Here is a 57,671-nt window from a genome sequence, read left to right on the forward strand (position 1 = left end):
CGCAGGCCATTGAGGTCGATCTGCGCCAGTTCGCCCACCAAGTGACGGGTGTTGGCCTGCACCAGCACCGCCAGCGGTTGGCTGTCGTGCAGGGTGTAGGCGATGCGTTCCAGCGGATACGCCGGGTCGATCGGCACATACCCCGCGCCGGCCTTGAGGATGCCCAGCAGCCCGATGATCATTTCCGGGCCGCGCTCCACGCAGATCGCCACGCGGTCATCGGGGCGCACGCCCTGGGCCAGCAGGCGATGGGCAACCTGGTTAGCGCGTTCGTTGAGTTGACGATAGGTGAGGCGTTGCTGCTCGAAACGCAGTGCGATGGCGTCGGGATGGGCCGCGGCGTGGGCTTCGACGTGCTGGTGGATCAGGGCGGTGTCGGCGTAAGCGCAGGGGGTGTGATTGAGATGGTGCAGCAGGTGATGACGCTCGTTCTCAGGCAGGATGTTCAGGCCGCTCAGCGGCATCTCCGGTCGCTGTTCAAGGGCGTCGGCCAGGCTGTGGAGCGCTGTGTGCAGGTAGCTCGCCACCCGAGTTGCGCCAATGGACGCGTCCACCATCACCGTCAGCGCGAAGCCTTCGCCCAGGTCATCCACATTCACCGTCAGCGGATAGTTAGTGCGCTCCTCGGCACCCAGCACCTGGATGCCCTCGGCCACCTCGATCACCTCGGCCATATCCGTCGCAGCACTGTGGCGATAGTTGAGCATCGCACTGAACAGCGGCGTCGGCGCGGCGACCCCGCTGCAACGCTGGGCCAGCGCGAGGGATGCATGCTCGTGATTGAGCAATGTGGTGAGCCGCTCATGGGTGGCCTTGACCCCGGCGCGCACGCTCTGCTCGCCCACATCCACCCGCAACGGCAAGGTATTGATGAACATCCCCAACGCCCGCTCACCGCCCTCGCCCGCCCCCATGCGGCCGAGCATCACGGTACCGAACACCACGGCTTCACGGCCCGAGACCACGCCCAATACCCGGGCCAGCGCCACGTGCATCATGCTTGCCACGCTGACGCCCAAGGGCCGCGCGAGGCTGCGCAGGCGGCGGCTCAGATCAGCGTCGACAGGCATGCGCGCCTCGTCGATCCCCTGGCCATCGCCCTGCACATCCTGCAAGCCAAACGGCAGGGTCGGCTCATCAATGTCCCCCAGCATCTCGCGGAAAAACCCTTCATGGGCCTGCTCGCTGACGCCATGGCGCACCTGGGCGATATAGCTGCGAAACGCCACCGGCTCAGCGGCCTGGGCTTGCTGGCCGGCCAGGTACAACTGGATCTCGTGGCGCACCACATCCAGCGCGGTGTGGTCGAGGATGGTGTGGTGGAACAGCAACATCGCCGCTACCCGCTGATTGCCTGGGTCGTCGGCAAACACCAGGCGCAGCAGCGGCGCCTGACCCAAGTCCATCCGGTAAGTCCGGGCGTCGTAGCGGGCGATCAGTTGAGCCAGGGCATCGCCACCGCTGAAATGCGCTTCCTCACACGCCAGCGTCGCCTTGCGCCACACCACTTGCAGCGGCTCGTCCAAGCGCTCCCAGACCATGGACGTGCGCAAAATATCGTGACGGTCGATCACCCATTGCAGCGCCTCGGCAAAAGCATGCAGGCGCGCGCGGCTGTCGAACACAAACTGCGCATGCAGCACGTAAGGATCGCCTTGCCCGGCCGAGAGGTGGTGATACAGCATGCCCTCCTGCAACGGTGCCAACGGGTAGATATCCTGCACATTCGCCACACCACCGGGGATGGCCGCGACGATACGGTCGATGGCCGTCTGCTCAAGGCTCACCAACGGCAACATCTCAGGCGTGATGCGGTAAGCCGGGCTCAGCCAATCACCGCCATGCTCAGCCACCAGCGCCAGCAGTCGGGGCTTGTGAGCGATCAACTGATCCCACAGCCGGTCATCCAACGCCTCATCGTCACCGAGGATGATCAGATCGCCCTCTTCCAGTTGCAGACGGATCGCATGAGTGGAAATCGCTGCCAATAATTCGCTGAACTGCATGGGGGTAACCTGCCTGGTAAGTCACGGTGGAGGAGAAAGTCCGTTTTCAGCTGCCGTTTGAATCGGATGCGCTGTGCGCCCAACGTTAAAAAGCGGGCGCAGCCGGGGGCCTGGAGAGGCTTCCGGTAGGGGTAGGAAATTAAGGGATTTGGGGGGTGGGGGGTGACATGGGAAGCGGGGACAAGGGGGACGGGGGTTGGTTCCGTAAATTTCTGCCGTTATCCGGCGAGCTGTTTGCGAGGTGTCTGGAGAATCCGGGGCGATTCAGGGTAGATCAATCTCTCAGAGAGGTAAGACAGGACGCTTAGCCATCAGGCTTTTGCGCTTACCTGAAAACGAAAACCGCAGATTAATACCCCGCAGCTACCGTTTTACATCGTAAAAATCGTAGTTTCATCGACAAGCGGTCACGCTTCCCTCGCCTTCACCTTCAAATGCCGCGCATACCACGGCCGCTTCGGCACGCGCTTGAACAACCCTGTGAGCGCATCGTCGTCAGCACCAAAGGTAATACGCAACGCGAGCTTCATGGTCTCCGGGTCCATTTCCATCGACTTGCCCATTTGCAACCCCGGCGTGGTGCTGCAGCCGTGGGTGTCCGGGCCGAGCCACGGGTCGCCGACTTCGACCCAGCGGCCCGGGGCGAACCAGGCTACGCCGTTGACTTCCAGCCGGCTGACTTCGCCTGGATTGAAGCGTTCATGGGCGCGGAACCAGTCTTCGATGCGGTCGTCGATCCAGCCGTGGAAGTGCCAGAACACCGGGTTTACGTGGGAGGAAAACGGGTCGCCAAGGAAGTCGTTTTCGGCGGCGTACCACCGCGCGGCAAAGTCTGCCGGGTCGCGGGCAAAGGGCACTGGCGCGCCGTTGGAGGGATCGCGGGGCACCGAGGCCCAGCGCATGTGCAGCCAGTCGTGCAGGCCCAGTTCCATCTCGGAACCCAGTTGGCCCAAGGTGTATTTGGCCAGGTAACGCGGGTCGCGGTATTGGGACTCCCAGACCTGGAAGTTGCTGTGGTACGTCTCTTGCGACTTGATGTCGCTGACCCACTGGGTGTATTCGCTGTCGTCGGGGGCCAACCAGGTGGGCGGCAAGGCGAAGCCATCGTGGTTGTCGAAGTAGCGCACAAAGCCCAGGCGATCACGCTCCAGCGCCGGTTGCGGTTCGGGGAAGGCCGGCCAAGAGGGTAAGTCCTGCATGGCGCGTGCAGTGCCGAGCATGTGTCGATGCATAAAGAAGAAGTCGATGCCCGAGCCGTTGCGATCTTTGCGCTTGCCACGGGCGTCGCGCTCCTGGCCCCGTGGGCCGGGCTGCCAGCCGATGCCGCGCAGGGCATCGCGTTTTTCTTCAGAGAGTTTGTGCCATTGGTCGCGAGTGGCGTGCCACAGCTGGTGGAACAGGCGGTGTTCGGGGGCGATCAGCCAGGCGAGCAAGGTCGGGTTGTGACCGATGCGCTCGCGGGCTTCAGGAAACAGCTGTTTGTGGGCGATAAAGCGGTTGTCGCGTTCGGTCAGGGCCAGGGGGCGATTCAAGTCGAGGATCTGCCCGCCGAGGGTGCCGCTGCCGGCGTTGCCGAAGTCGGCCCAGACTTCATCGAGGGTCATCTTGAATTCATAGGCGGGCCTGCCATCGGCCGAGTCGCGGTCGATCAAGCGCCAGTAGAGCAACGCGCCCTCGCCCGTCAGCAAATCGCCCAATACCCGGTAACGCGGTTCGCCTTCGGCACGCAGGTTGGCGGCGGTGTCCAGGTAGCCGCGCAGGCCTCGGCCACGGGGGGCGATGTCGAGCAGCAGTTCCAAGCCTTGCAGCGGCAGGCCCTTGAGGCCAGCGTCGCGGCCTTCCAGGCGCAGGCTCCAGACGCCACGCAAGGTATTGGCCAGTTGCTGGCCGGCGGTGTCGGCCAGATCGACCGTGGCTTCGCCGGGGGTGATGGGGAATTCTTCACGCGTCCACTCGCGATGGGCATAGAAAGCTGCCGGCACAGCGGCGCCGGTGAGCGCGAGGCCTGCGATGAACCCACGTCGAGAGATGGTCATTGTTTACCTTAGGAAACGGCTTGATCAGAGCTAGAACGTTTGCTGGCAGGGGAAATTTACCGCCGCCGTCTCGCCCGCCTAAATTTCCCCGCTCATCGCTCGTTCTTCCCAGATAGCAAAGGCCTCAACTGACTGAGATGGCAATGACAAAATCACGTTCGAAAAAGGCGCTGTATATCGGCCTGCCGCTGGCCCTGGCCGTCGGCGCTGGCTTGCTGGTCTGGGATCACTGGTTCAGGGGCAACGCCGGCTACTCGCTGGAGGTGATCAAGCAGGCCAACGAGATGCAGGATCGGTTGTTGTCGTTCGACAGCCATATCACTGTGCCGGTGGATTTCGGCACCGCAGGCAAAGAAGCGGACAAGGACGGCAGCGATCAATTTGACCTGGTCAAGGCCAGTCGGGGCCGCTTGTCCGGCGCCGCCCTGACCATCTTCGGCTGGCCGGAAATCTGGAACGGCCCGAACGCACCGCACAAGCCCACCGAAGGGTTTGTCGAAGCGGCACGCCATGAACAGGAAGTGCGCTACAAGATCATCAGCGCCATGGTGCGCGATTTCCCCAATCAGGTCGCCATCGCCTACACCCCGGACGACTTCCGGCGCCTGCATGGCGAGGGCAAGTTCGCGATCTTTATGAGCATGCTCAACGCCTACCCGCTGGGCAACGATCTGAACCAGTTGGACCTGTGGGCCGCGCGCGGCATGCGCATGTTCGGCTTCAGCTATGTGGGCAATAACGCCTGGTCGGACTCATCGCGCCCGCTGCCATTCTTCAATGATTCGGTGGATGCGCTCGACGGGCTGTCCGACATCGGCAAACAAGCCGTGCACCGTCTCAATGACCTGGGTGTGATCATCGATGTGTCGCAGATGTCGACCAAGGCCCTGGAACAGGTGGCGCAGCTGAGCCGCACACCAATGGTGGCGTCCCACTCGGCGCCGCGTGCGGCGGTGGATATCCCGCGCAATCTCAGCGACAAGGAATTACAGCTGATCAAGCACAGTGGCGGCGTGGTGCAGATCGTGGCCTTCTCGGCCTACCTGCGCCCGCTGAGCCAGCCAACCCAGGACAAGCTCAACACGCTGCGCGCCCGTTTTGACCTGCCGCCCCTGCCGAACCTGGCCATGGCCCTGATGCCAGGCGATCCCATCATCGCTGCCTGGCCCGAGCAGCGGTTCGGCGAGTACGCCAGCGCGCTGTACGGCATCCTCGACGAGGAACCCAAGGCCACCCTCAAAGACCTGGGCAACGCGATCGACTACACCGTGCGCAAGATCGGCATCGACCACGTCGGCCTGTCTTCAGACTTCAACGACGGGGGTGGCATCGACGGCTGGAACAACGTCGGCGAAATCCGCAACGTCACCGCCGAGCTGATCCAGCGCGGTTACTCCGAAGCCGACATCGCCAAGCTGTGGGGAGGCAACTTCCTGCGGGTCTGGGACCAAGCACAAAAAGCTGCCAAACCATTGGCCAACCGTTAACCCTCTAGAAGCCAGTCCATGACCGACCGCCGTACGTTTCTCAAGCAGGCAGGGGTACTTGCCGCCAGCCTGCCGCTGGGCGCTGCCATCCTGCCTCAGGCGCAAGCAGCCGTAACACAAGACCCATGGACCGGGTTCAAGCGACTGTTCAACCAAGACCCGGACTACCTGCACTTCTCCAACTTCCTGGTGACCTCGCACCCCAAACCGGTACGCGAAGCCATTGAGCGTTACCGCGCACAGATCGACCGCAATCCAGGGCTGGCCATGGACTGGGACTTGCAGGAAACCTGGAAGCGTGAAGGCCAGGTGCGCGAATGGGCCGGCCGTTACCTGAAGGCCTCTCCCCCGCAGATCGCCCTGACCGGCAGCACCTCCGAAGGACTGGCGATGATCTATGGCGGGATCAAGGTACGGCCCGACCAGGAAATCCTGACCACGGTTCACGAGCACTACGCCACCCAGAACGTGCTGGACTTTCGTGTGCTCAAGCAAGCCACACAGGTACGCCGGATCGCACTGTTCGACAACGCCAACCAAGTCTCTGTCGATGAAGTACTGGGCAATATCCAGCGCAACATCCGCCCCAACACCCGTGTGTTGGGCATGACCTGGGTGCAGTCCGGCAGCGGCGTGAAGCTGCCCATCGGCGAGATCGGCAAGCTGGTGGACGAGCACAACCGCAACCGCGATGAGCAAGACCGCATCCTCTACGTGGTGGATGGCGTGCACGGCTTCGGCGTGGAAAACCTCGATTTCCCCGACATGCACTGCGACTTCTTCATCGCCGGCACCCATAAATGGATGTTCGGCCCGCGCGGCACCGGTCTGGTGTGCGCCCGCGACCCCGAGAACAAATACGTCACACCGATGGTGCCGACCTTCTCCGAGGACAAGGACTTCGCCACCAGCATGACGCCTGGCGGCTACCACGCCTTCGAGCATCGCTGGGCCGCAGATGAAGCCTTCAAGCTGCACTTGCAGCTGGGCAAGGCCCAGGTGCAGACACGCATCCATGGGCTGAATACCGAGCTGAAAGACCAATTGCTGGCGCAGCCACAGGTCGAGCTGGTCACCCCGCGCAACCCCGCGCTGTCCGCCGGTTTCACCTTCTTCCGAATCAACGGCCAGGACAGTGAAGCAGTGGTGGCCCACATGATGAAACACCGTGTGGTGATCGATTCGGTGGACCGTGATGTCGGCCCCGTGATTCGCACCTCGCCTGGCCTGCTCAATAACGCCGACGAAATCCAGCGGTTCATGACCCTGCTGCGCCAGCGGGTGTGACGCTCACTTTTCCCTTTGAACGAGATGCCCACATGATTCCATTCCGACTCAAACCCTTGACCACTCTGGCGCTCACCGCCCTGTGCAGCGGCCTGCTGCCAGGCGTGGCCCAGGCCGCCGCGCCACAGCCGGGCAAGGTGTTCAAGGACTGTAAGGACTGCCCGGAAATGGTCGTGCTGCCCGCCGGCACCTTCACCATGGGGACGCCTGAGGATGAGGTCGGTCGCGAGCCGGATGAAGGCCCGATGCATGACGTGACCTTCGCCAAACCGTTCGCCATGAGCCGCTTCCACATCACTGCCGGTGAATGGGACAGCTATGTGCGCCAGACCGGCGTGAAGATCGCCAATGGTGACACCCGCCCCGGCCGCGAATGCATCGCCAGCAAGCCGCGCTATCCACAAGGCCCGCGTCAGCCGGCGGTGTGCATGGACATGGACGACATCAAGGCCTACGTCGCCTGGCTGTCGAAAAAGACCGGCCAACACTACCAAATGGTCAGCGAAGCCCAGCGCGAATACGCCGCCCGTGCCGGTTCCACCGGGCCTTTCCCGTTCCCCTTCGATGAAGGCAAGGGCTACAGCATCGCCGAACACGCCAACACCTACGGGCCTGCGGACGGCTACAGCTACTCGTCGCCAGTGGGCAGCTACCCGCCGAACGCGTTCGGCATGTACGACATGCACGGCAACGTCTACGAGCGCGTCGCCGACTGCGAACATACCAACTACATCGGCGCCCCTGCCGACGGCAGTGCCTGGGTAGAACCTAATTGCGAGTCCTATCAGATTCGCGGCAATGACTGGGGTGAAGCACCGGTATTTTCGCGCTCGGGCAACCGCAACACTATCTACCCGCAGACGCGGGGCGACTGGATCGGCTTCAGGGTTGTGCGCGATCTCTGATTACGCACACTGAAACCGGCAAAAAAAAAACCGCCTGGCATGAGCCAGGCGGTTTTTTTATGTCTGGAGGGAGCCGGCACACGTGCCGGCTCCCGGTGATCAGAACGCGTACTTGGCGTTGATCATTGCGTTGCGAGGTTCGCCGTAGGAGCCCGAATTGAACGTGCCCATGCCGTCGTAGTACTTCTGGTCAAACAGGTTGTTGACGTTCAGCCCCACACTCAGGTGGTCATCCACTTGGTATTTGGCCAACAAGCCAACCACGGCGAACGGATCCTGCGTTGCCTTGTAGTAAGGGCCGGAGTAGTTGATTTGCGATGCAGCGTACATCTCGCTTTGCCAGGTCACGTTGCCACCGACAGTCAACTTGTTCCACTCACCCGGCAGGCGATAAGTAGTGCCGAACTTGAACTGGTTGATCGGCTGGTTGGTCTGCACCCGACCCCCGTCCTTGTCATGGGACTCGCGGTAGGTATAACCACCAAACACGTTCCAGCCACTGACCACTTCACCAGAGATCTCGGTCTCGACGCCACGGGTGTTGGTACCACTGATGGCCTTGTACACAGCGCGGCCCGAAGAATCCGTGCCCGACTGTTCCGGCGTGTTCTTCTGATTAATCTCAAATACCGCAACGCTCGCGTTCAGCGCGCCGTCGAAGAACTCACCTTTGAGACCGATCTCGTAGTTGTCGCCTTCAAGCGGCGCCAGCGAAGTGCCCGACGCTGTTTTGTAGAACGTCTGCGGCAAGAAGATGCTGGTGTAGCTGGCGTACGCCGAATAGGTGTCGTTCAGCTCATAGACGATACCGGCATACGGCGTGACAACGCCGGTCTTTTTGGTCTTGTCGGTCGTCTTGGTGCCATCGAGATAGTTCTTGACCTCGTCATCCTGATTCCACCAGCTGAGCCGGGTACCCAGAATGATGGTCAGCGGATCGAACGGTTTCAAACGCAGGGCGCCGTACATGCCGGTCTGCTGCAAGGTCGTGACGGTACCGCCATCCTTTTGATACTCACGATTGCCGTACTCACGGCCGTCCCAGTTGAAAATATTCGCCGAACCGTAGTCGCCGTCATCATTGTGGCTGGCGTAGTTAGGGAAGTTCAGGTGAGTGCGCGAAGCACTGGCACCCACCACCAACTCATGCTCGCGACCGCCCAGGTTGAACGGGCCGGACGCATAGGTATCGAGCGTATCCTGGGTCTGGTAGCTGTCCAGGCGGTAAATAAATACGCCCGTACCTTCACCGGTCACAGGGTCAGGGTAGCCGCCACTTGCCGATGCGCCCTGGCCTTTACGGTAGGAGTATTGATGGCTGTAGGCAGTCTTCAGGCTCCAGTCATTGTCCAGCTTGTGATCAAGCATGGCGGTGAAGTTATAGCTGGTGTTGTCCATGTAACTCGAACGCGAGGCCGGGTTGAATGAACGGGAGAAATTGGTTTGCTTGCCATTGCTGAAGAACAGCGGGATATGCCCGTAGCTGGTGCCTTCGGCGTCGTTGTTCTGGTAGTCGAGGCTAGTGCGCAGCGTAGTGCTGTCGTTCAGATCGATATCCAACGCGCCGTACATCACGCGCTTTTCCTGGCTGTACCAGTCAATGAACGAATTTTGCTTCTGATAAGCCGCGACGAAACGTCCACGCACATTGCCGGTTTCTGTCAGCGGACCCGAGACGTCAACTTCGGAGCGGTAACGGTCCCACGCCCCCGCTTCTCCGGAAACGTAGGCCTGGAAGTCCTTGGTCGGACGCTTACGCACCAGGTTGATGGTGGCCGACGGAGTGCCCGCACCGCTCATCAGGCCGGTCGCGCCGCGCACCACTTCGACACGGTCATAGATGGCCATGTCCGAGATTGCGCCTACGTATTGCTGGGACTCGTTGGCCACCTGGGACGGGATGCCGTCGTACTGGAAGTTCTGGATCGCAAAGCCACGGGAGTAAAACGTGTAACGCTCACTGTCGCGGTGGTTGATGCTGATACCCGGCGTGAACGCCATCACTTCGTTAAGCGTCGAAAGATGCTGGTCGTCCATCAGTTGACGGGTAATCACGCTCACCGACTGCGGCGTTTCGCGCAGGGACAAGGGAAGCTTGGTGGCGGTGCTGGTCGCCCCCGTGGTGTACGAACCGGTGTTTTCAGTCGTCTCCCCAAGACCCTCGGCACTGATCGTGGTCGCGCCCAGGTTCAGCGCCGAACCGCTGGATGGCGCCATCACGATATAGCTGCCGCTGGCTTCGCGACTGGCCTGCAAGCCACTGCCCGACAACAGTCGAGACAGGCCTTCATCCACGCCAAACTGCCCTTTCAACCCTGGAGTGGAGCGCTGGCTGGCGATCGCTGGATCGTAGGAAATCGAGACACCGGCCGCCGAGCCGAATGACATCAGCGCATCCGATAATTTACCGGCCGGAATCGCGAAGGCAACCTTGCCGGCTTCGCTCTGGGCAAGTGCGACGCTCGGCATCAATGTGGCGGCAGCCGGCACAGCCAGCGCGGCGCCCAACATCATCAGACGCACGGTCTGCGGCAATTTCTTCAGCGCGTAATGCTTGGGCGTAGACAACCAAAGGAGATAAGGCATCGACAGCAATCCTTGAACAATGAGGCGTGTGTTTGGCAGAAATTAGTGGCGTCTTTGAGCGCCTCTGGTTAATAAGACGGTTCAGGTAATGAAAACCAGACTCATTTACCTGCTTTTTTTACCACCCCTCTAAACGCGCTCAACCCTCAACCGCCAGGGGCATTGAGGGTCGAGCACGCGTGCTCATAGAAATGAAAGCATCCATGGGAAGGGATCGGCGCACCGGCCTACGGGTGCCGGCCATGAAACATGGCCGCATCCAATCTATAACGTGGGGCTGGCGGACAAATTTAGGGCCCGCGCCCAACGCAATGAGGCTAAATCGCGCCGTAGTCGAAACGTCTTCTACAAAAGCCCGCGAGCGATCAAATGGATCGCCGGGCCTCCACTCGCCCTTAGCACGTAGCCACGTCGCGACCGAGGTAGTTTCATGACTGCAAAACCGCGTAGCGCCCTCAGCGAACTCTTGAGCCTGCTCAAGCCCTATCGCTACACCGTCATTCTGTCGATTCTGTTCGGCATCCTTGGAGGGGTGAGCGTCACGGCTCTGCTTGCCACGGTTAACCAGGGCCTGCACAGCGAGTCCGGCCTCACCACCGCAGTGGTCCTGGCCTTTGCCGGGCTGTGCCTGCTCGCCCTGCTCAGCAGCATTGCCGCCGACATCGGCAGCAACTTCGTGGGCCAAAAAGTCATCGCCAGGCTGCGCAAGGACCTCGGCGCCAAGGTGCTGTCAGCGCCAATCGAACAGATCGAACGCTACCGCAGCCACCGCCTTATTCCGGTACTGACCCACGACGTCGACACCATCAGCGACTTCGCCTTCGCCTTCGCTCCGCTGGCCATTTCCATCACCGTTATCCTCGGCTGCCTGGGCTACCTGGCGAGCCTCTCGCTGCCAATCTTCATCATGACCCTGCTGGCCATCGGCATCGGCTCGGCGATCCAGTTCATCGCGCAAAGCAAAGGCATCAAGGGCTTCTACGCCGCGCGGGAAGCTGAAGACAACCTGCAAAAGCATTACTCGGCCATCGCCGAAGGCGCCAAGGAACTGCGGATTCATCGCAAGCGCCGTCACGCGATGCTGACCCGCAACATCCAGGCCACCGCCGACCACATCTGCGACACCCACGTGCGCTCGATCAATATTTTCGTGATCGCCAAGAGCCTGGGTTCGATGCTGTTCTTTGTGGTCATCGGCCTGGCACTGACCCTGCAATCGTTCTGGCCCAGCAACAACCCGGCCATGATGAGCGGCTTTGTACTGGTGCTGCTCTACATGAAAGGCCCGTTGGAAAACCTGATCGCCAACCTGCCGATCATCAGCCGCGCGCAGATCGCCTTTCGACGCATTGCCGACCTGTCCGAACGCTTCTCGTCGCCGGAACCGCACTTGCTGCTTGACGCCGATGAGAGCCGCACGCCGACCATGAAGCATCTGGAATTGCGCGACGTGCAATACGCGTTTCCGCCCGTGGAAGGCAGCGCGCCCTTCAAGCTGGGCCCGGTGAACCTGACCATCGAGCCTGGGGAAATCCTGTTTATCGTCGGCGAAAACGGCTGCGGCAAGACCACCCTGATCAAACTGCTGCTGGGCCTGTACACCCCGCAGCAAGGTGAGATCCGCCTCAACGGCACAACGGTGGACGCCCACGGCCTGGATGATTACCGGCAGATGTTCACCACCATTTTTGCCGACTACTACCTGTTCGACGAACTGGTGCAAAGCGATAAAGCCCTGCCGGACGACGCCAACCAATACCTGGAGCGCATGGAAATCGCGCACAAGGTCAGCATCCGCGATGGCGCTTTCACCACCACCGACCTCTCCACCGGGCAGCGCAAGCGCCTGGCGCTGATCAACGCCTGGCTCGACGAGCGTCCGGTGCTGGTCTTCGACGAGTGGGCCGCCGACCAGGACCCGACCTTCCGCCGCGTGTTCTACACAGAGCTGCTGCCGGACCTCAAGCGCCTGGGCAAGACCATCATCGTGATCTCCCACGATGATCGTTACTTCGATATCGCCGACCAACTGGTGCGAATGGAAGCCGGGCGCGTCATTACCGAAAAAGCCTTCGCCTGACCTCCCCCTCCGGCGAGCGCCCTGCCGCTCGCCGCTGCCTGCCAAGTCCCACGTCACACCTAAATCTCGTCGGCCACGCTTCGTCTTTCTGACAACGCATATTTACGCAGCCGATGGCGACGAGACCAAACATGAACCCACTGAATCAACTCCCCGACGACGACTTGCTGGCTTTGTTGATGGCCGACGACGTCGGTTCAGAGCATTCCATCAAGGCTTCCACCCATCGCGGCCCCACTCCCCTGTCCTTCGCCCAACAACGCCTGTGGTTCCTGCAACAACTCTCGCCCGACAGCAGCGCCTACAACCTGCCTAACGCGCTGCACCTGCGCGGCCCGCTGGATACATCGGCGCTCGCCGCGGCCTTGCAGCAGATCATCGACCGGCACGACGTGCTGAAAACCGCGTTCCAGACCGTCGATGATGAACCCCGGCAAGTGCTTGACCCGCAAGCCCGCATCCACGTGCGCGAAGAGGACCTCTCAGGCCTGGCACCGCACGCCCGTAGCACCGCCGTGACTGAGCGCCTGGCCGCCGAGGCCGGTGCACCGTTTGACCTGGGACGCGCCCCACTGATTCGCGCCACCCTGATCACCCTTGAGCGCGACGACCATATCCTGCTGTTGAACATGCACCACATCGTCTCGGACGCCTGGTCCAACCCGATCCTGATGCACGACCTGATCCAGGCTTACCAACGCGCCTGCCAGGGCGACACCACGCCGCTGGCGCGACCTGCGATCCAGTACGCCGACTACGCCCGCTGGCAGCGCGAGGAGTACCCGAACACGCCGGCACAACAGCGGGCCGCCGACTATTGGGCGGGTTACCTGGGACGGGAGATTCCCACGCTGGACCTGCCTACCGAGTTCCCCCGCAATGCCGAACAACAACACCGTGCCGGCAATCTTCAACTGTCAGTGCCCACAGCCCTGAGCCAACAGTTGCACAGCTTCTGCCAGCAACAGGACCTGACGCCGTTTATCGTGCTGCTGGGCACCTGGCAACTGCTGCTCAGTCGCTACAGCGGCCAGCAGGATTTCACCGTTGGCGTGCCGAATGCCAGCCGTAATCAGAGCGAGACCCAGGACCTGGTGGGGTTCTTCGTCAGCAGCCAGATCTATCGCACGCAACTCACCGACGACCTGACCACAGGCGAGTTTCTCCAAGCGCTGCGCCAGCAATCGCGGGCGGCGATGGAACATGCCGACTACCCGATTGAACTGATCATCGAGCGCTTGCAGCTGCAACGCAGCACTCAGGCCAACCCGTTGTTCCAGACCCTGTTCAACTGGCGGGTGAGCCAGGATCAACCGGCCGCTCTGACGCTGGGTGAGCTGAGCCTGGCGTTCCTGCCGGTGGCGCAACATGAGGCCAAGTTCGACTTGTCGATGGACGTGGACTACACGCCACAACAGATCACGGCGAGCATCGAGTACAGCACGGCACTGTTCGGCGCGGCGACGATTGAACGCCTGGGACAGCACTGGCTGCGCTTGCTGCAAAGCCTCGTTGACGGGCCGCAGCGGCGACTGGCCGAACTGCCGATGCTCGACCACGCCGAGCAACATCAGATGGTCAGCGCATGGAACGCCACCGCCACCCACTACCCGCTGGACCACAGCGTCCAGCAACTGATCGAAGCCCAAGTGGCGGCCACACCCAATGCCACGGCGCTGGTGTTCGGCGCCCAGCAGCTGAGCTATCACCAGCTCAACCAGCGCGCCAACCAGCTCGCCCACAAGCTGATGGAACTGGGCGTCGGCCCCGATGCACTGGTGGGCATCGCCACCGAGCGTAGCCTGGAGATGGTCATCGGCCTGCTCGCCGTGCTCAAGGCCGGCGGCGCCTATGTGCCGCTGGACCCGGAATACCCGCAGGACCGCCTCAGCTACATGATCGAGGACAGCGGCATTGGCCTGCTGTTGACCCAGCAGCACCTGCTCACGCAGTTGCCGATTCCGGCTGCGCTGCCGGTGCTAGCCCTCGATCAACTGGACGTCAGCGCTTATGCCGACACCAACCCGGAGGTCGCCGTTGACGGTGAAAACCTGGCCTACGTCATCTACACCTCAGGTTCCACCGGCAAGCCCAAAGGCGCCGGCAACCGGCATTCGGCCCTGACCAACCGGCTGTGCTGGATGCAACAGGCCTATGGGTTGACCGCCGACGATACCGTGCTGCAAAAGACCCCGTTCAGCTTCGACGTGTCGGTGTGGGAGTTCTTCTGGCCGCTGATGACCGGCGCCCGCTTGGCCGTTGCCGGGCCTGGCGATCATCGCGACCCGGCCATCCTGATCAGCCTGATTCAGCGTTACCACGTCACGACCCTGCACTTTGTGCCGTCGATGCTGCAGGTGTTCCTGCTGGACGAACAGGTCGCCCAGTGCACCCGCCTGACACGCATCATCTGCAGCGGAGAAGCTCTGCCGGTGGACGCCCAACAACAGGTGTTCGCCAAGCTGCCGAACGCCGGGTTGTTCAACCTCTACGGCCCCACCGAAGCCGCCATCGACGTAACCCATTGGACCTGCCGCGAAGAAGGCAAGGCCAGCGTGCCGATTGGCCAGCCGATCGCCAACCTCACCACCTACATCCTCGATGCCGAACTGCAACCGGTGCCAGCCGGTGTCATCGGCGAGTTGTACCTGGGCGGCGAAGGCCTGGCGCGGGGTTACCAACGCCGCCCTGCCCTCACCGCCGAGCGCTTCATGACCAGCCCGTTCGGTGATGGCCAACGCCTGTACCGCACCGGCGACCTGGCCAGCTACCGGCCTGACGGCGTGATCGAATACCGTGGCCGCATCGACCACCAGGTAAAAATCCGTGGCCTGCGCATTGAGCTGGGGGAAATCGAAACCCGCCTGATGGAACTCGATTGCGTGCGTGAAGCGGTGGTGATCGCGGCTGACGGGCAGTTAGTCGCCTACGCCGTGCCCGCTCAAGCCCGTGACGCCGCTGAATTGCGCAGCGACATCAAACACCGCCTGAGCGAACACTTGCCCGACTACATGGTGCCGGCCCAGTTAATCTTCCTCGATCAACTACCCCTGAGCCCCAACGGCAAACTGGACCGCAAGGCTCTGCCGAAACCCGATGCAAACCTGCTGCAAAAAGCCTACGTGGCGCCGCAGAGCCCACTGGAACAGCAGATCGCTGCCATCTGGCAAGACGTGCTCAAGCGTGAAACCGTCGGCCTGCACGATGACTTCTTTGAGCTGGGCGGTCATTCACTGTTGGCTACCCAGGTCGTCTCCCGTGTGCGTCATGCCCTGAACACCGATGTCCCCCTGCGCAGCCTGTTCGAATGCAGCACCTTGCAGGCGTTCGTCGCCACCTTGGCACAAGAACCGGTCCGCCACGAGCCGCCCTTGGTCCGGGTCGCGCGCGACCAGCCGCTGCGCCTGTCTTACGCCCAGGAACGCCAGTGGTTCCTCTGGCAACTGGACCCTCAAAGCACCGCGTATCACATACCGGCGGCCCTGCGCCTGCGCGGCCATCTGGACACCCAGGCACTGCAGCGCAGCTTTGAGCACCTGATCGAGCGCCATGAAAGCCTGCGCACCTCGTTCACCCAGGACGGCGAGCGTACCGTCCAACGGATCGCCGCCCACGCTCCGCTGGCGATCACCGTCGAGTCACGGCTGGGCGCAGACGAGCAGGCGATCCAGGCGTGTGTTGAACACGAAATCCAGCAGTTGTTCGACTTGCAGCATGGCCCGCTGCTGCGGGTCAAACTGCTGAAACTGGCGGATGACGATCACGTCCTGATCCTCACCCAGCACCATATTGTCTCCGATGGCTGGTCGATCAACGTGATGATCCAGGAGCTGATTGCCCTGTACGCCGGTTTCAGCCAGCAGCAACCCGTCAGCCTGCCTGACCTGCCCGTCCAATACGCCGACTATGGCGTGTGGCAGCGCCAGTGGATGGAGGCCGGAGAGCGCGAGCGCCAACTGGCCTACTGGACCGAACAGTTGGGTGGCGAGCAGACGGTATTGGAACTGCCCGCCGACCACACCCGGCCGTCGGAGCAAAGCTACCGCGGCGCCCAATTGGAACTGGCGCTGGGCCACGAGCTGAATCAGTCGCTCAAGCAATTGGCCCAGCAGCAAGGCGTGACGTTGTTCATGCTGTTGCTGGCCTCGTTCCAAACCCTGTTGCATCGCTACAGCGGGCAAACCGACATCCGTGTCGGTGTGCCGATTGCCAACCGCAACCGCGTGGAAACCGAAGGGCTGATCGGGTTTTTCGTCAACACCCAGGTGCTGCGCGCAGAGCTCAACGGCCAGGCGCGGTTTGTCGACGTGCTGCAACAGGTCAAACACCACGCCTTGCAAGCCCAGGCTCACCAGGACCTGCCCTTTGAGCAACTGGTGGAAGCCCTGCAACCGGAGCGCAGCCTCAGCCACAGCCCGCTGTTCCAGGTGATGTACAACCATGCCAGCGTGCAGCCGCAAAACAGCGTCAGCCTGCCCGGCCTGAGCCTTGAAGTCCTGGAAGGCACGCTACCCAGCACCCAGTTTGACCTCTCGCTGGACACCACCGAGTCCGCCGACGATCTGCTGGCCACCCTCACCTATGCGATCGACCTGTTTGAAGCCTCAACCGTCCAGCGCCTGGCCGGGCATTGGCAAAACCTGTTGCAGGCCATCGTCCGTAACCCGCAGCAACGCCTGGGTGAAATGGACATGCTTGGGCATGAAGAACGGCACCTGATGCTCCATGACTGGAGCAGTGCCACCCTCGATTACCCAAGTGAACAACGGGTTCATCAGCTGTTTGAAGCCCAGGTGGCGAAGCAACCATCAGCCCCGGCCTTGCTCTTCGAAGACCGCCAGTTGAGTTACGCCGAACTCAACGCCCAGGCCAATCGCCTGGCTCGCCATCTGGTGAGCCTGGGCGTCGGGCCCGACGTGCTGGTGGGGATTGCCGTGGAGCGCGGCCTGGACATGATCATCGGCTTGCTGGCGGTGCTCAAGGCCGGTGGCGGCTACGTGCCTCTGGACCCTGAATACCCGCAGGATCGGTTGCTGTGCATGATCGAAGACAGCGGCACGCAACTGATGCTGACCCAGAGCCGCTTGCGCGAACGCCTGAAGATTCCTTCCGAGGTGGCGCACCTGTGCCTGGACCAGAACCAAGCCTGGGTCAATCTGGACGACAGCAACCTGGTCAATCGTGCCCATGCCGATAACCTTGCCTATGTGATGTTCACCTCCGGCTCCACTGGCCGGCCAAAAGGCGTGGGCATCAACCAGTCCTCGCTGACTCGCCATGCCTACGTGTCGTTGGGGTTCTTCAATCTCAATGGCGGCGACCGCATCCTGCAGTTTTCCACCTTCAACTTCGACGGTTTCGTCGAGCAGCTTTACCCGGCCCTGATCTGCGGCGCGTCGGTGGTGCTGCGCGGCACCGAAATCTGGGACACCGAGACCTTCTACCACGCACTGATCAAGCACCAGATCAGCGTGGTCGACCTCACCACGGCCTACTGGAACCTGCTGGCCAAGGATTTTGCCGCGGCTGGCCCACGGGATTACGGGCGCCTCAAGCAAGTGCACGCCGGTGGTGAAGCCATGCCGCCAGAAGGCCTCGCCGCGTGGAGCCAGGCCGGCCTTGGCCACGTCAAATTACTCAACACCTACGGCCCGACTGAAGCCACGGTGACGGTCACGGCCCTTGATTGCACCGACTATGTAACCGGCGCACGCCCCACGCCCTTGACCATGCCCATCGGCAAGGTCCTGGCCGGACGCAGCATTTACCTGCTGGACGACAGCGGTGCCCCGGCGCCGATTGGCGTGGTGGGCGAACTGGTGATCGGCGGCGAGTTGCTGGCGCGGGGTTATTTCAATCGCCCGGACCTGACGGCCGAGCGCTTCATGCCCGACCCGTTCAGCCAAGGTGGCGGCCGCTTGTACCGCACCGGCGACCTTGCGCGCTACACCCCAGACGGGGTGATCGAGTACGTCGGCCGGATCGACCATCAGGTGAAGATTCGCGGGTTCCGTATCGAGTTGGGCGAAATCGAAGCCCGACTGCTGGAGCACGACATGGTGCGAGACGCCATCGTCCTCGCCCAACCGGCCGCCAGCGGTTTGCAGTTGGTGGGTTATGTGGTGCCCCAGGCCACGGCCGTGCCGCACGCAGAGCTGCGTCAGTCGATCAAAGCCGCGCTGGCAGCCGTGCTGCCGGACTACATGGTCCCGGGCTTCCTGATGTTCCTTGATGTATTGCCCCTGAGCCCGAACGGCAAGCTGGACCGTAAAGCGCTGCCCAAGCCGGATGCCAGCCAACAGCAAAACCACTATGTGGCGCCGCGAACGGCCCTGGAAATCCAGGTCGCCGGAATCTGGCAAAGCGTGCTCAACCTTGAGCAGGTGGGCCTCACGGATGACTTCTTCGCACTGGGCGGCCATTCGTTGCTGGCAACCCAGATCATCTCCAGGGTGCGTCAGGCCCTGGGGCTGGATGTCGCCCTGCGCAGCTTGTTCGAACGCAGCGTGCTCGGGGATTTCGTCGCCGGCCTGAACGGTCGCGCGCGGCAGCATGAGCTGCCATTGGTGCCCGTCGAACGCACTCAATCGCTGCCCCTGTCCTACGCACAGGAGCGCCAGTGGTTCCTCTGGCAATTGGACCCGCACAGCGCCGCGTACCACCTGCCGGCCGCCCTGCGCCTCAAGGGCACGCTGGATGTCGCGGCGCTGGAGCACGCGTTCAATCAACTGATCGCGCGTCACGAAGCACTGCGCACCACCTTCGTGGTGGACAACGAACACCCCCGCCAAATCATCGCCGACCAGGCACCGCTGGCGTTGGTGGTCGAGACGCTGAACGGCACGCCGGACGACGCCACGATCAAGGCCTTTGTGGAGCACGAAACCCGGCAACTGTTCGACCTCCAAAACGGCCCGCTGCTGCGGGTCAGGCTGCTGCGTCTGGCGGACGATGAACATGTACTGGTACTGACCCAGCACCACATCGTTTCCGATGGCTGGTCGGTGCAGTTGATGGTGGAGGAACTGATCAGCCTGTACGGCGCCGCCCAGTCTGGACAGCCTCACGCACTGGCGCCGTTGCCCATCCAGTACGCCGACTATGCCGCCTGGCAACGGCAATGGATGCAAGCCGGCGAGCGCGAACGTCAACTGGCGTACTGGACCGGCCAGTTGGCCGGTGAACACAGCGTATTGGAGTTGCCGACGGATCGCCCGCGCCCGGCGGAACAAAGCTACCGAGGTGCCCACCTGTCAATCACCCTGGCGCCTGGCCTGGGCGATGCCGTGCACGCCTTTGCCCATCGCGTTGGCGTGACGCCGTTCATGCTGTTGCTGGCGTCTTTCCAGACCCTGTTACACCGCTACAGCGGCCAAAACGATATCCGCGTCGGTGTGCCGATTGCTAACCGCAACCGGGTCGAAACCGAGGGGCTGATTGGCTTCTTCGTGAACACCCAAGTCATGAAAGCCGAGTTCAGCTCGCACCTGCGGGTCGAGGCTCTGCTGCAACAGGTCAAGCAACATGCATTGGATGCCCAGGCGCATCAGGACCTGCCATTCGAACAACTGGTGGAGGCCTTGCAACCGGAACGCAGCCTCAGCCACAACCCGCTCTTCCAGGTGATGTTCAACCACCAGAGTGCCGACAAACCCAGCGCCACCGAACGTCCGTCACTGCCTTCGGCGTTGCAGGTCGAGGGATTGGACTGGGAAGGCAGCACCTCGCAATTTGACCTGACCCTCAGCACCAGCGAATCGGCCGAAGGCTTGAGCGCGACCCTGACCTACGCCACCGACCTGTTCAACGCCACCACCATCGAGCGCCTTGGGCGGCATTGGCAACAGCTGCTGCACAGCCTGATTGGCGACCCACAACAGCGAGTTGCAGATTTGGCGATGCTCGACCACGCCGAGCAGCAGCACATTGTCAGCGCGTGGAACGCCACCACCACCCACTACCCGCTGCACCACAGCGTCCAGCAACTGATCGAAGCCCAAGTGGCGGCCACACCCAATGCCACGGCGCTGGTGTTCGGCGACCAGCAGCTGAGCTATCACCAGCTCAACCAGCGCGCCAACCAGCTCGCCCACAAGCTGATGGAACTGGGCGTCGGCCCCGATGCACTGGTGGGCATCGCCACCGAGCGTAGCCTGGAGATGGTCATCGGCCTGCTCGCCGTGCTCAAGGCCGGCGGCGCGTATGTGCCGCTGGACCCGGAATACCCGCAGGACCGCCTCAGCTACATGATCGAAGACAGCGGCATTGGCCTGCTGTTGACCCAGCAGCACCTGCTCACGCAGTTGCCGATTCCGGCTGCGCTGCCGGTGCTGGCCCTCGATCAACTGGACGTCAGCGCCTATGCCGACACCAACCCGGAGGTCGCCGTTGACGGTGAAAACCTGGCCTACGTCATCTACACCTCAGGTTCCACCGGCAAGCCCAAAGGCGCCGGCAACCGGCATTCGGCCCTGACCAACCGGCTGTGCTGGATGCAACAGGCCTATGGGTTGACCGCCGACGACACGGTGCTGCAAAAGACCCCGTTCAGCTTCGACGTGTCGGTGTGGGAATTCTTCTGGCCGCTGATGACCGGCGCCCGTTTGGCCGTTGCCGGGCCTGGCGATCATCGCGACCCGGCCATCCTGATCAGCCTGATTCAGCGTTACCAGGTCACGACCCTGCACTTCGTGCCGTCGATGCTGCAGGTGTTCCTGCTGGACGAACAGGTCGCCCAGTGCACCCGCCTGACACGCATCATCTGCAGCGGCGAAGCCCTGCCGGTGGATGCCCAACAACAGGTGTTCGCCAAACTGCCGAACGCCGGATTGTTCAACCTCTACGGCCCCACCGAAGCCGCCATCGACGTAACCCACTGGACCTGCCGCGAGGAAGGCAAGGCCAGCGTGCCGATTGGCCAGCCGATCGCCAACCTCACCACCTACATCCTCGATGCCGAACTGCAACCGGTGCCGGCCGGCGTCATCGGCGAGTTGTACCTGGGCGGCGAAGGCCTGGCGCGGGGTTACCACCGCCGCCCTGCCCTCACCGCCGAGCGCTTCATGACCAGCCCGTTCGGTGATGGCCAACGCCTGTACCGCACCGGCGACCTGGCAAGCTACCGTCCTGACGGCGTGATCGAATACCGTGGCCGTATCGACCACCAGGTAAAAATCCGTGGCCTGCGCATTGAGTTGGGGGAAATCGAAACCCGCCTGATGGAATTGGACTGCGTGCGTGAAGCGGTGGTGATTGCGGCTGACGGGCAGTTAGTCGCCTACGCCGTGCCCGCTCAAGCCCGTGACGCCGCTGACCTGCGCAGCGACATCAAACACCGCCTGAGCGAACACTTGCCCGACTACATGGTGCCGGCCCAGTTGATCTTCCTCGACCAACTGCCCCTGAGCCCCAACGGCAAACTGGACCGCAAGGCTCTGCCGAAACCCGATGCAAACCTGCTGCAAAAAGCCTACGTGGCGCCGCAGAGCCCGCTGGAACAGCAGATTGCCGCCATCTGGCAAGACGTACTGAAATTGGAACGCGTCGGCCTGAACGACAATTTCTTCGAACTGGGCGGTGACTCCATCATCTCCATCCAGGTGGTCAGCCGCGCCCGCCAGCAAGGCATCGCCTTTACACCCAAGGAACTGTTCCAACACCAGACCGTGCAAGGCCTGGCCAGCGTGGCCCGTGTCGGCGCAAGTGCCCAGGTGATCGACCAGGGACCAGCCACCGGCCCGCTCACGTTGCTGCCGATTCACCAGGTGTTTTTTGAAACGGCGATCCCTGAGCGCCATCACTGGAACCAGTCGGTACTGCTCCAACCTGCGCAACCGCTGGTGGCCGAGGCACTGCAACAGGCGTTGCACGCGGTGATTGAGCACCACGACGCCCTGCGTTTGAGCTTTGAGCAACACCCCGGCGGCTGGAGCGCCCAGTACCGGCCAATGGTCGACTGGCAGTTGCAACAGGTTGACGCCACCGCCGAGCAATTGTCGGACCTGTGCGATCAAGCCCAAGGCAGCCTCGACCTGCAACACGGCCCGCTGATCCGCGCCTTGTTGATCCACTTGGCCGACGGTACCCAGCGCTTGTTGTTGGTGATCCACCACCTGGCAGTGGATGGCGTGTCCTGGCGGATTCTTTTTGAAGACCTGCAAAACGCCTATCAACAGGTCAGCGACCAGCAGCCGGTGCAGCTGCCGGCCCGCACCAGTTCGGTCAAGGCCTGGGCCGAGCGCCTGCAACGCCGCGCGCAAAACCAGACGTCCCAGGACGAACTGAACTACTGGCTGGCGCAACTCGACACCAACACGCCCGACCTGCCATGCGAACGTCCCTATGGCAGCCTGGATAATCGCCACAGCCACACGCTGCATACCCACCTCGACGCCCGGCAGACAAAGCAATTGCTGCAACAGGCGCCCAAGGCCTATCGAACGCAGATCAACGACTTGCTGCTGACGGCCCTGGCACGTGTCATCAGCCGCTGGACCGGCGCCCCGCACTGCCTGATCGAGCTGGAAGGTCATGGCCGCGAAGACCTGTTCGATGACATCGACCTGACCCGCACGGTGGGTTGGTTCACCAGCCTGTTCCCGGTCAAGCTCGTGCCGGCCGCCAACCTTGGCGACTCCATCAAGCAGATCAAGGAACAGTTGCGGGCAATCCCCGACAAAGGCCTTGGCTATGGCGCCCTGCGCTACCTGGGCACGCCGCAGGCACGGGCCAGCCTCGGCGCCTTGCAGGCACCACGCATCACGTTCAACTACCTTGGCCAGTTCGACGGCAGTTTCGATGCCAGTCAGGGCTCGTTGCTGGCCCCTGCCGCCGAAGGCAGCGGCCGTGAGCAGGCGCTGAATGCGCCACTGGGCAACTGGCTGAGCCTCAATGGCCAGGTATACGGTGATGAACTGACCCTAGGCTGGCAATTCAGCCGGGAGATGTTCGACGAAGCGACCATTGCGCACCTGGCCGATGACCTCAAGCGCGAGCTGCTGGCCCTGATCGAGCATTGCTGCGACACCGCCAACGTGGGGGTCACGCCGTCCGACTTCCCGCTGGCGCGGATCAGCCAGGCACAACTGGATCGCCTGCCGGTGCCGTTGCCACAAGTCGAAGACGTCTACCCGTTGTCGGCGATGCAACAGGGCATGCTGTTCCACACACTGGAGGCACCGGAAAGCGCACTGTACGTGAACCAGATGGCCGTCTCGGTCACCGGCCTGGACGTTGCGCGGTTCACCGCAGCCTGGAACGCCGTGATTGAGCGCCATGAAATCCTGCGTACCGGGTTCTGGGCCGACAACCAACTGGCCGAACCGCTGCAAGTGGTCTATCGCGCGGCGACGATGCCTGTCGACGTACTCGACTGGCAGCAACGGGACGTCACCGCCCAAGACCTGGAGGTACTCGCGAGCCAGGATTGCGCCCGTGGCTTCGAACTTCTGCGTGCGCCGCTCACACGCCTGACCCTGGTGCAGCTCGACCCACAAACGCACTACCTGATCTGGACCAGCCACCACATCCTCATGGACGGCTGGTCCAACTCGCGGCTGTTGGGTGAAGTCTTCGCGATCTACAACGGCCAGGCCGCACCGGCCAAACGCGGGCATTACCGCGATTACATCCGCTGGCTGCAAGATCAATCCAAGGCGGTACTGGAGCAGTTCTGGAAAACCAAGCTCCAGGACTTGAACGGCACCTCGTCCCTCGCCAACAGCCTGTCGCCCAAACCGGCCATGGAATTGGAAGGCCACGCGGCGCTGTATCTGAATTGGGATGCGCTGCAAACCGCGCACTTGCGTGAGCAGGCCCAACGTCTGCGCGTCACCCCGAACACGCTGATCCAGGCCACGTGGTTACTGCTGTTGCAGCGCTATACCGGCCAGGACACCGTGTGCTTCGGCGCGACGGTCGCGGGTCGTCCGGCCAGCCTGCCAGGCTCGGAGGACATGCTCGGGCTGTTTATCAACACCTTGCCCATTATCCAGACCCCGCAACCGCACATGCCCGTCGCCCAATGGCTGCAAGCGTTGCAGGCCTATAACCTGGAAGTGCGCGACCACGAGCACGCGTCCCTGGCGGACGTACAACGCTGGTCGGGCCAAGGTGGCCAGCCGCTGTTTGACAGCATTCTGGTGTTTGAAAACTACCCGGTGGACGAACGCCTGCAAGAAGCCGGGCAAGAACGCCTGAGCTTTGGCGACGTCAGCAGCCGCGATGTGACCAACTTTGCCATGGACCTGGCGATCAACCTCGGCGACACCCTGAAGATCGAGTTCCTGTACCTGCGCAACCGCTTTACCGAGGCCGCCACCGCACAAATCCTGCGCAGCTTTGAAACCCTGCTGCTGGAACTGCTGAACAACGCCCAGGCCAACGTCGGCAGCCTCACAATGCTGGCAGGCACCGAACAGCAACTGTTGCTGCAACGTAACGTGCTGAGCCCCGCCATGGCACCACGCGCCCACCTGGCACAGGTGATCCGTCAACACGCACTGGAGCGCCCTGACGCAGTGGCGGTGGTGTGCGACGGGATCGAGTTGAGCTACGGCGAACTGGATGCCCGGGCCAACCGCCTGGCCCACTGCCTCATGGCCCAGGGCATCGGGCCGGAGATGTTCGTTGGCGTCGCTCTGGAGCGTTCGGTGGACGTCATTGTCGCGTTCTATGGCGTCATGAAAACCGGCGCCGCCTACGTGCCGCTGGACATTGACTACCCGCAGGACCGCGTGCAGTGGATCGTCGAAGACTCTGCCATGAGCGTACTGATCAGCCAGCACTCGCTGCGGTCGCGCTTCGACGGCCTGGGCGAGGCGACGCTTATCGACCTGGATCGCCTGCCGCTGTCGGACTGGCCGGCGACGTGCCCGGCACCGCAGGTGCACGACGATAACCTGGCTTATCTGATTTACACCTCGGGCTCCACCGGCAAGCCCAAGGGCGTCGCCGTGACCCATGGGCAAATTCGCATGCATTGCCAAGCGATTGCCGAGCGTTACGAGATGGACAGCGGCACCCGCGAATTGCTGTTCATGTCGTTCGCCTTCGACGGTGCCCAGGAGCGTTGGCTGTCGACACTGCAAAGCGGCGGGTGCCTGGTGGTGCGGGGTAACCAGCTGTGGACACCGGAAGAAACCTGGCAGGCGCTGCACGCCCACAGCATCAGCATCGCCTGCTTCCCTCCGGCGTATCTGCAACAGCTGGCCGAGTACGGCGACAGCCAAACCGATGCACCACCGCCCGTGCGCATCTACTGCTTCGGCGGTGACGCGGTGGCCGAGGCCAACTTCGAGCTGGTCAAACGCGTGCTCAAGCCGCAGTACCTGACCAACGGATACGGCCCCACCGAAACCGTGGTTACGCCGCTGCTGTGGAAAGTGAGTGCCGACGAACGCTGCAACGCGGTGTACGCGCCGATCGGCACCCGCATCGGTGAACGTACCCTGTATGTGCTGGACGAACACCTCAACCCCGTGCCCGATGGCGTGGCGGGCGAGTTGTACATCGGCGGCGAAGGCGTTGCCCGTGGGTATCACCAGCGGCCCGGCCTGAGCGCCGAACGGTTTGTGGTTGACCCGTTCGCTGCCGACGGCACACGCCTGTATCGCACCGGAGATCTGGTGCGCCAACGCCCCGACGGCGTGATCGACTACCTTGGCCGCCTGGACAACCAGGTGAAAATCCGCGGTTTCCGTATCGAACTGGGAGAAATTGAGTCACGCCTGCGCGAGATCCCCGACGTGCAAGACGCCGTGGTGGTCGCCCGCGATACGGCCGGCGGCAAGCAACTGATCGGTTACGTGGTGGCCGACGCTTCGGCCGGGCTGGGCGAACGCCTGCGTGCGGCCTTGCAGGTGGAATTGCCCGACTACATGGTGCCGGCGCAAATCCTCGCGCTCCCGGCCTTCCCGCTCAACCCCAACGGCAAGCTGGACCGCCTGGCCCTGCCTGACCCGGACTTCAAAGGTCGCGCCTTCGTTGCACCGCGCAATGCGTTGGAGGCACAACTGGCAGCGATCTGGCAGGAGGTGCTGGAGTTGGAGAGCGTAGGCGTCACTGACAACTTCTTTGAATTGGGCGGCGACTCGCTGCGCATTCTCAAGGTGCTGTCGAAGGTGCGCAGCCAGCCGGATATCGGCATCGAACTGAAACTGCGGGACATGATCGGCAAACCCACCATCGCTGAGCTGTCCGGGTTTGCCGAAGACGATGCCAGCCTGAATCCGCTGCTGCTGCTCAACAGTGAAACGACGCACAGTTCGCCGTTGTTCTGCCTGCATGCCGGTTTTGGCACGGTGTTCGACTACGAGCCCCTGGCCCGTCGCTTGGATGGACAGCGCAGCGTCTACGGCCTGCAATGTCGCATGCTGCTGGACCGCCAGTGGAACGATGATTCCCTGGCGTCCATGGCCATCGATTACAGCCAGTACATCCGCCAGCAGCAAGCCAGCGGCCCGTACCACCTGGTGGGCTGGTCGCTGGGCGGCACCCTCGCGGTGCTGGTGGCCCAGGAGCTGGAAAGCCAGGGCCAACGCGTGGAGTTTCTCGGCCTGGTGGACAGTTTTGTGCCCACTGGCGAAGACGTCTTGAGCGACGACTGGAGCGACGACTTGCGCGGGTTCCTCGCGGTACTGTTCGGCCTGTCGGCCGAGGCCTTGCCAGCCTTCGACGTCAGGGCGACGACGGACAGCGCGGTGCTGGAGCAACTGATCGCACAGGTCCAGGCAGGCGCTGCCGCGCGTTCGGTGTATGCCGCAATCAGCACCGAGGAGCTGGCTCACACGTTCCAGGTAGCGATGAAACTCAAGGCGTTGTCCACGGGACTGGACGGCTTGCCGCCCACCCGGGCGCAAGCCCATTGCTGGTGGGCCAAGGCGCTTGCCGACCAGCCGGCATCGAACCTGGCCAGCGCCCGGAGCAATGAACAGATCGCCGCCGGCCACTACGACATGCTTAACCACCCGACCCTGCTTCAGGGTCTGTTGCAGCACCTGGCGCTGCAACCCGTAGCCAGTTGAAACGTCGCCGCCCCTGATGGTCAGGGGCGGCGCTTCAGCCTATTTCACAAGGAACATGCAATGCCCCTGGACCCTGATCTCGAAGGTTTTCTGGAATTGGCGCAGATGGGTCGCCTGACCGGTAAAAGCCAACCCATGCACGCACTGAGTGTTGAACAGGCACGGCGGGAGTTCGAACAGACTTCGGCCATTCTCGACCCCAGCCCGCCGGGGTCGGTGGTGGTCACCCAGCTGACGGCCACCGCCCGCGATGGCCATGCACTGCCCGCCCGCCTTTACCGGGCGCCCGGCACCGCGCAATTGCCGGTGATTGCGTACTTCCACGGCGGCGGTTATGTGGTGGGCAGCCTGGACTCCCACGACTCCATCTGCCGCAGGCTCGCGGCCAGCGGTCAGTACGCGGTGTTCGCGCCCAGCTACCGTCTGGCGCCACAGGCAAGCTTCCCGACCGCAGTGAATGACAGCCTCGACGCCGCCAATTGGCTGGCCGAACAGGCCGGCAACCTGCAACTGGACAACAGCCGGATTATCCTGGCGGGTGACAGTGTGGGGGCAACGCTGGCGACCGTCCTGGCGATCACCGCAGTGAAGGCGCCGCAGCAACTGGCGTTCAAACCCTGGGCCCAGTTGCTGTTTTACCCGGTCACTGATACCTCGCGGCAGCGTGATTCCCATCGCCACTATGCCGAGGATTACCTGCTGGAAACGGCCACGCTGGAATGGTTCTACCAACACTATTGCCCGAACGCCCAACAGCGCCTGGACTGGCGAGTCTCGCCGTTGCTGGCCGAAGGGCTGACTGCACTGGCACCGGCCTATATCAGCCTGGCCCAGTACGATCCGCTGTATGACGAAGGGCAGGCGTACGCGCAAATGCTGGCCGCGAGCGGCACAGCGGTCAGCCTGCACGTGCAGTCGGGGCTGACCCATGACTTCTTGCGCATGAACGGCATTACCAGCGCGGTTGCAGGCATTTATGAAGGCGTGCTGAGTTGGTTGGGGGAACAGCGCTAAGCAACACTTGACCGTTCCCGCCATTAAACAACGGGGCTGATTGCCAGCCCCTTTTTACATCCCTACCCCTGCTCCTTGCTCGCCTGCAACTGCCGGGCCTTTTCCATAAGCGCCGCTTTCTCTTCAGGTGTCATTGCATCCATGCGCAAACGTGCCTGGGCGATTCTCTCCAACTGCCCAGCGACAGTTTCACGCTCACGCAGCTCCCGCGCCAATGCCGCCACGCTTGGGTGATCAAACACCACACCGGGATGAATCTCGCATTGCAGCAGTTTGCGGATGCCTGCCACCAGCTTGATCACCAACAAGGAATGCCCGCCTGCGGCGAAAAAGTCCTCCTCGATGCTCAGCCGTTCCAACCCGACCAATTGGGCCATGCGCGTGGACAACAGGGTTTCAAGCGCATCCCGTGGCGCGACGTACACCGCCTGGGAAGCCACAGGTTGAGCGTGTTGCAGCGCCTTGCGGTCAACCTTGCCGTTTGGCAGGCGCGGCATGCGTTCAAGGCTCACAATCTGGCGCGGCACCATGGCCGCCGGGAGATGCTGGGCCAGTTGGTTTTTCAATTGAGGCCCTACGTCCTCTGCCGTCGCCGCACGCATTACCACAAACGCTTGCGGCTCCTCTTGCACCAGCACCACCACGGCCTCACTGACCTCGGGCAAACGCAGCAACTGCGCCTCTATCTCCGCCAGCTCAATGCGGAAACCACGCACCTTGACCTGATGATCGCGACGGCCATACAGCTGCACGCCCCCCTCCACCCGATAACGGGCCAGGTCTCCCGTGCGGTAAAGGCGCGCGCCGTCCACCAGCGGGCTATGGATAAACGCGTCTGCATCCGCCTCGCCCTGCAAGTAGCCTCGGCACAACTGATGGCCACCGATGAACAACTCACCGAGTTCACCCGTTGCCAGCAATTGCGCGTCGGCGCCCAGTACGAAGACTTGGTTTCCGGGAAGCACGTGGGTCAGCGGCACGCCATGGGACACGTCTTCCGCAGGCAGTAACGGATGCACCATCACGCCCACTGTCGCTTCGGTGGGGCCGTAATGGTTGAACACGCGACAGTCGGGCCGCAGCTGACGAATGCGCTGCACCAGGCTCGCGCCGATGGCTTCACCGCCCAGCACCAGCGTGTCAGGCAATACGGCGGTATCAGCCTCAAGCAAGGCGGCCAGGTGCGACGGCACGATTTTCAGGCAATCGATGCTGTTTTCCCGCAGGAACCCGGCGAAGCCCTGGGGATCTTGCAGGGTCGCATCGTCAGCTATATGCAAGGTCGCGCCGTTGTAGAGCGCGCCGAACAAGGCGGTGTTGCCGAGATCCGCCGCTACCGTGGAACTAAAGGCAACGTGACGGCAGGCGGACAGGCCCAGTTGCTGGCTGCTGCTCGCGGTGTAGTTGAGTAACGCGCCATGCTCGATCAATACGCCTTTGGGCTGGCCGGTGGAGCCGGAGGTGAACAGCACATAGGCGACGTCACGGGCCTGCACGGACACCGCCGGGGCCATAGAGGCATCCTGGGTTGATGCGCCCGGATTGAGCAGTTTGAACGCGGTCAGCGGGTCGTCCTGGCCTGGCTCATGAGTCACCAGGATCAAGCTCGCGGCGGCGTGCCCTGCAATTTCAGCCTGGCGCGCCACTGGCCATTGCGGGTCCAGCGGCAGATAGGCTGCCCCCGCACGCCAGGTGGCAAGAATGGCGACGACCAGTTCCGCCGAACGCGGCAGCGCCAGGCCCACGATCGACCCAGCGCCCACACCCTGGCGCAGTAATTCGGCACTCAAGCGCGCGGTGCGGGCGTCCAGTTCAGCGTAGCTAAGGGCCTGGCCCGCAGCGACCAACGCCACGGCATCCGGCGTCTGATCAGCCCACGCAGCGATACGTTGCGGCAACAACTGCGGCGTTTGCATGATTTGCGCCGGCGGGTTCAGTGCCAGCAACCGGCTCTTTTCGTCGGCACCCAACAGGTTCAGGCGTGCAAGGGTTTCATCCGGTTTGTCGGCGATGCTGTGGAGCAACTCGCGGAGCTGGCCCAACAGCGTCTCGACGGCGGGCGCCGTATAGCGTGCGGGATTGAAGTCCAGTGATAAACCTTGAGGTTCGCCAGACGCTGCGATTTCCAGCTGAAGGACCAACTCGAATTCAGGCAGACGGGCCGGCAGGTCGCTGCCCACCCAAACCATCCCGGCCACTTCACGCGGTTCCGAAACCCACCGATTGCCAAAACCGACCGCAGGCGCGGCCTGTTGTGGGAATGACAACGGTGTCCAGTATTCCTGCCAGGTGCGGTGCTGATCCAACTGCGCGGCCAAGGTGGTCACCAGCTCACGGAAGGTGCTGGCCGGATCAATGCGAATCGCCAACGGCAGGGTTTTCTCGAACAGGCCCAGGCTGTGGCTGAAAAATTCATAGTCCAGGCGCGCATCATGCCGCCATCCCGCCAGGAATGACTCCCGACCACTGATGCGCGCCAGCAGTACCCACCAGGCGGCGTGCATCAGCACGTCCAGCGGCAGCCCCGCCGTGCGCAGGCGAGCCAACAGCGATTGATCCAATGGCACGCTCAAGCGTTCTGCCGGCAGGACTTCTGCGCACGTCAGGCGATAGGGCAAGTCTGGCCCGCTGAGCAGCCCCTCGTGCCCTTGCAGATACTGCTGCCAGTAAGCCTTGGCGGTGTCTGCGTCTTCGTCGAAGATCACCTCGCTGCGCCATTCCAGGTACTGGGAAAACTGCCCCGGCTCGTCCTCTTCAAACCCTTGCTGCCCATAAGCGGCCAACAACTCCTGTTGGATCAGGGCCAAGGTCCCGGCGTCGGCGGCGTAACGCGCCACGCCGATCAACAGTTGCCAGTGGTCCGTTTCCAGGCGCTGCAACAACGCGCCGATCAGCGGCTGTTGCTGCTGCAACCACTGCTGTTGGCGTGCAATCACCTGTTGGGGCGACGCCACGTCGAGCCACTGGGTCAAGCTCACCGCTTCAGCCGGCGCGACCCGCTGGCGCAATCCGTGATAACCACTCACGGGCGCAAATTGTGCATTCAATGCTTCGTGGCGCACCGCCAGGCTATCCAACGCGTGTTGCAGGCGCACCGGGTCCAGCTCGCCACGAATATCCAGTTTCAGGCAGTGGGTCAGATCCCCCCAGCTCGCCCCTTGTTGCCGTGCGTCCAGATGCTGTTGCTGCTCGACCAGCAACGCCAGTCCCGCGTCCACGGTTCCCTGTTGTGCAGTACTCATGCTCCGGCCTCTTCCTTTTCGGTCTCGCTATGCGCTACGTGCAGCGCGCTGCGTTCAATCATTTCGCCCATTGCCACAACGATCTTGCGCGGTCCTTCGAAGGGATCACGTGCGTGGGCAGCCAGCATGTTGTCCAGCAGGATGACATCGCCCTTGTGCCAGTCGAACCGCACCGCGCAGGCTTCGTACAGCTCGCCCACCAAGGCCATGACTTCGTCTTCAATCGGCGAGCCATCGCCGTAGTACACGTGCCGAGGCATACGCTGCTCGCCGAACAGCGCCAGCAAGTCTTCGCGCACATCCGGGTCCAGACAGAAGATGTGGTGCAACTGAACCTGGTTGAAGAAGGTTTTTTCCCCCGTCACCGGGTGACGGATGATCGCCGGGCACGGGGTGCGGATTTGCAGTTCATCGTTGTCCAGCCAGGTCCACGCGATGCCCGCAGCCCGGCAACGCGCCTCGACGTCGGCACGCACGTCGGTCTTGAAGAAGTGCTGCCAGGAAACGTCGAGCTTGTCGGCAAAGGTGCGCACGTACAGCAACCCCTTGTCCTCGAAGCGCTCGCGGATCGCCGCCGGCAACTTGAGGTACATCTGCCGGCAGTCCACCACCGGTGTGGCGCCGCCGATTGGGGATGGCTGTTCGCAGAAGAACAGCTGCTTGCGCGGCCAGCGGTCCTGATGGGAGCTTTCGTTATGGAACAGGATCATTTTCTTTTCGGGGTACGGCGTGGACCGGTAGGTGTTCTTACCGCCCTCTTTTTTCGGCAAGTCGCCATATTGGCCATAGAGGCCCGGCTGTACAGCTTCAGCAAACGCTTCGAAGTCATGAATATCGCGCAGGGCAAATCCACGGAACAGAATCCCCGCATGGCGAGCCAGTTTTTCTTCCACCAGGGCGCGGTTGTCCTTGATCCAGGCCACCAGGTCCAGGCCCGGATCAGTGGGTTCCATCAGCAATGGAAAATCCTGCCCGGGTACCAGCAGCGATTCACGCATCAACGCACCGGCAGGCCTGTCGGTGCGGCTCTGGGATTTTTTCAGGAACTTGCCCAGCTTGTCGGCCTTGATGGCTGGCGGTACGGGCGTCGTGGTTTGTTCCAAGGTGTTGGTAGGCATGGTGATATCCCCTAATTGAATGTTCGGATCACACACAATCTGTTCAAGAATTCCCGTCCAGGCGTTGACGAATGACTCGATGCGTTGTTGTTCAAACAGGTCGCTGGCGTACTGCCAGGTACCGTGCAGGCCGCCTGCATCCTCATCGATGAACAGGGCCATATCGAACTTGGAGTAACCGCCACGAGTGGGCAGTACCTCAACCTCGATCCCGTCCATCTGGCCACCCTGCACCGGCAGGTTGTTCATCACGAACAACACCTGCACCAGTGGGTTGAAACCCCGTTGGCGCGGGCGCGGCGAGGCCTCCACAATCATGTCGAAGGGCAGGTCCTGATGATCGAAAGCGTCCAGCGCGGTGCCTTGGGTGGTGGCCAGGAAAGCGCTGAACGGTTGCTGCGCCACGAAGGTCGAGCGCAGCGGCAGAATGTTCACGAAGAAACCGATCAGACCTTCCAGCTCAGGCTGCTGGCGCCCGGCAACGTCGGCACCGACCAGCACGTCATCGCTGCCGCTGAGGCGATGCAGCAGGATCTGGAACGCGGCCAGCATCGTGCTGTAAAGCGTCACACCGGCACGCGCCGACACAGCCTTGAGCCCTTCATGCAAGGCCAAGGGCAGCGTGAAACCGAGGTCGCGACCTTCATGGGTCGGCGCCTGGGGGCGCGGTTGGTCGGTGGGCAGTTGCAACACGCCGCTGTGACCGGCCAGTGCCTGTTCCCAGTAACGCGCCTGCGCGGCCAGCACGCCGGTGCGTTGCAGTTGCTGTTGCCAGAGGGCGTAATCGGAATACTGGATCGGCAGCGGCGGCAGCGGCTCAACGACCCCCGCCTTCGCCCGGCCATAGAAGCCCACCAGTTCATTTACCAGCACCGCCATGGACCAGCCATCGGAGATGATGTGGTGCATCGAATACAGCAACACATGTTCGGTGAGGCCCAGCTTGAGCACCTGTCCACGTAACAAAGGCGCGTGCAGCAGGCTGATGGATTGGCGGGTGTTCGCCTCAACGGCGACCGCGACCCGGCGCTGCTGTTCAGCGGGATCCAGGGACGACAGGTCCAGTAACGGCAAGTCGACCTCCACGTGCGCGGCAATGACGGCCAGCGGATCCCCTTCCTCGTCGGTGATGTAGGCCGTGCGCAGGGTTTCGTGGCGGGCAACCACCTGTGCCAGGCTGCTGACCAGCAGCGGCACCGACAACTCGCCGCGCAAGCGCACGGCCAGCGGCATGCCATAGGCGCCACTGGCCTGCGACAGCTGTTCCACTACCCATAGCCGGCGTTGCACCAGGGACAGTGTCGCGCTGGTTTTTTCGCCGTGGGCCACTAACGGGCTACGCGCCAGCGACGTGTCCTGCCCGGTGCGGGTGGAGATCGCCGCGATAAAGTCTGCCAGTCGCGGCGCGCCAAACAGGTCACGCAGGGTCAGGTCGCAGGCCAACAGCGTCTTCAAGCGTGCGACCACTTGGGTGGCCAATAGCGAATGCCCACCCAACTCAAAGAAGTGATCGTCCAGCCCGACCTGTTCCAGCCCCAGCACGTTTTGCCAAACCTCGGCGACCTGAATGTCCAGGGCCGTTCGGGGTGCCACATAGTGTTTTTGCCGTTGGCTGACATCCGGCTTTGGCAAGGCTTTACGGTCCAGTTTGCCGTTGGGGCTCAGGGGCAACACGTCGATCAGCATCAGGAAACTCGGCACCATGTAGTCCGGCAACGACTGACGCAACGCCGCCGTCAAGGCGTGCGCCTCCAGGGCATCCGACTGGGGCACGACATAGGCGACCAACTGCGCGCCGGTCGGCCCGTCCAGCGCAATCACCGCCGCCTCGCGCACCTGAGGCATGGCTTGCAGACAGGCTTCGATTTCACCCATCTCGATCCGGAACCCACGGATTTTCACTTGATGGTCAATGCGGCCCACGTACTCCAGGGCCGCGTTGTCGTTGTAGCGAGCCAAGTCGCCGCTGCGGTAGAGCCGCGATCCCGGCACGCCGGAGAACGGGTCCGGCAAGAAGCGTTCGGCGGTCAGCGCCGGGCGATCGAAGTAGCCCTGGGCCAAGCCCGCCGCCGCACCGATGCACAGCTCACCGACGCCGCAGGTCGGCAGCAATTCAAACCCGCTGTCCAGCACGTACAGCGCGCGCCCGTGGATCGCCCGCCCGATGGGCATGCCAAAGGCGTCATTGGCATCTGCAAGCTGGCAGTCATGCACGCTGGAGACCACGGTGGCCTCGGTCGGGCCATAGGTGTTCACCAGACGAACGTTGCCCAACCCGGCCTCGTACCAGGCACGTACGCCCTCCACGGCCATGGCTTCGCCGCCGACATGCACTTGGCGCAAGTTGCCCAGGGTGCGGCCATCGACGGCGCACTCCTTGGCCAGCAAGTACCAATAGGCCGCGGGCAAGTCGGCCAGGGTCACGCCCTGCTCGACGATTTGCTGCGCCAGCAACCCGGCGTCCCACAGCTCATCGCCGCGCATGATCAGCGCCGCGCCGATGCACAGCGGCGGGTAGCATTGCTCGACAAACCCGTCGAAGCTGAACGTCGCAAATTGCAGCACGCGGTCGGCAGGCGTCAGCGCACTGTAATCGGCCGCTGTGTCGCAGAACTGGTCGAGTGCAGCATGGTCGATGGCCACACCCTTGGGTTGGCCGGTGGAGCCTGAGGTGTAGATCACATAAGCGAGGTCGGCGGCAGCGGCGTGGTTCGGTGGATTGGTCAACGGGTAGCCCGCCAGCTCTTCACCCTGCGCGCTGAACTCCACACGTTTGAGCCCATGGGGCAATGGCAGATCAGCCAGCAAGCCGGTCTCGCTGAGCAACAGGTTCAGACGGCTGTCTGCCAACATGTAGCTCAGGCGCTCGGCTGGGTAGTTGGGGTCCAGCGGTACGTAGGCCGCGCCACTTTTGAGGACGGCCAGCAGGCTGACGATCAACTGCGGGCCACGCCGGGAAACCAGGCCTACCCGTTGGCCCGGGCCGACACCCTGCTCCAGCAGGCGGTGAGCCAGACGGTTAGCCCGCTGATTGAGCTGGGCGTAACTCAGGCGTTCACTGCCTGCCTGAACCGCCAACGCATCAGGGGTGGCTTGGGCTTGGGTGGCGATGCGTTCATGCACACGCATTGGCCGCGGCGCAGTACCAGGGGATTGGCTGATGGCGAGCAGAGAGGCTTGCGTGCTGTTGTCCAGCAGTTGCAGGGTGCCGAGTGGCGCGTGGATATCCGCCACCCATTGCGCCAGCAGGTGCTGCAGGTTGGCGCTCAATTGCGCGACGTGTTGCTCGGTGAACCGCGCCCGGTCGTAGCTGAACTCCAGGCGCAAGCCAGTCCCCAGCTCGATGCCCAGGGTCAACGGGTAGTGAGTGCGCTCATGGTTGTGCATCTTGCCGAAGGTCAGGCCCGCTGGCGCGCCTTGCTTGAGCGCTTCGGCTACCGGGAAGTTTTCAAACACCAGCAAGGTGTCGAACAGTGCGGCACCTTGTTGTCCGGCCCAGCCCTGGATGTCGTAAAGCGGTACGTGTTCATGGTCGCGCAGGCTGAGGTTCAGCGCTTGCAGCTCCGCGAGCCAGGTGGCGGCGGACTGGGCCGGCGAGGCCGCGCTGATGATCGGCAACGTGTTGATAAACAGGCCCAGTTGCTGCTCGATACCCGGCAACGGCGCCGAACGCCCGGCAACAGTGGCACCGAAAGCCACGCAATCCTGGCCGGTGTAGCGTTGCAGCAAGAGGCTCCAGGCGCCTTGCAGCAGGGTGTTAAGGGTGACTTTGTGCTGGCGCGCGCAATCGCCGAGCGCGCGGGTGAACTGGCTGTCCAGAGTGGTGTGATGGTCGGCCATGCCCGCCCCTTCGACCGGCACGCGCAGTGCTTCAGCCAGCAGGGTTGGGGCTTGCAACTGTGCCAGGGCTTCGCGCCAGAACTTTTCGCCCGAGGCTTGCTGCTGCAGCCAACCCAAGTAATCGCGGAACTGCCCCAACGGTGCGGGCAAAACGTGGCCTGCGTAGTCGGCAATGACTTCGCCGAGCAACTGGGCATTGCTCCAGCCATCCATGAGGATGTGATGGCTGGTGAAAATCATGTGCCAGCCCGTACCGGCACCGCGCACCAACATCAGGCGAAACAGGGGCGCCGCGTTCAACTCAAAACCGCGCTGACGCTCGGCGTCGGCCAAGGCGTCGAGGTCAGCATGCGGGTCTTCGATCACGTGCAGCTGCAAATCGACCTGGCGCTGGATCACTTGATGGGCGCTGTCCAGGCCGAGCCAGTGGAAGCTGCTGCGCAAAATGTCATGCCGATCCAGCGCCGCCTGCCAGGCACGACCAAAGCTCAGCAGATCGAGGCCTTCAATGTCCACGCGCAACTGGTTGATATAGGCCTGGGCTTCAGGCTCGTACAGGGTGTGGAACAGCATGCCTTGCTGCATGGGCGACAGCGGGTAGATATCGGCGATGGCCGGGCCGTCCACGGGCAAATCATCCAATTGCTGTTGGGTCAGGGTTGCCAGCGCAAAGTCCGACGGCGTCACCTGCCCGGCGGGTGTATCGCAGCAGTGCTGGATCAAGGCGTTGAGTTCGGCGGTGTAATCATCCGCCAGGCGCTGGATGGTCGACGCCTGGAACATCTCGCGGCTGAACCCCCATTGCAGCGCCAATTCGCCGCCATACACCTGCCCTTCCACCGTCAGCCAGTTGGCCAATGGCGCTTCGGGGTCTTGGGCCTGGCCGCTGCCTTGGGTGGCGGGCACGAACAATGCGGACTCATCGAACTGGCGATCGAACTGGCCGAGGTAGTTGAACGTGATGCGCGGCGCGGCCAGGCCCGCAAGGGCTTCACGCACCTGAGGCGCCGCCAGGTAGCGCAGCAAGCCGTAGCCCAGCCCCTTGTCGGGCACGGCACGCAGTTGCTCCTTGACCGACTTGATCGCGGTCGACAGCTCGCCGTCCGCCTGCAGACGTACAGGGAACAGGCTGGTAAACCAGCCAACAGTGCGGGTGAGGTCGACGGCGTCGAACAGATCTTCGCGACCGTGGCCTTCCAGTTGGATCAGCGCCGCAGCCTGCCCGCTCCACCGGCTGACTACCCGCGCCAACGCCGTCAGCAACAGGTCGTTGACCTGAGTGCGATAAGCCGCTGGCGCGTCTTGCAGCAACTGGCGGGTTTGCTCGACGTTGAGGCGGGATTCAAGCTTGCAGCCCAAGCGGTTTTGCAGCCCGCCGTGGGGGTTGTCGCACGGCAGCTCGGCGTCGACGGACTGCGCCTGCCAGTAAGGCAGTTGTTCGCTGAGGGTTTGCGCGTGGGTGTGCAGTTGGTTCGCCCAGGTTTGGTAGGCACTGGTCTTGGCCGGCAAGGATGCCTGGCGGTAAGCCTGTTGCAGGTCTTCCAGCAGGATGCGCCATGAAACCCCATCCACCACCAGGTGATGCACCACCAACAGCAAGCGCTGGGTGCCATCGGCCATGGAGACGAAGGCGGCGCGCAGCAGCGGGCCTTGCGTCAGGTCGAGGCTGCGCTGGGCTTCGTCGCATAGCGCGGCCAGTTGCGTATCGTCGGTGGCATGGGAGTGCCACAGCGCAGGCTCGTCGACGGGCGCAGCGTGGGTTTGCTGCCAGCCGTCGGGACGCTGCACAAAACGCAGGCGCAGGGCGTCGTGGTGGTTAATCAACTGCGTCAGCGCCGCTTCCAGGCGCACCGGATCCAGGGCCTCGCGCGGGGTCAGCAACAAGGATTGGTTCCAGTGGTGACGTGCCGGGATGGCCTGGGCGAAAAAGCTGTGCTGTACCGGCGTCAGCAGCACCTCGCCGCTGACCGGGCCTTGGTCGATAACGCTGGCCTGCTCAAAGGTGGCGACGAGGGCCAGGCTGCGCACGCTCTGGTACTGGAACAGGTCGCGCGGGCTGAGGCGAATCCCCGCCTGGCGCGCACGACTGACCACTTGGATGGAGATGATCGAATCTCCACCCAACTCGAAAAAGTTGTCTTCCAGGCCGACCTGCTCGACGCCGAGTACGTCGCTCCAAATCGTTGCCAGGGCTTGTTGCAGTGGGTTTTGCGGGGCGCTGTAGGCTTGTTGCGGCGCAGCGTCCGGCAGCGGCAGCGCTTTGCGGTCGAGCTTGCCGTTGGCGGTCACCGGCAGCTTGGCCAGGTGCACCATGTGGGTGGGCACCATGTATTCCGGCAGGCTGCTGAGCAGCCAGGCCTTGAGGTCGGTCGGCGCTTCACCTTCCAGCACCAGGTAGGCCACCAATTGCTTGCCGCCCTGCACCAGCACCACCGCCTCACGCACGCCTGGGTGTTGCATCAGGCGCGTCTCGATTTCTCCCAACTCGATGCGCAGGCCGCGCAGCTTGACCTGATGGTCGAGCCGACCAAGGTAGTCGATCACGCCATCCTCACGCTGGCGCACACGGTCGCCCGTACGGTACAAACGCGCACCGTCACCGAAAGGGCTGGGCACGAAACGCTCGGCGGTGAGTGCCGGGCGACGGTGGTAACTGCGGGCCAGGCCGGTGCCGCCCAGGTACAGCTCGCCGGACACGCCGGCGGGCACCGGGTTGAGCTGCGCGTCGAACACGTAGGTGCCAAGGTTGGCGATGGGGCGGCCAATGGGCACGGCGTCACGGCCTTCGTCGACGCAGGTCCAGTGGGTCACGTCGATGGCCGCTTCGGTCGGGCCATAGAGGTTGAACAACCCTGCCTGGGGCAGCTTGGCGAAGACTTGCAGTTGCGCATCCAGTGGCAAGGCTTCGCCGCTGCACACAATGCGCTTGAGGCTGGTGCAGCCCTGTACGCCCGGCTCATGGACGAACGCCTGGAGCATGGAGGGTACGAAGTGCAAGGTGGTGATGCCGTGCTGGCCGATGGTCTCGATCAGACGCGCCGGCTCGCGGTGTTCGCCAGGGGCCGCGACCACCAGGCGCGCGCCGGTCATCAGCGGCCAGAAGAATTCCCACACCGACACGTCAAAGCTGAACGGGGTTTTTTGCAGTACCGCATCGCTGGCGTCCAGGCCGTAGGCTTGCTGCATCCAGCACAAACGGTTGACCAGCGCGCGGTGGCTGTTACCGGCGCCCTTGGGCTTGCCGGTGGAACCGGAGGTGTAGATCACATAGGCCAGGTTCAGCCCGTGGATGGCTATGGCGGGCGATGCGCTGCTGTATCCGTCAAGCCAGCCAGGCGCCTGGTCCAAGGTGATCACCTGGATGCCCTCGGTGGGCAGCGACGGTACCAGGCTGTGCTGGCTGAGCAGCAGTTGGATGCCGCTGTCTTCGATCATGTAGGCCAGGCGTTCCTGGGGGTATTCAGGGTCAAGCGGGACGTAAGCGCCGCCAGCCTTGAGAATGGCCAGCAGGCCAACGACCATTTCCACGGAGCGCTCGACGCAGATCCCCACCAATGCATCGGGACCAACGCCCTGTTCGCGTAAGGCGTGAGCCAACTGGTTGGCACGGGCATCGAGCTGGGCGTAGGTCAGCGTTTGGGCACCAAACACCAGTGCCGGAGCGTGGGGTGTGGCCTGGACCTGGTCTTCGATCAGTTGATGAATGCCACGCTCAGTCGGATATGCCTCTGCGGTTTGATTCCAGGCCTCAACCAGCACCTGCTTCTCCTGGGTAGCCAGCATCGGCAACTCGCCGACGCGCTGCTCGCCATCGGCAACCATGGCCTGCAACAGGCTGATCCAGTGCCGGGCCATACGCGCGATGGACGGCGCGTCAAACAGGTCGTTGGCGTACGTCAGCGCGGCGTGCAGGGTGCCGGATTTTTCATACGTGTCGAGGGTCAGGTCGAACTGGGTGGTACGGCCTTGCCACTCCACCAACGCCAGCTCCAGGCCGGAGGCGGTACTGACCGATGCAATATCGGCCACTACCGGCTGGTGGTTGTACATCACTTGGAACAGCGGCGTATGGCTGAGGCTGCGCTCGACTTTCAGGGCTTCCACCAGACGCTCGAACGGCAGTTCCTGATGGGCCTGGGCGCCGAGGGCGTGCTCTTTGATGCCTTGCAGCAACTCAGCGACACGGGTTTGCCCGGTCAGCTCGGTACGCAACACCTGGGTGTTGACGAAAAACCCGATCAGCCCTTCGACTTCACTGCGGTTACGGTTGGCAATCGGCACGCCGACGCGGATATCGCCCTGGCCGGTGTAGCGGTGCAGCAGCACATTAAAGGCACCGAGCAACAGCATGAACAGCGTGAAGTTGTGCTTTTGCGCACAGGCGCGCAGTTGCGCCGCCAGTGCCGGCTCAATCGCGAAGTTATGGCGGGTGCCCTGATAGCTGGGCATGGCCGGGCGCGGACGGTCCGTCGGCAGTTCCAGCACCGGGTGCTCATCGCCCAGGCGCGCCTGCCAGTACTCCAATTGACGGGCCTGCTCCCCCGCTTCCAACCAGCGGCGTTGCCACAGGGCGTAGTCGCTGTATTGGATCGGCAGCGCCGGCAATTGCGGTGCCTCGTTGCGCTCATGGGCGTCGTAAAAGCGGATGAACTCGTCGATCAGCACATTCATCGACCAACCGTCGGAGACGATGTGGTGCAGGGTCAGCAGCAGGACATGCTCCTGGGCGCCAAGCTTGAGCAATTGCACACGCAGCAGCGGGCCGTGCTCCAGGTCGAATGGCAGCAGCGACTGGCGGGTGGCTGCGTCATTCACTGCCTGCTCGCGTTCCGCCGGGGCCAGGTCAGTCAGGTCGAGTTGTTCAATGGCCAATGAGGGTTGTACGGCGACTTGCAACAGGCGCTCATCGGCCTGGCGCTGGAACACCGTACGCAGGGTCTCGTGACGCGCCACCAGGCTGGCGAATGCCTGCTCCATCGCGCTTAAGCTCAGCGCTCCCTTGAGTCTCACCGCCCCCGGCAGGTTGTAAGCGCCGCTGGCCGGGTCCAATTGCCACAGGAACCACATGCGCTGCTGTGCGTAAGACAGTGCCTGACGGTCCTCCACCTCCACCCCGGCTGGAATCGGAAACCGGGAGAAATCCACCCCTTCTTTCTGCAGTGCTTGCAGGAACAGCTGGCGTTTTTCCAGGGGCAACCCGATAAACCGGCGAGCAAGTTTCAAGGAGTCTTCAGCATTCATTTGTTGGAGTCCGGAGCAATAGGCAGGAAGCACAAAGGCACGTCGTCCCTATAAAACGAACCGGAGAGGGAAAAATTAGCGGCGGGTGGAGGGGTTGGAGCGAGGGGTCATCATGGGTTACGTCAATCCCGGGAAACCCGTGCAAAAGCAAGAATGATCACGTTGCACAGGCCCGGCCCCGGCAATGCACTGAAGCACTGCATTCGGCGCCGAATCATCGAACCATTGCGTTCAGGAGAACTGATTACGTGAACAACCAACTCAAACGAAAAGCCTGCATCGGCTCCATAGAGGCCAGCCTTGAAGACCACTGCCTGTTCGGCAAGAACCTGTCCATCAAGGCGCTGAACGCATTCCTGCAACATCACAGCACAGAGGCATGCCCAGCGATGGGTTGATCAACCCAACCGCCGATATCCCAACACCGCCGACCCCAACACCACCGCGCCCGCCGCCAACGCCACCCAGAACCCGCTGGCGGCGCCGAAGTGGTCGATCATCCAGCCGGAGCTTGCGGCACCAATGGCCACGCCGATGCTGAGGCCGGTGATCAGCCACGTCATGCCTTCGGTCAGGCGGCTGGCGGGGACGATACGCTCCACCAGCGCCATGGACACGATCAGGGTCGGGGCAAAGAACAGGCCGGAGATAAAGATCGCCACCGCCAGGCCTGGAATGTTGGTGACCAGCAGCAACGGCAAGGTGGTCAACGCCGTGGCCACGCCGCAGAACAGAAACTGGCGCGGCAGCGGCGCCTTGAGCTTGAGAGTGCCGAAGGCGAGTCCCGCCAGACACGAACCGATGGCGTACACCGAGAGCACGATGCTCGCCGCCGCCGGCTGACCCTGGTGTTGGGCAAAGGCCACGCTGACCACATCCACCACACCCACGATCACCCCCATGGCCAGCAAGAGGATCATCAGGATCAATACCGACGGTGACGCGATCAGCCAGCCGGCATGGTGATCGTGGTGCTCATGCACCGGGGGTTCGGTCGCTCGTTGCAGGACGAACGTGGTGACGCCCACCGCCAGCAACAACGCGGCCACCAGCGGCCCGGCTTCGGGAAACAGCACCACGCTCAAGCCCACTGAAATCGGCGGGCCGACGATAAAGCACACCTCATCCAGCACCGACTCCAGGGCAAAGGCGGTTTGCAGCTTGGGCTGACCTCGGTACAACTCGGTCCAACGGGCCCGCACCATCGCCGACATGTTCGGCATGCAACCGGCCAAGGCGGCAGACAGGAACAGCGTCCAGGTCGGCGCCTGCAACCGCGTGCACAGCAACAGCATCAGCAGCGCCCCGCCACCGATCAACGCGGCAATCGGCAGCACCCGGCCTTGGCTGTAGCGGTCCACCAGCCGTGATACCTGTGGCGCGCAAATCGCCGTAGCCAACGCGAATACCGCCGCCACCGAGCCTGCAAGGCCGTAGCCGCCATGCACCTGGGAAAGCATGGTGATAATGCCGATACCGGTCATGGACACCGGCATACGCGCCAGCATGCCGGCCAATACAAAAGCCCGGGCGCCAGGGACTTGGAATAACTCGGCGTAGGGGTTTGCCATGACTTAAACGCCTTCTGTCCTTAAATTGCGCATCCTTTTATCACACCAACCGCTTGATCTGCTTATGCCGCCACACCAACCGGTAATACGCGGTCTGCAACCCCAGCATCGCCAGGTACGTCACCGGAAACGCCATCCACACACCTTCCAGGCCGAAGTGGGCGTTGAGCAGGTACGCCATCGGCAACTCCACGCACAGCACGCAGAAGATCGAGATCGCCACCGGCATCAGCACCACGCCGCTGGCACGCATGATCCCGCCGATAACGGCCTGGAAGCCGAACACGAGGATGCTCCACAACATGATGTGCAGCAGGTGCTCGGCATTCACGCGTGCGGCGTCATCGGTGATGAACAGCCCGAGCAACCAGTGGGATAACAAGTAGCCCAGCACGATCAGGCCACCGGTGAGACAGGTGTTGATCAGCAACCCGGTACGCAGAATCGGCCCGATGCGTTCCAAGCGCCCGGCGCCAATCGCCTGGGCGCCGAGGATCGAGGCAGTGATGGCAATCGACAGGGCCGGAAATTGCACGTAGTTGACGATCTGCGTCACCGCCCCATAGGCCGCCGTGGCCTGGGAACCATGGCTATTGACCAACGCCAGGATGACCAGCTCCGAGAGCGACAGAACCACCATCTGCAAGCCGGTGGGCAGGCCGATACGCAGGACTTTACCGAGGATGACGCGGTCCAGGCGCAAGGCCGCGAGCAGTTCGCGATCCGGCGCCATCACGTGGTTTTTATGGCGCAGGCGCAGGACCAGAAACAGCATCGCCGAGGCATTTCCCACCAGGCCCGCGTACACCGCGCTCTGGATGCCCAAGGGCGGCAGGCCGATCCAGCCGCGAATCAGTGCAGGGGTCAGCAACAGGCCGACCAGGGTAGAGACCATCAACGCGAGCAAGGGCGAAATCGTATCGCTGACGCCCCGCAGCAATTGGGTGTAAAGGATGAACACCAGCAACAGCGGCATGATCAGCATCATCATCTGGGCATAGCCGACTGCGTCGTCGAGCACGTCAACCGGCGTGCCCAATGCCTGCAACGCCGGGCGCGCAAACAGACTGCCCAACACCGCCGCGATCAAGCCCACCAGCGCGCCAAGGGTCAGCGTCGCGCCGGTAATCGACTTGACCATCGCGGTTTCCTGGGCACCCCAGGCCTGCCCGATCAACACCGACGCACCCGCCCCCAGGCCGATCACCAGTGCGATAAAGAAAAACACGATGGGAAACATCCCCGACACCGCCGCCAGGGCCTGAGTGCCGAGCATCTGCCCGACATAAATGCCGTTGAGCGTGCCGGAAAAACTCTGCAGGAAGTTGGACAGCACCATCGGTGCCAGAAAGATCAGATAGACCTGCCACAGCGGGCGTTGCAAAGGGCTTTGCATGAGAAACGGGGCCTCGAAGAACTAAAGCGTCCGAGGTTTATACCGCATGTGGATCCAATGTTCCTGCGGTTTATCGAGGCATGCCGTCGAACAGTGGGCAACCTGAATGGGCAACTGTTTTTTTGTCGTGAGCAAGCTCGCCCCGCTCACGACAAAGGCTATGGCGCAACCGGCAGCGCACGCTTGTGTGCGGTCTTGAGATAGGCCGATTCAACGATGTCCCGCACCCGCTCACTCACCGGCTCGCCCATCAGGTACGCATCGATCTCTTCGTACGTGCAGCCATAAGCCTGTTCATCCAGCTTGCCCGGTGCCAGTTCTTCGAGGTCGGCTGTGGGCTGCTTGTGCACCAGGTTCGCCGGTGCCCCAAGGTCACTGGCCAACAGGCGCACCTGGGTTTTGGTCAGGCCGGACAATGGCGCCAGGTCGCAGGCGCCGTCACCGAACTTGGTGAAAAACCCCATCAGAGCTTCGGCGCCATGGTCGGTGCCGACCACCAGGCCATTGTGCAAGTTGGCCACGGCGTACTGCGCGATCATGCGGGTGCGGGCCTTGACGTTGCCTTTGATGAAGTCCACTTGAGCGGCGCTGGCGTCGGTGGCGGTGAGGCTGGCCATCAGGCCGTCGACGCTGGCGGCGATGTTCAGGGTCTCGATGTGGTCCGGAGTGATGAAATCCAGCGAGGCCTGGGCGTCGCGCTCATCGGCCTGGGTCTTGTAGGGCAGGCGCATGGCGATAAAGCGTGCGGCGTAATCCTCAGCCCGCAGTTGCTCAACCGCCAACTGGCACAGGCGGCCGGCGGTCAGGGAATCCACGCCACCGCTGATGCCCAGCACCAGGGCTTTGCAGCCCGACTGGCGCAACGTGGTCTTGATGAAATCGATGCGCCGTTGGATTTCCCTGGCCTCACCGCCCTTCACCAGTTGCCGGTTGATATTCAGTTCCTGCGCGATACGGTCTTGCATGTCACACCTCCACGTTGCCGACATTGAATACCTTCGCTGCGTACTGCAAAAACGAGGGGTCTTCGCAGACGTTCTTCACCGGGTCATCGGAGAACTTCACCACCGGTTCGCCGTGCACCCGTACCAGCTTCATAACGATGCTCAGCGGTTCGACGCCGTCCACATCGCAAGCCAGGCTGGTGCCCATGCCGAAACCGAACTTGGCCTTGCCACGGATGTGCCGCAGGATCGGCAGGCATTTTTCGAAGTTCAGGCCGTCGGAGAACATCAGGTCCTTGGTCATCGGGTCGATGCCCAGCTGTTTGTAGCGAGCCAGCACCTTGTCGGCCCAGGCGATGGGGTCACCGGAGTCCTGGCGCAGGCCGTCGTAGAGCTTGGCGAAGTACAGGTCGAAGTCCTTGAGGAAAAAGTCAGTGCTGATGCAGTCGGTCAAGGCGATGCCGAGACGGCCACGGTATTCATGCACCCAGTTCTCCAGAGCGGCGTTCTGGCTTTCGCGCAAGCGCCCCAATTGCTGGTGCACCATCAGCCATTGGTGGGCCATGGTGCCGATCAGCGGCAAGTCGAATTCATACGCCAGGTGCGCGTTGCTGGTGCCAACGAACTGGCCGGGGAAGTCGCGGCGCATGATGTCCACCACTTCGCGCTGGGCCTTGAAGGACAGACGCCGACGGGTCGAGAAGTCGGAGACGCGCAGGTCGGCCAACTCGTCGCGGCTGAGGTTTTTCTCCAGCCAGTCGAACTTCTGGTACAGCTTGCGGGTGACGTCTTCCAGGGTCACATCCGGGTATTTGTCGCGGTTGCGCAGTTCGCTGACCAACGCGAGCACCGGCTGTTCGAACATGATGCAGTGCAGCATCGGGCCGACCACGCGGATGTTCAATTGGCCATCGACTTCGCTGACGTGGATATAACGCAGGTTGAAGCGGAACAGGCCCAGGAAGCGCTCGTAGTCCGGGGTGAGGTACTCGCGAAAGCGTGGGTTGAACAGAAAGCGCAGCTCGCCTTCACGCACCTGCAGGCTGGCGAGTTTGTCCAACTCGGCGCGCAACTGCGGGATCAAGTGGCCGAGTTTTTCCTTGGAGCGGACGATGAAGTTGTATTCCACATCGACGTTGGGGTACTGGTGCAACACCGCCTGCATCATGGTGAAGGTGTAGTAGTCGGTGTCGAGCAGGCCCTGGATCACCGGGGCGTCGTAGTCGTAGGCACTTTCCATGGTAAATCTCCTTAACGCGTGGCCATCGCGGCCAGTTCTTCGCGGGTGCGGCTGATGCCGGCACCAGCCTTGAGCAACTCATTGATAGCCTGTACGCCGCCCTCCTCGCTGATACCGCGGCACGCCGGCAGGTGCAGCACGACTTCCAGGCCGGCCTTGAGCAATTGCAGTGCGGTGGTTTTGACGCAGTAGTCCAGGGCCAGACCGCCAACGATCACACGGGTGACACCTTGAGCCTTGAGGTACTCGATGACTCCGGTGGACAGCTTGTCGTGCAGGTCGTGGTAGCAAGCACCGTAGGGGTGCAGGTCGGGCTCGACGCCTTTCCAGATGAAGTAGTCGTAGTCATAGGGCGTGGGCAGTTCGTCGAGCAACGTGAAACCTTCAGTGCCCGGTACGCAGTGGCTGACCCATGTGAGGTCGGCGTGGGTCAGGCCGGTGGGTTGCAGCATCTCGCTGGGCTGCGCGACCACCCAGGGTGCTTGCGGGGTGTGGGCGTCCTTGCTGCCGACGCGATAGCCGGCGAGGCTGGCCATGTAGTTGAGTTCGGCACCGATCTGGTCACCACCGGCCACAGGCAATTCGTTGGGGCACAGCGGCGTGAAGCTCTTCTGAGGATCGACATCGAAAGAAGCAAGGGCAGTTTTCGAAAGGGTCATGGCTGTTCTCCTGTGGCCTGGAAACAAAAGTACACGTCATGTACTTTCATTGCAAGAAACATTTATTTATCTATTCGCCTTCAAGCACATGACATATCTTTTCGATCCGTTAGACTGAGCCCTCTTCGCCGTTCAGAAGGATTTCATATGCCACTTAGCGCCTACCTCCACACCGTCGACCTCTGCGTACTTTTTTACTGCCGCGCAACTGGGGAACTGAAACTGTTGCTGAACAAGCGCGACGCCGAGCCCTTCGCCGGGCATTGGGCGTTGCCGGGCGTGGTGGTGAATGGCGGCGTGCAAGATCTGAGCCTCCAGGATGCGGTGGAACGCTTGCGCGTTAGTGACAAAGTCGGTCTGGAGCTGGCCTGGAGCGAGCAAGTGGGCACGGTGGGCGATGCGTTTCGCGACCCGCGTTGCTGGTCGTCGTCAACGTACTACTTGGCGATCGTCGCGGATGAGGTGCAGCTGGGGGAGCATCAAGGCTGGTTTGGGTTGAAGGCGGTGGCGGACGGCAGCATCAAGTTGCCGTTCGATCACAACAGCATCGTCGCGGCCGTGCAGGAGCGGTTGTTCTCCAAGTCGCTGTACAGCAGCTTGCCGCTGATGTTCCTGGGCAATGAGTTCAGCGCGCCGGAGGCAACCACGATCTTTTCCCTGGTGCTGGAGCGGCCGGTGCTCAAGACCAGTATTCGCCAGCGCTTGTTGAAGCTGACGGAGGCGGGATATTTGCGCGAGACGGGGCGCAAGAAGCATGGCGAGGGCGGCAGGCCCCAGGCGACGGTGGAAAACTTGAAGCCTGGGGCGGTTTACTTCTTTGATCGCAGTTTTGCCGACTAAGCACCCTTTTCAAGCGCGATGAGGTTCAAATGTGGGAGGGGGCTTGCTCCCGATAGCAGTGTGACAGTCCGCAAATAAAGTGACTGATCCTCCGCTATCGGGAGCAAGCCCCCTCCCCCAGTTTTGATTGGGGTATGGCTTTAGCTCATCCAATTGCCGCCGTCGACGTTGTAGGTCTGGGCCACCACATAATCAGCCTCCTTCGACGCCAGGAAGATTGCCATTCCGGTGAGGTCTTCAGCCGTACCCATCCGCCCAAACGGCACCTCTGCCCCCACCCGCCGTTTCTTCTCGCCAGGCGCCAGCCCTTCATGCTTGGCGAACAGCGCATCCACCCCGTCCCAATGCTCACCGTCGACCACACCGGGGGCAATGGCGTTGACGTTGATCCCTTGCTTGATCAGGTTCAACCCCGCCGACTGCGTAAGGCTGATCACCGCTGCCTTGGTCGCGCAGTACACCGCCACCAACGCCTCACCGCGCCGCCCGGCCTGGCTGGCCATGTTGATGATTTTGCCGCCGTGGCCCTGGCGGATCATCTGCCGGGCCGCAGCCTGCAAGGTGAACAGCGTGCCAGCGACATTGATCGCGAACAGCCGCTCGAAGCTGTCGCGGGTGATGTCGACGATGGGCGCCAGGTCGAACAGCGCTGCGTTGTTGACCAGGATATCCAGCTTCCCGACATGGGCCACCACGGCGGCAATCGCGCCATCGATGGAGGCTTGGTCAGTGACATCCATCGCGACCGCGTAGGCCTGAGGGCCCAGCTCGGCGGCAGTTTGCTGGGCACGTTGCAGGTTGATGTCGGCAATGGCAACCGTCGCGCCTTCATTGATGTAGGCCAGGGCAAACGCGCGGCCAATCCCGCGCGCCGATCCAGTGATCAGCGCGCTTTTACCTTCCAGTCGTTTCATGGGTGTTGTCCGTCAAGGTTACTTGGGATAGCCGGCGCGTTTCATTTCGCGCTCGGTAGTGGACTGCGCCTGCAACAAGGCCTGGTCAACCGTCATGCCACCGGTAAGCGCCGCTGAAAACAGCTTGCCGACCGAGGTGCCGATGGCCTGGAACTCGGGGATGGTCACGTATTGGATGCCCACGTACGGCACCGGTTTGGCTGAAGGATGGGCGGGGTCGGCGTGTTTCATCATCTCCAGCGTCACCTGGGCAAACGGCGCGGCCTTGAGGTAAGCCTCGTTGTAAGTGGATTGGCGCGTGCCCGGCGGTACGTTGGTGATGCCCTCTTTATCGGCGACCAGTTGGATGTAGTCCTTGGAAGTGGCCCAGGTGATAAAGGCCTTGGCGGCGTCCTTGTGCTTGGAAGTGGCCGGGATCGCCAGGGACCAGGCGTAGAGCCAGGATGAACCTTTGTCGGTCACCTCAGTAGGCGCGGCGGCGAAACCGACGCTGTCGGCAACCTTGCTCTGGCTGGTATCGGTGGTGAAGGAACCGGCGACGCTGGCGTCGACCCAGATCGCGCACTTACCACTGTTGAACAGCGCCAAGGTTTCGTTGAACCCGTTGCTCGACACGCCTGGCGGGCCGTATTGTTTGAGGGTATTGACGTAGAAGTTGGCGGCGGCGTTCCATTCGGGGCTGGTCAGCTCGGGCTTCCATTGTTCGTCGAACCAGCGCGCACCAAAGGCGTTGGCCATGGTACTCAACAGCGCGATGTTCTCCCCCCAGCCGGCCTTGCCCCGCAGGCACATGCCGTACTGACCCTTGTCCTTGGCGGTGAGTTTGGCGGCGAACTCGCCGAGTTGGGTCCAGGTGGGATGCGCGGGCATGCTCAGGCCGGCGCTCTTGAACAGGTCGGTGCGGTAGTAGGTGACGGTGCTTTCGCCGTAGAACGGCAAGGCGTAGAGGGTGTTATTGACCGACAGGCCCTGGCGCACTGAGGGGAAGATATCGTCGGCGTCGTAATCGGCCGGCAGCTCGGTCAACGGTTCCAGCCATTGTTTGGCACCCCACAACGGGGTTTCGTAGGTGCCGATGGTCAGCACATCGAACTGCCCGCCCTGGGTGGCGATGTCGGTAGTGAGGCGTTGGCGCAGAACATTTTCTTCAAGCACTACCCAGTTGAGTTTGATGCCCGGGTGCTGCTCTTCGAACACCTTGGACAGGCGCTGCATGCGGATCATGTCGCTGTTGTTAACCGTGGCGATGGTCACGGTGTCGGCCGTATGGCCGGGTATAGCCATAGCCAGGCCGGACAGCAGTAACAGTGCTTTGGGAAGCGTTAACATGGCGGTTTCCACCTGTTGTTTTTGTTGTTGAGCACCGATTACAGCAGCTTGGCCAAGCCCTCACAAACGCCTGGCGAATGCGCGGCTGATACTTTTTTAACCGCACACCCAGGATCAAAAAAGTATCAGTGCGGGGCGAAAGCGGGGGTAGCCTGCCCCGTGCAAACCCGCGTATTTTGGTGTAATCCAACGCACAAGAGGCAGCACCATGCCCGTCAGCCGCGCCGAACTGTTCGAGCACCGCCCCGCCGAACTCGAAGTGATCTTGACTGAACCCGACCACTGCTTTCGGTGGTTCGAACACGATTACCCCTATGATCTGGCGCGCTGGAACCACCATCCCGAATTTGAAATCCACCTGATCCGCCAAGGCACCGGCAAGCTGGTGGCGGGCGACTATATCGGTGCATTCAGCGCCGGCCATGTCGCATTGATCGGCCCGGACCTGCCCCACGACTGGATAGGCGAACTGGCCCCCGGCGAACACTTGAGCGGGCGCGATGTGGTGCTGCAATTCGATGGCGCCGCCCTGCTCGCCCTGCGCAATACCTTGCCGGAACTCGGGGATTTGCAGCCGCTGTTCGAACAGGCCCGGCGCGGCCTGGAGTTCACCGGTGACAGCGCCGCAAAGGCTGCGCACCTGCTGGAAGCCATCGGTAGTGCCCATGGCCTGCAACGGCTGATCCTGTTCCTGCAATTGCTCGACACCTTGAAAAACGCGCCGCCCATCCAAGTCAAGGCACTGGCCAGCCCCTGCTACGCGCCCACGCTGGATGCCCGCAGCGCTGAACGCATCAACAAGGCCTTCGACTACCTGATGCGCGAACTCACTGGCGACGTGCGCCTGTCGGTCATCGCTCAGCAACTGGAGATGAGCGAACCGGGATTCTCGCGGTTCTTCAAACGCAACACCGGCCACGGTTTTATCGACCTGATGCGCAAATTTCGCGTGCAGCGCGCGTGCCGGCTGTTGCTGCACAGTGAGCGGTCGGTGGCGGATATCTGCTTTGAAGTGGGCTACGCCAACCTGTCCAATTTCAACCGGCACTTTCGCATCGAGATGAACCAGACGCCGAGCGAATATCGCCGCGACACCGCGATGCATCTGTTCAATCCCATTGAAAAAATGACACCCAGTCATTTCTGATCAAAAGGTCGACTAATTCGCCTTTTTTCTAGGCCATTCAAGCCATTGGGCAAAGTTGGTACAGCCTGTGCAAACGTTTGCGGTACGAACTTGACCGCCAAGTTCCCCCTTACCTGAGCAATCGGGTTCAAACCGCGTACGAATAGGGACTTTCAATGCACCTCACCTCAAGGCCTCGCGCCTGCTTTGGTGTTTCCTTGCTACTGGCCGCCGTTACGGGAGTACTCAGCACACCCATTTTGGCGCAGGAAACACCTGCCAATGACTCAGCACAGGGCGAAACCCTCAGCCCTGAAGCCACCCAATCGAATAAAGGCCCTTACCTGTCGCAATGGTTCAACCAGGACCTGACGCTGATCGGCAGCAAAGACATCAGCTTCGGCCCCAAGCCGTCCGATGACATTTACCTGGAATACGAGTACTTCGGCCGCAAAGGGCCCTTCGAGCTGTATGGCTACATCGACGTGCCGAAGATCCTCGGCATTGGCAACAGCAACGACAAAGGCGCATGGGACCACGGCTCGCCGGTGTTCATGGAGCATGAGCCGCGCATCTCCATCGACTACCTGGCCGGTCGCAGCCTGGCCATCGGGCCGTTCAAGGAATGGTACGTGGCGTTCGACTGGATCTACGACCACGGCAGCAACAAGGAAAACCGCGCCAACACCCTGTACAGCGGCCTGGGCACCGACATCGACACCCACTCGCGGGTCAACCTGTCGGCTAACTTCTATGGGCGCTACCAGTGGGAAAACTACGGTGCCAGCAATGAGTATTCCTGGGACGGCTATCGCGCCCAGATGAAGTACATCGTGCCCATCGGCAAGTTCGACAACGGCGCTTCGCTGACCTACATCGGCTTCACCAACTACGATTTCGGCTCCAACCTGCACAAGGACAACCCGGCGCGCACCGCCAATTCAATGGTGGCGACCAACGTGCTGCTGTACTCGTTCACCCACCTGCGCTTCACGCTGGTCGGGCGCTACTTCCATAACGGCGGCAACTGGGAAGATGGCAGCGAGTTGAATTTCGGCGAAGGCAACTTCCGCGCCCGCTCCGATGGCTGGGGCTACTACGCCGGTGTCGGCTACCAATTCTGATCAAGGAGCATGTGAGATGAACACGTTTACCCGTCTATCGATGGCCATCGGCATGGCCCTGTTGCCGCACCTGGTGCTGGCAGATACCCCGGCACCGATCAAACCCAAAGTGATGCTGATCACCATGTTCGCGCCCGAGGCACAAACCTGGATCGACCGCCTGCAACTCAAGCAAGAAGTGCGCGTGCCGGGCCTGTCCGCCGAATACCCGGTGATCCGCTGCAACACCCAGGACGTGTGCCTGCTCGTCACCGGCATGGGCCAGACCAACGCTGCCGCCTCCACCCTGGCCCTGGCGTTGTCGCCCAAGTTCGACCTGCGCCAGAGCTACTTCCTGATTGCCGGGATCGCCGGCATCAGCCCCAAGCACGGCACCATCGGCACCGCTGCCTGGGCGCATTACCTGGTGGAGTTTGGTACGCAGTGGGAACTGGATTCGCGCGATGCGCCCAAGGACTGGCCGACCGGCTACATCGGCATCAACACCAAAGGCCCCAACGAAAAACCGCCGCTGGACTACAAGACCGAAGTGTTTGAGCTCAACCCCAAGCTGCAAGCCAAGGCGTTTGCCCTGTCGCAGAAAGTCGAGCTGACGGAAAGCAAAGAGTCGACGGCCTGGCGCAAGCACTACCCCGCCGCCCCGGCCAACCAGCCGCCGCAAGTCACCCGCTGCGACACCCTGGCGGGCAACACGTGGTTCTCCGGCACGCGCCTGAGCGAACGCGCCGAGGTCTGGACCAAGCTGCTCACGGATAACAAAGGCGAATACTGCACCACCCAGCAGGAAGATAACTCCACCTATGAGGCCCTGCTGCGCGCCAGTCGCGAGGGCTTGGTGGATATTCAGCGCCTGGCCGTGGTGCGAGCAGGTTCCGACTTCGACCGGCCTTACCCTGGTTACAGCGAGGTGGATAACCTGCTCAACTATGCGGACCAGGGCGGGTTCGTGCCGGCGCTGGAAAACCTGTACCGCACGGGCAATCCGCTGGTACAGGCAATCCTCAACAACTGGTCAGCCTGGGAAAAAGGTGTTCCCGACGCGTGACGATTCCTGTGCCGGCGATGGCGTGCTTAGGGCCAATCGCCGGTAAGCCGGCGCCTACGGGACCGTATCAGGGCAGGAAGATGATTTTGTCTGCACTGCCCTGGTTCACGTCTTCGTAGCACTGCGTCCCTTCGGCCAGCGCCACTTCGCGCAGGCCGACCGGCAGCGGCAGCAGCCCCTCATCAAAAAAGCGCCCGAACTGCTCCAGCATCACCGCGCACTGCTCGCAGCTGTAGAGCAATGAATTGATCCCCACCACCGAACCTCCCTTGCGGTACAGCGCCAGAGCCGGCAATTGCACATGACCGTCCACGGGCGCAGCAATGATGGCGATACGGCCAAAAGCCGCCAGACCCGCCACGGCGGCAGGCAGCCAGAAACCGGTGGTGTCGAAGATTACGTCGGCGCCGCCTGCGAACACGGCATTCACTTGCGAACCCAAGTCTTGCGGTTTAGCGAGGCTAATCGCCTCGAAACCTTGCGCCTGCAAAACCTCGACCTGCTCAACCCTGCGCACCGCCGCCAGCACCCGGGCGCCACGGATTTTCGCCAGGGCCAACGCCGCACTCCCCACGGCACCGTTGGCGCCGATCACCATCAACCGCGTGCCTTTGCCCACACCGCTGCGCTCCAGCGCATCCCAGGCGGTGGTGTACGGCACACCCAGGCTCGCCGCCTGGGCAAAGCTCAAATGCGTAGGCTTATGGGCCACGCCCTTGGCAGACACCGTGAGGTATTGAGCGTGGGAGCCATCGGCAAAAAAACCAAGATCGCGGCCGGTGCCCCAGACTTCCCGGCCCACAAATGCCTGCGGGCCTTCAACCACCACGCCAGCAAAATCGCGACCAGGAATGCGTGGCAGCGTGGTGTAAGGGAAGCGACCGAGCACGTTCTTTACATCGCTGGGGTTGAGGCCCGCAGCCTGGATTTTTACCAACACTTCATCAGCGCCCGGCACCGGTGTGGGGACGTCGATAAAGCTGAGGGCATTGAGATCGCCAGTGGCGGAAAATTGCAGGGCTTTCATGGGCAGTACATCCATCGAAAAGAAAAAGACTTCAGGACAACCAGGCACTGACCAACTGTCGCCCCATGGGCCACAGTTTTTCGCCGATCAACATGCCCATCAGGCCGACAAGCGCGATGGCCGGCGGCGCGGGTGAGCGAAAATCCAGCGCACCATAAATCACGCCGACAAACAGGCCAATGGCGAGGGAAATCAAGTAATTCATGGGGGCAGCGCCGTGTGGGTTGGTGGGCTCAGTGTAGGGAGCCCCTCCCGCTGGCATCGGCCAACTGCTTCAGGATTTCGGCCAAACCTCAGCCGGTGTAGTGCGAAGGGGCCACACCGAGTTCGCGGCGGAACATGTCGCTGAAGCTGCTCGGCGAATAGCCCAGGGACCGCGCAATCCCGCTGACCGACTGGCCCTGGATCAACTCCGCCACCGCCGTGGCGAGTTGCACTTGCCGGCGCCATTCGGCGAACCCCATGCCCAGGTGGTTCTGGAACAGCCGCGCCAGGGTACGCACGCTGGCACCGGCCACCTCGGCATGCTGCTCGAAGGGGATCACCAGGGAAGGCGCAGCCATGACCGCCTGGCACGCGCTGATCAGTCGACGGTCGGCTTCAACCGGCATGGCGATGCGGATCCGGGAGCGACGCGCCCGCTGCAACTCCAGCAGGGCCAGGCCGACCACCGCGTCGTAATACGCACCGTCGCCGCTATCGCCCTCCTCCACCAGCGTGACGATCAACTCGCGCAGCAACCCACCGACCTCAATCACCTGCACCTGGCTGTCCAGCGTCGCCGCCAAGGCAGGACGCAGGTAGATATTGCGCATCTGCAAATCCGACACTACGCGAATCCCGTGCTCGACACCCGGCGGCAGCCATACCGCGCGCTGGGGCGGCACCACCAGGGCTTCGCGTGGGGTCTCGACCCACATCACGCCGCTCATGGCGTAAAGCAATTGGCCCCACTCGTGCCTGTGGGGTTCCACATACCACCCACGCGGGTAAGTACGCGCCAGAGGTTGCACGGGGACAGCGTGATCACTGAGGTCAGGTGGCGCGGCCAGAGCCATGGGACGTACGTCAGTCTAGGATGAGCCACCATGGTAATGACCACCGCCCGACAATCCGAGTGAATTTTTGGCGCTCGTGGCGATCACTTGCTTACACCACCAGGGTTGATGGGCCGATGAATAACGCAAAACTGTTTGTGATCGATTACACCCTCCATGGCGAGGCCAAGTCATTCATTATCCGCCTGGAAAAACTCGATGCCGCCGAAGCTTGGCATTGGGCAAGCTGCGATGCCGGCGTCGGTCGTATTGGCCGTTTCGCCCGGGAGCAGGTCAAGAAGACCAGCCAGGTTCAGGCCGAGAAATTCGGCATCACCAACGTGCAATGGCGCCGCTCGGACGCGCGCGCCCAGGCTTGATCAAGGAGAGATACCCATGAATGTATGCGGCCAGGTCAATGGCAAGGCACGGATTGATTACACCCAGGACACCCTGTTTGGCCCACTGGCCAGGCATGTGGAATGCCAAGTGAGCGTGCAGCGCAAACCCGACAGACTCGTACTGAAGGTGTTTCAGCCGCTCCCGGATGATCTGCATGCAGCGAAAACGGTGGTGTTTGCCCTGGAGGGACGGCGGACCAGCGGGGTGGTCAGAGGTCGGCAGCGCCTGTCGGACCATAGCCTCCGGCTGGAGTTGGAAACCCAATAGCAGCTAACAGATAGATCAAATGTGGGAACGGTTTTGACCGCTCCCACCGCATTCAACCGTTGGCCGACTTGGCACACTCGCAGCCCGTAGCCGCAGCGCAGGGTTCACCATGGGCATGGTGTTCGGCACAGCCCTGGCAGCAATAGCCCTTACCGTCTTTCATCACCGCTTCGACACCCAATACACATTTGCAGTGTGGGCAGGCACAGGTTTGATCTGGCATGGTCAGACTCCTTCATCATGGTCGTCTCGGTACGGCGAGCGCCGGCACCTTAAGCAATGACTGCCGGCTCACGCAGATCGTTCAAACCATCAGTCGGTGCGCGTATTGCTGCGATACATGAACACCAGCGCCAGCGCCAGGCACACCATCGCCAGCATGCGACCGCCCGACAATTCGATGGCAGGGTTGCCCAGCCAGCCGAAGTTATCGATCAGCATGCCCATGCCCAACTGCCCGGTGATCACCGCCACCGTGGCCACCGCCGTGCCGACCACCGGCACCGCACCGACCATCACCATCATGTACACCACGCCGAACAGCGCGCCGGTCAGCTGCCATTTAGGCACGTCCAAGAGGCTCAACGCCTGTGCCGGTTCAAAGAAGAAAATCAACATCGCGGTGGTGAGCGCGCCTACGGCAAAGGTCAGCAAACTGCTGCGCAACACACCCACCGTCTGGCCCAGGCGACCGTTGATCGCCGCCTGCACACTCAATACCGCACCGGCCGCGATGACCAGTACCAACAACAGAATCAGATTCATCGTCTTACCCTCGTGCGATCAGAACAAGTGCCACCACAATCAACGCCAGCGCGATCCAGCGCTCTCCATTGACTCGCTTGCGCGTCGTGCCGAACCAACCGAAATGGTCGATCAAAACGC

The 57,671-nt window shown here is 62.3% G+C and carries 31 protein-coding genes (2 of these 31 cut by a window edge); 13 read left to right on the forward strand and 18 right to left on the reverse strand.

The window, feature by feature from the left end:
- Positions 1–2,006, reverse strand: partial view of a non-ribosomal peptide synthetase gene (locus tag AB4N82_RS28195; RefSeq protein WP_122763624.1) — the 5' end (the start) only. The gene continues 10,900 nt to the left of window position 1, outside the view; only the first 2,006 of its 12,906 coding nucleotides appear in the window; it begins with the start codon at positions 2,004–2,006; the stop codon falls past the left edge of the window.
- Between the two features lie 407 nt (positions 2,007–2,413).
- Positions 2,414–4,042, reverse strand: a complete 1,629-nt coding sequence (gene pvdP / locus AB4N82_RS28200; protein ID WP_122763625.1) for a pyoverdine maturation tyrosinase PvdP — start codon at positions 4,040–4,042, stop codon at positions 2,414–2,416.
- Between the two features lie 143 nt (positions 4,043–4,185).
- Here pvdP and pvdM point away from each other — a divergent pair, with 143 nt between their 5' ends.
- The 3 genes from pvdM to pvdO are packed head-to-tail and all read left to right on the forward strand — an operon-like array spanning position 4,186 to position 7,721.
- The gene (gene pvdM, locus AB4N82_RS28205) at positions 4,186–5,529 is read left to right on the forward strand and encodes a pyoverdine-tailoring dipeptidase-like protein PvdM (RefSeq protein WP_460104004.1); all 1,344 of its coding nucleotides are present in this window, start codon (positions 4,186–4,188) and stop codon (positions 5,527–5,529) included.
- 18 nt (positions 5,530–5,547) lie between these two features.
- A complete protein-coding gene (pvdN, locus tag AB4N82_RS28210) occupies positions 5,548–6,816 on the forward strand; it encodes a pyoverdine-tailoring periplasmic protein PvdN (protein WP_122763626.1) in 1,269 nt (422 codons plus the stop codon).
- A 32-nt stretch (positions 6,817–6,848) separates the two neighbouring features.
- Positions 6,849–7,721: a dihydropyoverdine dehydrogenase gene (gene pvdO / locus AB4N82_RS28215; protein ID WP_099601588.1), complete on the forward strand. Its 873-nt coding sequence runs from the start codon at positions 6,849–6,851 to the stop codon at positions 7,719–7,721.
- A gap of 99 nt (positions 7,722–7,820) precedes the next feature.
- On the opposite strand, the gene AB4N82_RS28220 is transcribed toward pvdO, so the two are convergent.
- Entirely contained in the window at positions 7,821–10,307 is a 2,487-nt protein-coding gene (locus AB4N82_RS28220; RefSeq protein ID WP_122763627.1) for a TonB-dependent siderophore receptor, read from the reverse strand.
- 430 nt (positions 10,308–10,737) lie between these two features.
- Between AB4N82_RS28220 and AB4N82_RS28225 the strand changes: the two genes are divergently transcribed.
- From AB4N82_RS28225 to AB4N82_RS28235, 3 genes are all read left to right on the forward strand, one after another.
- Positions 10,738–12,387 carry a cyclic peptide export ABC transporter gene (locus AB4N82_RS28225; RefSeq protein WP_032885338.1) on the forward strand — a complete coding sequence of 550 codons (1,650 nt, stop codon included), beginning with the start codon at positions 10,738–10,740 and terminating at the stop codon, positions 12,385–12,387.
- Positions 12,388–12,518: 131 nt separating this feature from the next.
- Positions 12,519–27,410 carry a non-ribosomal peptide synthase/polyketide synthase gene (locus AB4N82_RS28230; RefSeq protein WP_460104008.1) on the forward strand — a complete coding sequence of 4,964 codons (14,892 nt, stop codon included), beginning with the start codon at positions 12,519–12,521 and terminating at the stop codon, positions 27,408–27,410.
- 60 nt (positions 27,411–27,470) lie between these two features.
- Positions 27,471–28,424, forward strand: a complete 954-nt coding sequence (locus AB4N82_RS28235) for an alpha/beta hydrolase (protein ID WP_122763629.1) — start codon at positions 27,471–27,473, stop codon at positions 28,422–28,424.
- Positions 28,425–28,486: 62 nt separating this feature from the next.
- Here AB4N82_RS28235 and AB4N82_RS28240 read toward each other — a convergent pair whose 3' ends face one another.
- Together AB4N82_RS28240 and AB4N82_RS28245 are read right to left on the reverse strand one after the other, a co-directional pair.
- Positions 28,487–31,666, reverse strand: a complete 3,180-nt coding sequence (locus tag AB4N82_RS28240; protein WP_122763630.1) for a non-ribosomal peptide synthetase — start codon at positions 31,664–31,666, stop codon at positions 28,487–28,489.
- Entirely contained in the window at positions 31,663–41,865 is a 10,203-nt protein-coding gene (locus AB4N82_RS28245) for an amino acid adenylation domain-containing protein (protein WP_460104011.1), read from the reverse strand. The genes AB4N82_RS28240 and AB4N82_RS28245 overlap by 4 nt, the downstream gene beginning before the upstream one ends.
- A 248-nt stretch (positions 41,866–42,113) precedes the next feature.
- Between AB4N82_RS28245 and AB4N82_RS28250 the strand changes: the two genes are divergently transcribed.
- Positions 42,114–42,263, forward strand: coding sequence for a hypothetical protein (locus tag AB4N82_RS28250; protein WP_163034956.1), 150 nt, complete (start codon positions 42,114–42,116; stop codon positions 42,261–42,263).
- On the opposite strand, the gene AB4N82_RS28255 is transcribed toward AB4N82_RS28250, so the two are convergent.
- The 5 genes from AB4N82_RS28255 to AB4N82_RS28275 form a co-directional block, all read right to left on the reverse strand.
- A complete protein-coding gene (locus tag AB4N82_RS28255) occupies positions 42,264–43,436 on the reverse strand; it encodes an MFS transporter (RefSeq protein ID WP_032885341.1) in 1,173 nt (390 codons plus the stop codon).
- A 40-nt stretch (positions 43,437–43,476) separates the two neighbouring features.
- Entirely contained in the window at positions 43,477–44,832 is a 1,356-nt protein-coding gene (locus tag AB4N82_RS28260) for an MATE family efflux transporter (RefSeq protein WP_032885342.1), read from the reverse strand.
- 158 nt (positions 44,833–44,990) lie between these two features.
- Complete coding sequence (nadE, locus tag AB4N82_RS28265; RefSeq protein WP_122763633.1) at positions 44,991–45,797, reverse strand: ammonia-dependent NAD(+) synthetase; 807 nt, start codon at positions 45,795–45,797, stop codon at positions 44,991–44,993.
- A gap of 1 nt (position 45,798) precedes the next feature.
- Positions 45,799–47,016 (reverse strand): nicotinate phosphoribosyltransferase, encoded by a 1,218-nt coding sequence (gene pncB, locus AB4N82_RS28270; protein ID WP_032885346.1) that lies wholly within the window; start codon positions 47,014–47,016, stop codon positions 45,799–45,801.
- An 11-nt stretch (positions 47,017–47,027) separates the two neighbouring features.
- Complete coding sequence (locus tag AB4N82_RS28275; RefSeq protein ID WP_122763634.1) at positions 47,028–47,675, reverse strand: nicotinamidase; 648 nt, start codon at positions 47,673–47,675, stop codon at positions 47,028–47,030.
- A 147-nt stretch (positions 47,676–47,822) separates the two neighbouring features.
- On the opposite strand from AB4N82_RS28275, the gene AB4N82_RS28280 reads away from it, so the two are divergent.
- Complete coding sequence (locus tag AB4N82_RS28280; RefSeq protein WP_122763635.1) at positions 47,823–48,515, forward strand: NUDIX hydrolase; 693 nt, start codon at positions 47,823–47,825, stop codon at positions 48,513–48,515.
- 140 nt (positions 48,516–48,655) lie between these two features.
- On the opposite strand, the gene AB4N82_RS28285 is transcribed toward AB4N82_RS28280, so the two are convergent.
- Positions 48,656–49,429 (reverse strand): L-iditol 2-dehydrogenase, encoded by a 774-nt coding sequence (locus AB4N82_RS28285; protein ID WP_032885349.1) that lies wholly within the window; start codon positions 49,427–49,429, stop codon positions 48,656–48,658.
- Between the two features lie 18 nt (positions 49,430–49,447).
- The gene (locus AB4N82_RS28290) at positions 49,448–50,713 is read right to left on the reverse strand and encodes an ABC transporter substrate-binding protein (protein ID WP_460105187.1); all 1,266 of its coding nucleotides are present in this window, start codon (positions 50,711–50,713) and stop codon (positions 49,448–49,450) included.
- Positions 50,714–50,966: 253 nt separating this feature from the next.
- On the opposite strand from AB4N82_RS28290, the gene AB4N82_RS28295 reads away from it, so the two are divergent.
- From AB4N82_RS28295 to AB4N82_RS28305, 3 genes are all read left to right on the forward strand, one after another.
- Positions 50,967–51,905, forward strand: a complete 939-nt coding sequence (locus AB4N82_RS28295) for an AraC family transcriptional regulator (protein WP_122763637.1) — start codon at positions 50,967–50,969, stop codon at positions 51,903–51,905.
- 155 nt (positions 51,906–52,060) lie between these two features.
- A complete protein-coding gene (locus AB4N82_RS28300; RefSeq protein ID WP_032885352.1) occupies positions 52,061–53,008 on the forward strand; it encodes a nucleoside-specific channel-forming protein Tsx in 948 nt (315 codons plus the stop codon).
- 16 nt (positions 53,009–53,024) lie between these two features.
- Entirely contained in the window at positions 53,025–54,053 is a 1,029-nt protein-coding gene (locus AB4N82_RS28305; protein WP_122681444.1) for a purine-nucleoside phosphorylase, read from the forward strand.
- Positions 54,054–54,120: 67 nt separating this feature from the next.
- On the opposite strand, the gene AB4N82_RS28310 is transcribed toward AB4N82_RS28305, so the two are convergent.
- The 3 genes from AB4N82_RS28310 to AB4N82_RS28320 form a co-directional block, all read right to left on the reverse strand.
- Positions 54,121–55,080, reverse strand: a complete 960-nt coding sequence (locus AB4N82_RS28310) for a quinone oxidoreductase family protein (protein ID WP_122763638.1) — start codon at positions 55,078–55,080, stop codon at positions 54,121–54,123.
- Positions 55,081–55,111: 31 nt separating this feature from the next.
- Positions 55,112–55,285: a DUF1427 family protein gene (locus tag AB4N82_RS28315; RefSeq protein WP_081797626.1), complete on the reverse strand. Its 174-nt coding sequence runs from the start codon at positions 55,283–55,285 to the stop codon at positions 55,112–55,114.
- An 88-nt stretch (positions 55,286–55,373) separates the two neighbouring features.
- Positions 55,374–56,138: an AraC family transcriptional regulator gene (locus tag AB4N82_RS28320; RefSeq protein WP_095185980.1), complete on the reverse strand. Its 765-nt coding sequence runs from the start codon at positions 56,136–56,138 to the stop codon at positions 55,374–55,376.
- A gap of 116 nt (positions 56,139–56,254) precedes the next feature.
- Here AB4N82_RS28320 and AB4N82_RS28325 point away from each other — a divergent pair, with 116 nt between their 5' ends.
- Positions 56,255–56,497, forward strand: a complete 243-nt coding sequence (locus AB4N82_RS28325) for a DUF6555 family protein (RefSeq protein WP_032885356.1) — start codon at positions 56,255–56,257, stop codon at positions 56,495–56,497.
- Positions 56,498–56,513: 16 nt separating this feature from the next.
- On the forward strand, positions 56,514–56,786 hold the full coding sequence (locus AB4N82_RS28330; RefSeq protein ID WP_032885357.1) for a hypothetical protein: 273 nt from the start codon (positions 56,514–56,516) through the stop codon (positions 56,784–56,786).
- 52 nt (positions 56,787–56,838) lie between these two features.
- Here the strand turns inward: AB4N82_RS28330 and AB4N82_RS28335 are convergent, their stop codons facing one another.
- The 3 genes from AB4N82_RS28335 to AB4N82_RS28345 all read right to left on the reverse strand — a co-directional run.
- The gene (locus AB4N82_RS28335) at positions 56,839–57,009 is read right to left on the reverse strand and encodes a metallothionein (RefSeq protein WP_095185981.1); all 171 of its coding nucleotides are present in this window, start codon (positions 57,007–57,009) and stop codon (positions 56,839–56,841) included.
- A gap of 89 nt (positions 57,010–57,098) precedes the next feature.
- A complete protein-coding gene (locus tag AB4N82_RS28340; RefSeq protein ID WP_122763639.1) occupies positions 57,099–57,551 on the reverse strand; it encodes a DMT family transporter in 453 nt (150 codons plus the stop codon).
- Positions 57,552–57,555: 4 nt separating this feature from the next.
- Positions 57,556–57,671, reverse strand: partial view of a DMT family transporter gene (locus tag AB4N82_RS28345; RefSeq protein WP_460104020.1) — the 3' portion only. It continues 373 nt past the right edge of the window; 116 of the gene's 489 nt are visible here — the last part of the coding sequence; its start codon lies off the right edge, out of view — the gene reads right to left on this strand; its stop codon occupies positions 57,556–57,558.

The sequence above is a fragment of the Pseudomonas sp. H1_D04 genome (genome assembly GCF_054683855.1).

Bases quoted from the DNA above. Each gene is read 5' to 3' on its own strand.
- AB4N82_RS28260 (WP_032885342.1), bottom strand. From the start codon at position 44,832: ATGCAAAGCCCTTTGCAACGCCCGCTGTGGCAGGTCTATCTGATCTTT.
- AB4N82_RS28325 (WP_032885356.1), top strand. From the start codon at position 56,255: ATGAATAACGCAAAACTGTTTGTGATCGATTACACCCTCCATGGCGAG.
- AB4N82_RS28315 (WP_081797626.1), bottom strand. From the start codon at position 55,285: ATGAATTACTTGATTTCCCTCGCCATTGGCCTGTTTGTCGGCGTGATT.
- AB4N82_RS28255 (WP_032885341.1), bottom strand. From the start codon at position 43,436: ATGGCAAACCCCTACGCCGAGTTATTCCAAGTCCCTGGCGCCCGGGCT.
- AB4N82_RS28225 (WP_032885338.1), top strand. From the start codon at position 10,738: ATGACTGCAAAACCGCGTAGCGCCCTCAGCGAACTCTTGAGCCTGCTC.
- AB4N82_RS28280 (WP_122763635.1), top strand. From the start codon at position 47,823: ATGCCACTTAGCGCCTACCTCCACACCGTCGACCTCTGCGTACTTTTT.
- AB4N82_RS28335 (WP_095185981.1), bottom strand. From the start codon at position 57,009: ATGCCAGATCAAACCTGTGCCTGCCCACACTGCAAATGTGTATTGGGT.
- AB4N82_RS28295 (WP_122763637.1), top strand. From the start codon at position 50,967: ATGCCCGTCAGCCGCGCCGAACTGTTCGAGCACCGCCCCGCCGAACTC.
- pvdN (WP_122763626.1), top strand. From the start codon at position 5,548: ATGACCGACCGCCGTACGTTTCTCAAGCAGGCAGGGGTACTTGCCGCC.
- AB4N82_RS28245 (WP_460104011.1), bottom strand. From the start codon at position 41,865: ATGAATGCTGAAGACTCCTTGAAACTTGCTCGCCGGTTTATCGGGTTG.
- pvdM (WP_460104004.1), top strand. From the start codon at position 4,186: ATGACAAAATCACGTTCGAAAAAGGCGCTGTATATCGGCCTGCCGCTG.
- AB4N82_RS28220 (WP_122763627.1), bottom strand. From the start codon at position 10,307: ATGCCTTATCTCCTTTGGTTGTCTACGCCCAAGCATTACGCGCTGAAG.
- AB4N82_RS28230 (WP_460104008.1), top strand. From the start codon at position 12,519: ATGAACCCACTGAATCAACTCCCCGACGACGACTTGCTGGCTTTGTTG.
- AB4N82_RS28330 (WP_032885357.1), top strand. From the start codon at position 56,514: ATGAATGTATGCGGCCAGGTCAATGGCAAGGCACGGATTGATTACACC.
- AB4N82_RS28310 (WP_122763638.1), bottom strand. From the start codon at position 55,080: ATGAAAGCCCTGCAATTTTCCGCCACTGGCGATCTCAATGCCCTCAGC.
- AB4N82_RS28320 (WP_095185980.1), bottom strand. From the start codon at position 56,138: ATGGCTCTGGCCGCGCCACCTGACCTCAGTGATCACGCTGTCCCCGTG.
- AB4N82_RS28285 (WP_032885349.1), bottom strand. From the start codon at position 49,429: ATGAAACGACTGGAAGGTAAAAGCGCGCTGATCACTGGATCGGCGCGC.
- AB4N82_RS28275 (WP_122763634.1), bottom strand. From the start codon at position 47,675: ATGACCCTTTCGAAAACTGCCCTTGCTTCTTTCGATGTCGATCCTCAG.
- pncB (WP_032885346.1), bottom strand. From the start codon at position 47,016: ATGGAAAGTGCCTACGACTACGACGCCCCGGTGATCCAGGGCCTGCTC.
- AB4N82_RS28240 (WP_122763630.1), bottom strand. From the start codon at position 31,666: ATGAGTACTGCACAACAGGGAACCGTGGACGCGGGACTGGCGTTGCTG.
- AB4N82_RS28290 (WP_460105187.1), bottom strand. From the start codon at position 50,713: ATGGCTATACCCGGCCATACGGCCGACACCGTGACCATCGCCACGGTT.
- AB4N82_RS28235 (WP_122763629.1), top strand. From the start codon at position 27,471: ATGCCCCTGGACCCTGATCTCGAAGGTTTTCTGGAATTGGCGCAGATG.
- pvdP (WP_122763625.1), bottom strand. From the start codon at position 4,042: ATGACCATCTCTCGACGTGGGTTCATCGCAGGCCTCGCGCTCACCGGC.
- pvdO (WP_099601588.1), top strand. From the start codon at position 6,849: ATGATTCCATTCCGACTCAAACCCTTGACCACTCTGGCGCTCACCGCC.
- AB4N82_RS28340 (WP_122763639.1), bottom strand. From the start codon at position 57,551: ATGAATCTGATTCTGTTGTTGGTACTGGTCATCGCGGCCGGTGCGGTA.
- AB4N82_RS28305 (WP_122681444.1), top strand. From the start codon at position 53,025: ATGAACACGTTTACCCGTCTATCGATGGCCATCGGCATGGCCCTGTTG.
- AB4N82_RS28300 (WP_032885352.1), top strand. From the start codon at position 52,061: ATGCACCTCACCTCAAGGCCTCGCGCCTGCTTTGGTGTTTCCTTGCTA.
- nadE (WP_122763633.1), bottom strand. From the start codon at position 45,797: ATGCAAGACCGTATCGCGCAGGAACTGAATATCAACCGGCAACTGGTG.